Origin of the sequence: Kitasatospora sp. NPDC002227 (assembly GCF_040296285.1) — a bacterium.
Taxonomy (GTDB): domain Bacteria; phylum Actinomycetota; class Actinomycetes; order Streptomycetales; family Streptomycetaceae; genus Kitasatospora.
In genome coordinates, this window is the sequence record NZ_JBEOWY010000066.1 from 1 (window position 1) to 41,219 (window position 41,219).

At 72.2% G+C, this 41,219-nt stretch carries 42 protein-coding genes; 18 read left to right on the plus strand and 24 right to left on the minus strand.

Going from position 1 to position 41,219, the window contains the following annotated elements; all coding sequences use genetic code 11:
- Positions 1–631: 631 nt before the first annotated feature.
- On the plus strand, positions 632–871 hold the full coding sequence (locus ABT095_RS35055; protein ID WP_350533636.1) for a hypothetical protein: 240 nt from the start codon (positions 632–634) through the stop codon (positions 869–871).
- Positions 872–949: 78 nt separating this feature from the next.
- Complete coding sequence (locus ABT095_RS35060) at positions 950–3,412, plus strand: DEAD/DEAH box helicase (RefSeq protein WP_350533676.1); 2,463 nt, start codon at positions 950–952, stop codon at positions 3,410–3,412.
- A 269-nt stretch (positions 3,413–3,681) separates the two neighbouring features.
- On the opposite strand, the gene ABT095_RS35065 is transcribed toward ABT095_RS35060, so the two are convergent.
- Positions 3,682–5,295, minus strand: a complete 1,614-nt coding sequence (locus tag ABT095_RS35065) for a replication-relaxation family protein (RefSeq protein WP_350533637.1) — start codon at positions 5,293–5,295, stop codon at positions 3,682–3,684.
- 712 nt (positions 5,296–6,007) lie between these two features.
- Here ABT095_RS35065 and ABT095_RS35070 point away from each other — a divergent pair.
- On the plus strand, positions 6,008–6,859 hold the full coding sequence (locus tag ABT095_RS35070) for a replication-relaxation family protein (RefSeq protein WP_350533638.1): 852 nt from the start codon (positions 6,008–6,010) through the stop codon (positions 6,857–6,859).
- 84 nt (positions 6,860–6,943) lie between these two features.
- Here the strand turns inward: ABT095_RS35070 and ABT095_RS35075 are convergent, their stop codons facing one another.
- The 6 genes from ABT095_RS35075 to ABT095_RS35100 all read right to left on the minus strand — a co-directional run bounded on the left by ABT095_RS35075 (position 6,944) and on the right by ABT095_RS35100 (position 14,013).
- Positions 6,944–7,600, minus strand: a complete 657-nt coding sequence (locus tag ABT095_RS35075; protein ID WP_350533639.1) for a hypothetical protein — start codon at positions 7,598–7,600, stop codon at positions 6,944–6,946.
- A 64-nt stretch (positions 7,601–7,664) separates the two neighbouring features.
- Positions 7,665–8,144, minus strand: coding sequence for an NUDIX hydrolase (locus ABT095_RS35080; RefSeq protein ID WP_350533640.1), 480 nt, complete (start codon positions 8,142–8,144; stop codon positions 7,665–7,667).
- 20 nt (positions 8,145–8,164) lie between these two features.
- The gene (locus ABT095_RS35085; protein ID WP_350533641.1) at positions 8,165–8,833 is read right to left on the minus strand and encodes a ribonuclease FAU-1 family protein; all 669 of its coding nucleotides are present in this window, start codon (positions 8,831–8,833) and stop codon (positions 8,165–8,167) included.
- A gap of 558 nt (positions 8,834–9,391) precedes the next feature.
- Positions 9,392–10,927, minus strand: a complete 1,536-nt coding sequence (locus tag ABT095_RS35090; RefSeq protein ID WP_350533642.1) for a replication-relaxation family protein — start codon at positions 10,925–10,927, stop codon at positions 9,392–9,394.
- Positions 10,928–11,698: 771 nt separating this feature from the next.
- A complete protein-coding gene (locus tag ABT095_RS35095) occupies positions 11,699–13,078 on the minus strand; it encodes a hypothetical protein (protein WP_350533643.1) in 1,380 nt (459 codons plus the stop codon).
- Positions 13,079–13,455: 377 nt separating this feature from the next.
- Positions 13,456–14,013, minus strand: coding sequence for a hypothetical protein (locus tag ABT095_RS35100; RefSeq protein WP_350533644.1), 558 nt, complete (start codon positions 14,011–14,013; stop codon positions 13,456–13,458).
- An 83-nt stretch (positions 14,014–14,096) separates the two neighbouring features.
- Here ABT095_RS35100 and ABT095_RS35105 point away from each other — a divergent pair, with 83 nt between their 5' ends.
- From ABT095_RS35105 to ABT095_RS35125, 5 genes are all read left to right on the plus strand, one after another.
- Entirely contained in the window at positions 14,097–14,603 is a 507-nt protein-coding gene (locus ABT095_RS35105; protein ID WP_350533645.1) for a hypothetical protein, read from the plus strand.
- Positions 14,600–15,085, plus strand: coding sequence for a hypothetical protein (locus tag ABT095_RS35110; protein ID WP_350533646.1), 486 nt, complete (start codon positions 14,600–14,602; stop codon positions 15,083–15,085). The genes ABT095_RS35105 and ABT095_RS35110 overlap by 4 nt, the downstream gene beginning before the upstream one ends.
- A 34-nt stretch (positions 15,086–15,119) precedes the next feature.
- The gene (locus ABT095_RS35115; protein WP_350533647.1) at positions 15,120–15,368 is read left to right on the plus strand and encodes a hypothetical protein; all 249 of its coding nucleotides are present in this window, start codon (positions 15,120–15,122) and stop codon (positions 15,366–15,368) included.
- A gap of 451 nt (positions 15,369–15,819) precedes the next feature.
- Positions 15,820–16,098 (plus strand): hypothetical protein, encoded by a 279-nt coding sequence (locus tag ABT095_RS35120; RefSeq protein ID WP_350533648.1) that lies wholly within the window; start codon positions 15,820–15,822, stop codon positions 16,096–16,098.
- 45 nt (positions 16,099–16,143) lie between these two features.
- Complete coding sequence (locus tag ABT095_RS35125; RefSeq protein WP_350533649.1) at positions 16,144–16,917, plus strand: hypothetical protein; 774 nt, start codon at positions 16,144–16,146, stop codon at positions 16,915–16,917.
- 21 nt (positions 16,918–16,938) lie between these two features.
- Here ABT095_RS35125 and ABT095_RS35130 read toward each other — a convergent pair whose 3' ends face one another.
- On the minus strand, positions 16,939–17,739 hold the full coding sequence (locus tag ABT095_RS35130; RefSeq protein ID WP_350533650.1) for a DUF6042 family protein: 801 nt from the start codon (positions 17,737–17,739) through the stop codon (positions 16,939–16,941).
- 255 nt (positions 17,740–17,994) lie between these two features.
- Between ABT095_RS35130 and ABT095_RS35135 the strand changes: the two genes are divergently transcribed.
- The 3 genes from ABT095_RS35135 to ABT095_RS35145 all read left to right on the plus strand — a co-directional run bounded on the left by ABT095_RS35135 (position 17,995) and on the right by ABT095_RS35145 (position 19,812).
- Entirely contained in the window at positions 17,995–18,297 is a 303-nt protein-coding gene (locus tag ABT095_RS35135; protein WP_350533651.1) for a hypothetical protein, read from the plus strand.
- 34 nt (positions 18,298–18,331) lie between these two features.
- The gene (locus ABT095_RS35140; protein WP_350533652.1) at positions 18,332–19,075 is read left to right on the plus strand and encodes a hypothetical protein; all 744 of its coding nucleotides are present in this window, start codon (positions 18,332–18,334) and stop codon (positions 19,073–19,075) included.
- A 125-nt stretch (positions 19,076–19,200) separates the two neighbouring features.
- Positions 19,201–19,812, plus strand: coding sequence for a hypothetical protein (locus ABT095_RS35145; RefSeq protein ID WP_350533653.1), 612 nt, complete (start codon positions 19,201–19,203; stop codon positions 19,810–19,812).
- A 72-nt stretch (positions 19,813–19,884) separates the two neighbouring features.
- On the opposite strand, the gene ABT095_RS35150 is transcribed toward ABT095_RS35145, so the two are convergent.
- The gene (locus tag ABT095_RS35150; protein WP_350533654.1) at positions 19,885–20,181 is read right to left on the minus strand and encodes a hypothetical protein; all 297 of its coding nucleotides are present in this window, start codon (positions 20,179–20,181) and stop codon (positions 19,885–19,887) included.
- Between the two features lie 291 nt (positions 20,182–20,472).
- On the opposite strand from ABT095_RS35150, the gene ABT095_RS35155 reads away from it, so the two are divergent.
- Positions 20,473–20,727, plus strand: coding sequence for a hypothetical protein (locus tag ABT095_RS35155; RefSeq protein WP_350533655.1), 255 nt, complete (start codon positions 20,473–20,475; stop codon positions 20,725–20,727).
- A gap of 43 nt (positions 20,728–20,770) precedes the next feature.
- On the plus strand, positions 20,771–22,588 hold the full coding sequence (locus tag ABT095_RS35160) for a zeta toxin family protein (RefSeq protein WP_350533656.1): 1,818 nt from the start codon (positions 20,771–20,773) through the stop codon (positions 22,586–22,588).
- A gap of 46 nt (positions 22,589–22,634) precedes the next feature.
- Here the strand turns inward: ABT095_RS35160 and ABT095_RS35165 are convergent, their stop codons facing one another.
- Complete coding sequence (locus ABT095_RS35165) at positions 22,635–22,916, minus strand: hypothetical protein (protein WP_350533657.1); 282 nt, start codon at positions 22,914–22,916, stop codon at positions 22,635–22,637.
- 163 nt (positions 22,917–23,079) lie between these two features.
- Here ABT095_RS35165 and ABT095_RS35170 point away from each other — a divergent pair, with 163 nt between their 5' ends.
- Positions 23,080–25,749, plus strand: a complete 2,670-nt coding sequence (locus ABT095_RS35170; RefSeq protein ID WP_350533658.1) for an ATP/GTP-binding protein — start codon at positions 23,080–23,082, stop codon at positions 25,747–25,749.
- Positions 25,750–25,804: 55 nt separating this feature from the next.
- On the opposite strand, the gene ABT095_RS35175 is transcribed toward ABT095_RS35170, so the two are convergent.
- The 14 genes from ABT095_RS35175 to ABT095_RS35240 all read right to left on the minus strand — a co-directional run bounded on the left by ABT095_RS35175 (position 25,805) and on the right by ABT095_RS35240 (position 38,521).
- Positions 25,805–26,098, minus strand: a complete 294-nt coding sequence (locus tag ABT095_RS35175) for a hypothetical protein (protein WP_350533659.1) — start codon at positions 26,096–26,098, stop codon at positions 25,805–25,807.
- Positions 26,095–26,376 (minus strand): hypothetical protein, encoded by a 282-nt coding sequence (locus ABT095_RS35180; RefSeq protein ID WP_350533660.1) that lies wholly within the window; start codon positions 26,374–26,376, stop codon positions 26,095–26,097. The genes ABT095_RS35175 and ABT095_RS35180 overlap by 4 nt, the downstream gene beginning before the upstream one ends.
- A 209-nt stretch (positions 26,377–26,585) precedes the next feature.
- The gene (locus tag ABT095_RS35185; protein ID WP_350533661.1) at positions 26,586–26,741 is read right to left on the minus strand and encodes a hypothetical protein; all 156 of its coding nucleotides are present in this window, start codon (positions 26,739–26,741) and stop codon (positions 26,586–26,588) included.
- 370 nt (positions 26,742–27,111) lie between these two features.
- A complete protein-coding gene (locus ABT095_RS35190; RefSeq protein WP_350533662.1) occupies positions 27,112–27,516 on the minus strand; it encodes a helix-turn-helix domain-containing protein in 405 nt (134 codons plus the stop codon).
- A gap of 60 nt (positions 27,517–27,576) precedes the next feature.
- Positions 27,577–28,233 (minus strand): hypothetical protein, encoded by a 657-nt coding sequence (locus ABT095_RS35195; RefSeq protein ID WP_350533663.1) that lies wholly within the window; start codon positions 28,231–28,233, stop codon positions 27,577–27,579.
- Positions 28,234–29,322: 1,089 nt separating this feature from the next.
- Complete coding sequence (locus ABT095_RS35200) at positions 29,323–29,883, minus strand: Uma2 family endonuclease (RefSeq protein WP_350533664.1); 561 nt, start codon at positions 29,881–29,883, stop codon at positions 29,323–29,325.
- Positions 29,884–29,998: 115 nt separating this feature from the next.
- Positions 29,999–30,832: a DciA family protein gene (locus tag ABT095_RS35205; RefSeq protein WP_350533665.1), complete on the minus strand. Its 834-nt coding sequence runs from the start codon at positions 30,830–30,832 to the stop codon at positions 29,999–30,001.
- Positions 30,829–31,476 (minus strand): hypothetical protein, encoded by a 648-nt coding sequence (locus ABT095_RS35210; RefSeq protein WP_350533666.1) that lies wholly within the window; start codon positions 31,474–31,476, stop codon positions 30,829–30,831. Before ABT095_RS35210 ends, ABT095_RS35205 begins: the two co-directional genes overlap by 4 nt.
- Positions 31,473–32,810: a hypothetical protein gene (locus ABT095_RS35215; protein WP_350533667.1), complete on the minus strand. Its 1,338-nt coding sequence runs from the start codon at positions 32,808–32,810 to the stop codon at positions 31,473–31,475. The genes ABT095_RS35210 and ABT095_RS35215 overlap by 4 nt, the downstream gene beginning before the upstream one ends.
- Before the next feature lie 1,095 nt (positions 32,811–33,905).
- Positions 33,906–34,712: an NAD(P)-dependent oxidoreductase gene (locus tag ABT095_RS35220; protein ID WP_350533677.1), complete on the minus strand. Its 807-nt coding sequence runs from the start codon at positions 34,710–34,712 to the stop codon at positions 33,906–33,908.
- 41 nt (positions 34,713–34,753) lie between these two features.
- Positions 34,754–35,959, minus strand: coding sequence for an HAD family hydrolase (locus ABT095_RS35225; RefSeq protein ID WP_350533668.1), 1,206 nt, complete (start codon positions 35,957–35,959; stop codon positions 34,754–34,756).
- Positions 35,956–36,969: a P-loop nucleotide/nucleoside kinase family protein gene (locus tag ABT095_RS35230; protein ID WP_350533669.1), complete on the minus strand. Its 1,014-nt coding sequence runs from the start codon at positions 36,967–36,969 to the stop codon at positions 35,956–35,958. Before ABT095_RS35230 ends, ABT095_RS35225 begins: the two co-directional genes overlap by 4 nt.
- Positions 36,970–37,184: 215 nt before the next feature.
- Positions 37,185–37,745 carry a GNAT family N-acetyltransferase gene (locus tag ABT095_RS35235; RefSeq protein ID WP_350533670.1) on the minus strand — a complete coding sequence of 187 codons (561 nt, stop codon included), beginning with the start codon at positions 37,743–37,745 and terminating at the stop codon, positions 37,185–37,187.
- Positions 37,742–38,521 (minus strand): GntR family transcriptional regulator, encoded by a 780-nt coding sequence (locus tag ABT095_RS35240; RefSeq protein ID WP_350533671.1) that lies wholly within the window; start codon positions 38,519–38,521, stop codon positions 37,742–37,744. Before ABT095_RS35240 ends, ABT095_RS35235 begins: the two co-directional genes overlap by 4 nt.
- 343 nt (positions 38,522–38,864) lie before the next feature.
- On the opposite strand from ABT095_RS35240, the gene ABT095_RS35245 reads away from it, so the two are divergent.
- The 4 genes from ABT095_RS35245 (at position 38,865) to ABT095_RS35260 (ending at position 41,062) form a co-directional block, all read left to right on the plus strand.
- A complete protein-coding gene (locus ABT095_RS35245; RefSeq protein WP_350533672.1) occupies positions 38,865–39,446 on the plus strand; it encodes a hypothetical protein in 582 nt (193 codons plus the stop codon).
- A gap of 107 nt (positions 39,447–39,553) precedes the next feature.
- Entirely contained in the window at positions 39,554–39,769 is a 216-nt protein-coding gene (locus tag ABT095_RS35250; RefSeq protein WP_350533673.1) for a hypothetical protein, read from the plus strand.
- A gap of 264 nt (positions 39,770–40,033) precedes the next feature.
- Positions 40,034–40,528 carry an ATP-binding protein gene (locus ABT095_RS35255; protein ID WP_350533674.1) on the plus strand — a complete coding sequence of 165 codons (495 nt, stop codon included), beginning with the start codon at positions 40,034–40,036 and terminating at the stop codon, positions 40,526–40,528.
- A 93-nt stretch (positions 40,529–40,621) separates the two neighbouring features.
- On the plus strand, positions 40,622–41,062 hold the full coding sequence (locus ABT095_RS35260) for a hypothetical protein (protein ID WP_350533675.1): 441 nt from the start codon (positions 40,622–40,624) through the stop codon (positions 41,060–41,062).
- Positions 41,063–41,219 lie beyond the last annotated feature (157 nt).

A 41,219-nucleotide genomic window follows, 5' to 3' on the forward strand; every position in this document is an offset into this window, starting at 1 on the left:
GGGCCAAGGAGCCCAACGACCACGGCCTGCGCGAGGGCGACGCCGAGCTCAAGCGCCCGGCTACGCCGGGTAACCACGGGCCTTCGGCCCGGGTTGCTTGCGCCTTCGGCGCTGCGCGGCGGCTTCGCCGCCGGTACTGCCCCGGCCTTCGGCCGGGGGCCTCGGGCTTCGCCCGTGGCCTGCCCGCGCTGCGCGCGGGCGGGGCCCGGCTGCGCCGGCCTGGATCGGGCTGCGCCCGATCGGCGCGGGGGTGGCGGGTGGTTGGGTGGGGTTGGGTGGCGGGGGGTCAACTCCGCGCTTCGCTGCGGAGTTGGGTGGGTGTCAGGGTGGGGCCTTCGGCCCTTGGTCGGTGGGGGTGAGGTTCGGGCTTCGCCCGGGCTGACTGGGGTGGCGGGGTGGGGCGCTTCGCGCCTGGGTGGGGTGGGGAGGTGATGGGTGGTCATGGGGTGGGGTCACTCGTTGGGGTGGTGGAGGGGCGGGCTTCGCCCGTTCTCGTGCATCAAAGACAGAGGCCCGCTAGACTTTGGCTTGTTGGTAGGGCCCCGATCCGGACCCGAAACGCGGGTGAAGTACCTCAAAACGGGCCCGTCGATTGCTCTTGAAATCAGCTCTGGAGAACGCGGAGGGAAGCGTGGTGAACGGCGGAGATGGCCTGGTCGACGCACCCGTTGGTGACGGGGGCTCCGAGGGAGACGTCGAAGGGCTGACGGTCGAACAGGAGGCGGAGCTGGACATGCTGGAGGCCAGGATAGTGGCCCTGATGCTATTGATCCGCACCCAGGGACGGGGCTCCCGGCACTGGGACGCGGCGTGGACTGACCTGCGCCAGGCCAGGCTCCAGTGGGATCACGTCCTGGGGTTCGCTGAATAGCTAGGCCCGTTCAAAAAAGGCTCGGCTCTGGTTCGTCTCTGCATCGCACAATTTCCGGGAAGGGAAATCGCCGTCATGATGAAAAAACTGCGTCCGCACCAGGAAGAGGCGTGCGATTCGGCAGTACGACTTCTGACGCTGCCCGCGTCGGGTCTGGTGCCGCCGGAGGGGCTGCGGTGCCAGATTCGGGCGGCGACGGGCTCGGGCAAGTCGCTGACGGCCGTGCACGTCGCCTCGCGGCTCCACGCCGAGCGGACGCTGGTGATCGTGCCCTCGCTGCCGCTGCTGGAGCAGACGGTGGAGGTCTGGCAGCGGGAAGGGCGCGGCGGCCGGATGGTCGGGCTCTGCTCTCTGGCAGGCAACGAGCAGCCGGTGGGCTTGCGGTGCACCACCGATCCGGCGGAGCTGGTGGCCTGGACGAAGGGCCCGGGACGAGTGACGGTGTTCGCCACCTACGCCAGTCTGGGCCTGGGCCACCTGGAGAAGGCGCACGAGGCCGGCCTTCCGTCGTGGTCGCTGGCGGTGGTGGACGAGGCGCACCGGGTCTCCGGGCAGGCTGGGCGGCCGTGGGCGGCGATCCTGGACAACGCGCGGATTCCGTGTGACCGGCGGTTGTTCATGACGGCCACGCCGCGCCTGTGGGCGGTGAAGGAGACGGATCGGTTGCGGGTGGCGGCGGCCGGGATCGAGTCGGCCGAGCTGATCGCCAGCATGGACGACGAGGCGCTGTTCGGGCCGGTTGCCCACGACTACCCGCTCGGGACCGCGATCTCGGACGGGGTGATCGCGCCGTACCGGATCGTGTGCGTGGACGTCTCCGATCCCGTTCTCCAGGGCCTGGAGCAGCGCGGTGCGCACGAGATGTCGGTCGAGTACCGCGGGGCCCGGCTGGCGGCCCTGCAGACCGCTCTGCTCACGGCGTGTGCGGAGTGGGACCTGAGCCGGGTGCTGTCCTTCCACCACATGGTCGCCGAGGCCCGGGCACTGAGCACCGGCCTGGGCGACGTCGCCAAGGTGCTGTGGGAGCAGGACCCGGCGTTGCACCCCGACCCGGAGCTGGTCGGCACGACGTGGCTGGAGGCCGAGCACACGCCGGCCGAGCGGCGGGCCGTGCTGGGCACGTTCGCCTCGCTGATCCGGGAGGACGGGTGGCGGCTGCTGCGGTACGTCCTGGCCTCGGTCAAGGTCTTGAGCGAGGGCGTGGACACCTTCGACTGCGACGCGGTGTTCTTCGCCGACGTACGCGGGTCCATGGTCGACCTGGTCCAGGCCGTCGGACGGGCGCTGCGCATGCACCCGGGCAGCGGGAAGGTGGCCACGATCGTGGTGCCGGTGCTGCTGGGCGCCGGCGAGAACGGCGACCAGTTGCTCACCTCCCGGGCCTACGACGGGCTGAGCAAGCTGCTGATGGCGCTGCGTGCGCACGACGCGGCCGCCGTCGAGCGCCTGGCGCTGCCGCAGTCCGAGAGCCGGCCGGCGAGGGAGCCCCGGCATGCCGGGGAACCGGAGGAGTTCCGCTCTGCTGGCGGGGAGGCGCAGCTGCTGCAGTTCTCCACCCAGCGCGACCCGGCGGTCATCGCCGCGTTCATCCGCACCCGGGTGCTCGAGCCGGAGCGGGCCGAGTTCCGGCGAGGCCTGGAAGAGCTGCGCGCCTACCGGAAGACGTTCGGCGACGTGAAGGTGCCCTACGCCTACGCCGCGCCGTCCGGGCACCGGCTGGGGGTGTGGGTGGCCGACCAGCGCCGGTACAAGGCCGCCGACGTCCTCGACCCGGAGCGGGTGAAGGAGCTCGACGAGCTGGGCATGGTGTGGTCGGCGTTCGACACGGCCTTCACCGACAACCTGACCGCGGTGGCCGGGTACGCGGCCGAGCACGGGCACCTCTGCCCGCCCAATGAGGCGGTGTGGGGCGGTCGGCCGGTCGGGACCATCATGAAGAACCTGCGCACCGCGCAGCGGCGCACCGAGGCGCTCCAGCGGCGGGCGGCGGCCGGGGAGACGGGGCTTGACTGGACGGGGGCGCTGACTGCCGAGCGCAAGGCCGCGCTGGACGAGATCGACGCGGCTTGGTGCCCGGCCTGGTCGGTGGAGTGGCAGCGGTGCTTCGCCCTGGCTTGGCGGCACGTCAAGGAGGGCGGGACGCTGGCCGGGGCCGAGCCGGGCAGCGTCGTCGTCCAGGGCGAGGACCTGGCTGGGTGGGGCCGTGTGCAGCAGGTCGGGTGGGACAAGCTCGCCCCGGCGCAGCAGTGGGCGCTGGAGCACGTCCTCGGGCTGGGGCCGCTGCCCGAGGAGGAGAAGCCGGCGGGGAAGGTCTCGCACGCGGAGAAGGAGGCCCGGAACCTCGCCGCTGCCGCGCAGTACCGGGAGCGGGAGGGGCACCTGAACGTGCCGCGCAAGCACAAGGAGCCGCTCGCCTTGGACGACGGCAGCGTGGTGGAGATCAGCCTGGGGCTGTTCATCGCCAACAGCCGCAGCCGCCGCGGCGACATCCCCGCCGCCCGCGCCGCGCGGCTCACCGAGCTCGGGATGCGTTGGGAGTAGGCCGGGGGCTGGCCGCGGACCGGCGGTGCAACGCGCCCAGCTGCAACGCGGCCCGGCCGCTGTCCGGGTGAGGTGAAGGCCCAGTTCAGGGGTGCAACGCGGAGTCTCGCGTTGCACCCCGCGTTGCGCTCGGAGCCTGTCGCGCCGAGCTGTCGCGCCCGGACCACACACGGGGGTAAGCACCCATTCGCGCAGGTCACACCACGCGACAGCACCCCACGCGACAGGGGGTCGCGACAGCACCCGCGACAGCCTCCGGGCATCGGCGCTCACGCGGCGCGGTTCTTCACCGGGTAGAGCTCAGCGTGCCGCACCCGATCCTTCCACCACGGATCCGCCGGGGCGGAGACGCGGGCGGCCAGCAGCTCGCGCCGGGTCGGGGCGGGCAGCACCAGCGGTCCCAGCTCCTGATCCTCCCGGTCGCTCTCGCAGTGCGGGCACTCCAGCCGGTCGGGGCCGGCCTTCTCCTTCAACTCCAGGGACGAGCCCGCCTTCCCGCCGATCGAGCCCCGGCACGTCCAGCACGGGCGCAGCTTCGCGTTGGCCTCGCGGGCTGCCTCCAGCTGTGCCTGGGCCTGGGCTTCCCGCTCCTGCTCGCGCCGCTGTTGCTCCTTCTCGTGGCAGGACCAGCAGAGGCCGCCCGGGCGGCGGGTCCAGGTCTGTCGTCCCTTGGGGCCGTACTCCTGGGTGCTCTCCCAGTAGGGGACGTTCCCGCAGTCGGCGCAGGCAAGGGTCTTCATCAGTTCCTGGTGCTCCTCTTCGGCCTTCTTCTCCCGGGCCTTCTGGCGCTCGTCGTACGCGGCGCGGGTGTCCGGGCTCTCCAGCGCCTCCAGCAGGGAGTAGCGGACTTCGTCGCGGCCGTAGCGCCACCACACGGGGCCCATCGGGCCGTGCTCGGCCAGCAGCTCCAGAGTGGTGGCGATGACGGGCACCGCGTCGTCGTACTCGCGCCAGCCGTCCCCGCCCGCGTTGTCGGAGCGCATGGTCCACCAGGAGCCGCCCCAGGCGTCGCGCGCCAGGTCCCTCACCTTCTGCTGGCGGTTGGCCAGGGCGACGGGTCCGGCGTCGGTGACGACTAGGGCGACGGGCGGGTACCCGGGCCGGGTGTGGCCGGGGTAGGCGCGGCGCCACCAGTGCACCGTGCGGTCGGCGGCTGCTTCGTCGGAGCGGGCCGGGTCGTTGTCGCGGACCTTGACGCGGAACAGCTCGCGGTAGGCGGCGAACTTCGCGGCCACCCGCTCCGGTGCCATGGTCGAGCGGTCGACCTCCACCATCAGCACCGGCACCCCGATCTCCGGGGCCTGCCACACCGCGTCTGGGCGCACCTTCCGGCGGCCGCCCGGCAGGACGAACTCGACCTCGGTCGACCAGTCGGTGATGGTGCCGACGCCGCCAGGGGCGTCCGGCGCGGTGCCGCCCAGGATGAAGGCGAGCACGGTCTCGTTGACCGCCATCGCGTGCTGCGCGCCGGAGCGGCCGGCGCCGCGGGCGGTGGAGCCCATGTCGGAGCGGGGCACGCCGAGGACGTGCGCGGCCGCCTCCAGCCCGGCGGTGCCTTCCAGCCGCCAGGTCTTGTGCCGGGCCTTGGTGTTGCCGTCGGAGGCGACCAGGCTGTGCAGGGCGAGATCGCGCAGTGCCTGCCGGATCGCCGTGTTCGAGGCCGCGCCGGGGCGCAGGAGGCGCTGGAGTTGGTCGGCGGTGGCGACCTTGAGGACGCCGAGCGCGCTGAGGACGTCGGCGCGCAGGGCGTTGGTCGAGCCGTTCGGGTTGGCCGCGCCACGGCGGTACGCGGTGCGGCCTGGCCGGGACGGCTTGGCAGGTTCGGCGGTGTCGGCCTGGTCGTCGTGGTCGGCGGGCTGAGCGAGGCTCTGACGGGTGCTCACAGGCTTCTCCCGAGGGTCGCGGTCGGGCGTTGCCTTCGAGGAATATCCGGCGCTCCTGACAGCGGCCAAGCCCGTTCCTGGGCCGCGTGCCGCGTCCTGTCCACCCACCCCTGATCCGGCCCCCGCCGCCGCCCCCAACCAGCGAGCGGCCGGCACCAGCCGGACGCGAAAAAAGAAAAAGCCCACCGCAGGTGCCACAACCCGAACCGACCAACCGACAACGCCACAACCACAGACCAAAACCAAAAGCAGAAAGACGGGAGAAGAGGGTTGTCAGAACCGGTGCGCGGCCCGGATCCGGGCCCTGAGCTGCGCGGCTTTCCCCTCCGAGCGCGAGGCGGCCGGTAGGGGCAGCGGAGGGGGAAACGGCAGGGGGAACGGAAGCGCTCCGGCCAAACTCACCGGGGTCACCAAGGTATCGGTGAGTTTCTTTGATGGCCCACCAAGGAAACTAACCGGCACCTTGATGGGCCATCCATGCAGGTCACAGACATGCCAGCCGGGCCGCCAAGGATCCTAGGATAGGGACTGGTTAGCGGACGGGATTACGGACCGCATTTCGGACCGGTGAGAAGACCGGTTAGCTTGGAAGCGAGAGTTACCAGATCGTTATGAAAGTGCCCCATTGGTATCAAGAAATCCGGTGAGTTTTGTGGGGTTCCATTCTCCGAGCACGGGACAAGCCCGCGCCTCGGATTGAGGGAGCACATTCGTGCACGGGGATCTGGAGACCGACCACGACGTTCTGGTCACGCTGCACCGCTTCACGCTGGCGACCGCCGAGCAGCTCCACCAGCTGCACGGCGGCACCGCCCTGATCAAGCAGACGCAGAAGCGCCTGACCCGCCTGCACACCGAGGGCCTGGCCGACTTCGTGACCCTGCCACAGGCCGGCCGGGCGAAGGCCTGGCACCTCACCGCCCAGGGCGCAGCCGTGGCGGCGACCTTCCCCGAGGCCCGCCGCTCGGACCACCGTGCACCGGACGCCGAGCAACTCGCCGTCCGGCACGGGCGCGAGCACCTGCTCGACATCGGCCGGATCCACGCCGCCTTCGTCGCCGACGCCCGCCGGCGCGGCGAGGCCTGCGGCCCGCTCGACCTCCGGCCCTCTCCCGAGCTGCAGGCCGGCGACGGCGTGTACCGGCCCGCCGCCGAACTCGCCTACACCGCGGGCACCGGCGACGAGCGACACCGGCTGCGGGCCTTCATCGAACGCCACCGTCCCGGCGTCGGCGCCGAGGAGACCACGGCGCAGCTGGCGGCCTGCGCCGCGCTGTGGGAGCAGCCGGCACCGGATGGTCGGGGGCAACGGTGGGAGCGGCTGTGGCGGTCGTTCCCGCGGCTGCTGGTGGTCCTGGTCGGCACGACGGCCGCCGAGGTGCGCTCGGCGGTGGCGGACCTGCGCCTGGCCGCCGAGGAGCGGCCGGTCGTCACCGAGATGCTCACCGCCGTCCCGGCTGGCGCCGCCCGCCTCGAGGACCTGGTCCAGCGGGGTCCCGCCGCTCCGGTCTGGCACCCGCTCGTCGGCGAGAGTCGGCGGCCGTGCGGGTGGACGGAGCTGTAGGCGCGGGGCGGGAGCAGCGCGCCAGCCCACCGGGCTGCGGGCAGCTCTTTACGCCGTGGCGCGCGGCAGCAGGTGGCCAGTTGCTCAGTCGAGGTCAGCGGAGGCCAGGGCCACCGCGAGCACCAGGTACGGGGCGGCTTGTAGGCACTGCTCGGCCATCATGCTCGGGTCGGACGCCTTGCTGGCTTCGTTCAGCGCCAGCAGCCCGGCACCGATGGCGGCGTCGAGCGCCGCGTCCAGGACCTCGGAGGCCGTGAACTCCCCGCAGGCCGCCAGCTCGTGCACCAGGGCGGCGGCCTTCGTCGGGTCGTCGCGCCACAGCTCGGCGACCTGGTCGCCGGCGCCCGCCAGGTCGATGGCCGCGCTCTGTTCCGCGGTCGGCAGCGGCACGGGCCAAGTCGCTCCGGGTTCCTCCACGATCTCCTGTGCCCGCGCCAGCGCCACCCTGGCGGCGTTCGTCCGCTGGGCCTGCTCCCTCTCCTGCGCGACGGCGGCCGGCCACCGGGCGTCGTCCTCGGCCCGGGCCGCCTCCAACAGCGGAGCGGCCGTGTGGCTGAGGTAGACGACCGGCAGGGGGTCCACCACGATCGCCTCCTGCCCGGGCGGGGCGTCCGCGACCGGTTGGTACAGCGCCTGCGCCGCTGTGGCGCAGGCCCCGACCGTGGTGGTGAGCGCGGCGATCAGCCGGGCGTGGCGGCGTCGGCGGGCGGGCAAGTCCAGGCGGGCGGGAGTCGCGGTCACGCCTCGCACTATGCCGCGCCGCACCTGCCTGCGACGTCCGTTCCCGTGAACATCGTGCGGGTTGTCAGCGCCACTGGTAGGACGCGCCAGTCATCGCCGGGAGCAGCACCGGGCCGCCCGCGGCCGCGTCGGGCCGGAGGGCCTGGCCGAGGATGGCACCGATGTCCGGGTACAGGTGGAGGCGGGCCGCGTCGGCCGCTGGCAGCCACACCACCGGCGCCCGGTCGGGGTCGTCCTGCTCGACCGCCGAGACGACCTCCACCAGGTGGTCGGGCAGGTGGGCGGTGAAGACCAGGTGCCGGCGCCGGAACGGCTCCGTCTCACCCGGCCGCTCGGTCTCCTGGTCCTGGACGAAGCGCAGCACCGGCGGCACGGGCAGCACCGCCAGGTCGAGGCCGAGCTCCTCGATGAGCTCCCGGCGCAGCGCGGCCTCGGGCTCTTCGCCGTCCTCGACCAGACCGCCGGGCAGCGAGTGCTGGAGGCCGGCGTCCCGGTGGCGGCGGATCAGGCAGAGGCGGCCGTCGTGGACCAGGACCGCGCACACCCGCACGGGGATCCGCGCGGTCACCGTCCGGTGGCCGGGTCGCCGCCGTCGTCGGGCAGGGTCGGCAGCGGCCAGGACGGATCCGGTGCCCAGGTGGGCCAGCCGGCGGCGAACGGTCCAGTGCGGTTGTCGAGCATGGCGATCGCCCTCCCCTTGGCCTGCTCCACCTGGTGGTGGAGGTAGTCGTCGATCACGCCCAGGCGGCGCAGCTGGCTGTACTCGTCGCGGTCCTTCCAGTGGTGCCCCGACTGGTCGGGGGTGACGACGAGGTCCAGGCACAGGTCGAGGGTGTCGATACCGCCGGGGCGGCGCTGGTAGGGCTTCTCGAAGTTCACGTACCAGCGCAGCGGCTCCTTCGTGACCGCGTCCTGGAAGCAGTGCACGGAGAACCACTCGCCAGCCAAGAAGTGGGACAGCAACTCGGTGCCGGTCCACTGGTAGCGGCCCAGCGCCCAGGTGCCCGCCGCCAGGTCCTCCAGGCCCTGCTTGCGGGTGGTGTCGTCGCCGGTTCGCGTCGCGGTGATCCAGGTGGTCGGGGCCAGGCTCTCGATCCCCGGCCAGTAGGCCAGGGTCAGCACATGGCCGGTGTCGTCGATCACCCGCTGGGGCATCGCGGTCCACACGCGGTCGGCGTGGACGTCGCGGCGCAGCACGGTGGTGCCGGGCTGGAACAAGTTGGTGTCGGTCACGGTGACAAGCCTTCCCGGCGGCGGGGCCGGGAAGTCCGCTCGAAGGTGTGACGGCGGGTCAGAGTGCGGGGGTGGAACTGCTCGATCACCTCGGTCGCCCCCAGGTTCGGCAGACGGGCTCGTGCCAGGTCGTCCGGACGACCATCCCGCCCGGCGTCAGGTGCTCGCTCGACCAGGTCCGACAGCACTGACTGCCGCCCGGCCGGGCCGGAGCCGGCGACCATCCGGCGCGGGCCTGCGAGGCGGGCGCGGACGTAGTGGGCGCGGCCGGACGGCGGCGACGGCGGCGGGACCGGGTGGGAGTCGTCATGCCGAAGGCTCTGCCCACCCGACCGCCGCACCGAACCCCGACGCCACCCGGACGGCGTACCGTAGTCCGTTCTAACCGGCCGCTGACCTGCGACGACACCGGAAACTCACCGGCTGCGGGGCGAAACTCGCCGGGCCGGGCAGGCAAACTCACCAGCGGCCCCGGGGCGAAACTCCCCAGTGCAGGTCAGCGGGGGTGCCGAAACTCCCCACCGCAGGTCAGCGGCCTGCACCAGGGACAGGGCCGGGTCAGGACCGGCGCCACCAGGAGCTGGTGCGCTTCGCCTCGGCGGCCGCGGCTTCGGCGGCGGCCTGTTCGCGCTCGGCGGCCTCCCGTGCCTTCTGGTCGGCGTCGGCCTGGCGGCAGTCGGCGCACAGCCCGTCGTCGTTCCAGCCCCGTTCCTTCTCCTCCCACCGTTCGTCCGAGAACTTCGCCGAGCAGCGGCGGCAGGCCGGACGGCGCCGCTCCCGCTCCGCCGCATCCCGCGCCCGGCGGGCCCGATCCGCCTCCGCCCGCTCGACGGCCAGCAGCTCGTCGCCGTCCGGGTTGTCGAGCGCGTCGGTGAGGGTGTGCCAGCCGTCTCGGCCGAAGCGGTACCAGATCGCCGCGTCGGCCCCGTGGCGGCGCAGCAGCGGCAGGGTGGTGGCGACGACGGGCAGGGCGCGGTGGTGGTCGCGGGCGTGGACGGCGTCGCCGCCGTACGCGGGCGCGTGCCAGATGTCCTCGGAGGCGTTCTCGACCTCGGTCATGCGGTTGAGCAGCCGCTCGTGGTCCCGCTTGGCCTTCTCCTTCTTCTGCTGCGGGGTGAGCTGCTTGGCGCCGGGGCGGTCGCGCTTGCGGCCGGCCTCCAGGACCAGGGCGACCGGCGGCAGTCCCTCGCGGCCGGTCGGCGGGTAGACGGTGGGCCACAGCCGCAGGCCGTGCGTGCGGGCGCCCCGGCGGCGCAGCGAGGCCTCGAAGGCGGCCTTCGCCGTGCCCTTCGCCGGGAGCTCGCACCAGGTGCGGTAGGAGGTGAGCTTCTCCACGAGCGTGCCGACGCCTTCGTTCTCGCGGTCGACCTCGACCAGGAGTACCGGCACGTCCGAGCCGGGGTCGCGCAGCACCAGGTCGGTGAACAGGGAGCGGCGGTGCGGGATCGGGTGCTCGACCTCGGTGGTGAACGCCTCTAGGTACCCGAGTCCGGCGCGGGCGAGGAGGCCGGCGGTGGCGACGACGTCCAGGGCGTGCTCGGAGTACGCCGTTGCCCGGCCGTCGCGCTCGGTGCGCAGCTTGGACAGCTTCGTCCCGGCCGGGAGCAGCTGGGCGGCTTCGCGGCGGCCGGCTGCGGTCAGGGTCCACAGCTTGCGGTTGTCCGGCAGGCGCAGCTCCTCCCGCACCCTCCCGGCGGCCGCCAGGTCGACCAGGGCGTCGCGGGTGGCCTTGTCGTTCCGCTGTCCCGGCAGGACCAGATGCCAGAGCTCACGAGCGGTGGCGCGCTGGAACAGGCCGAGCGACACCAAGACTCCACGCCGCACCGGTTCCGTCGAGTCCGCCTTCCACCGCACCTCGGCAGCGGCAGGAAGAGGGTTGTCGCCCCGGCTTCGGCCCCTTGTCCGGGGCTGCTGGCCTGCGGAAACGGGCTTAGCGGCTGTGGGGGGCACGGAGGTGCCGGCGGAGGTGCCCGCGGAGGCGGCGCCGGGCTCCTTGTCCTGGTCGGGCGAGGCCTTCGCCTGGCGGTCGGTCGGGTGGTCGGCGGCCTGGTCGCCGTCGTCCGGACCGGGCGCGGCGAGCGAGGTGGTGGTCATCAAGGTGGCCTTCCGTCAGCAGGAAGCCGGGGCCTGCGCGATGGCCGGCCCGGCACCCGGACCGGCGCCCGGGTGCGGCCGACACTGCACACCACCCCCTTGTCCGCGGTCTGGACACACCCCTTGTCCGACCGCTTGACCAGCGTGTTGTCCCGCCCGATTCGCCCTGGTCAAGGGCCTTGTCCTCCCGGTATGTCCGTGACCGACACCACAGACCGTCAGGCCGCGCGCCCAGGAGCCGACGCGCGCGGTGCGGGTGCGCGCGGACCGCGCGGTGCGGTGCGGACGCGCGCGGTGCGGGTGCGGGGCGAAGTCCGCGCGGCGGTGCGGGTGCGGGTGCGCGCGGTGCGGTGCGGGACGAGGGCGCACCGGCCGGTGCGGTGCGGTCGCCGGGCTTCCTCCGGCACCGCGCGCGGCACTTTGTCCAGGGGAAATGCGCCGTTGTCCAGGGGAAACGCGCGGCCGCACCAGTGCGGCGGACCACCGCGCGACGCACTCTGCAGGGCCTGTCCATGGGCGCGCCGCGCGCTGCTGGGACTGTCCATCGCGCGCGGGCCGGCGCGCGGTGCGGGCGAGGTCCGCATGGTGCGGTGCGGTAGCGGCGCGACTACCGCACCGGCCTTTGCGGGTGCGGTGCGGAAGCCGACGCGGTGCGGAAGCCGCCGTGCGGTGCGCGCGGAGCCCGCGCGGTCTGTCCATGGGCGCGCCGCGCGCTGCTGGAGCTGTCCATCGCGCGCGGGCTGGCGCGCGGCCGCGTCGGCCAGGCCCGGCCTACCAGCGGGTGACGTGTTCCCCGAGCGCGCGGCGCAGCAGGGCGAGGGCGGCGTCGGCGGTCGGGCAGAGCAGGGGTTCGCCGCTGGCGGCGTCGGCGACGATGCTGCTGTCGATCAGGGCAGTCCAGGTGCCGCGCTGGACGTCGTACTCCTCGATCCAGCCGACCGGGCGGCCGTCGCGCTGGAGTTCCTGGACGCCTGGGTGGTCGGGCCAGATGAGGCGGATCAGGCCGTCGGCGAGGGGGTAGCGGGTCGGGATGCCCAGGCCGCGGTCGGAGGGCGTGCTCCAGCCGGTCGGGCGCTTGAGGGCCAGGCGCGGCACGCCGGCCACCGCCCGCTCGGCGGCCAGCCGGGTGGCGTGTGCGCGCTGGAGGGCGTCCAGGGTGTCGCCGACGGTGCGGTGGGTGCGGGTTCCGCTGGCGGGGTCGGTCAGGATCACGGCGGCCTGCTCGCCTTGGTGCTGGGCGGCGATGTGGCCAGCCTCTCCCCACGGGCCGTCCGGAAGCGGCGCGGTCCAGCCGACCGGCTGGCCCTGGTAGAGCAGTTGGTGGACGTCTTCGGCCTGCGGGTCGTCCCAGGAGGCGGCCAGCCAGCCCTCGCCGAGGGCCGGGCTCAGGTCGTACAGGCGGTCCGGCTCGCCGAACCGGACGCTCGGGTTGGTGCACGCGGCGCGGCGCAGCGTCTCGAAGTCCTCCGGCCGCTGGCGGGTCGGGGCTGTGCGTGCCGGCACCCGTGTGGGTGGCCGAAATTCGGGTCGGTCCGAAACAGCGGGTGCCGCCGCCTGCGCCAGGGCGGGCGTCTTTTCGGATCGGTCCGAAACAGTCGGCTCGGTCGAGGGCGTGGCCGGGGCGGGATTTTCGGACCGGCCCGAAAATCCCGGTGCGGCGGGCTGCTCGGCCAGGACCTTGGGGTCGACCCGGGCCAGGATGTCCGGGCGCGTGAGCATCTCCTCGGCCCGGCGCAGCAGGCGCTGCTGCTCGGTCAGGTCGGGCCAGCGGATCTCGTCCCGCGCGTCCTCTGCGGCCGCTACCGTCCGGGCGCTCAGTGTCCCGTGCAGGCGGTGGAACTCCTCGTACGCGGCCACCGGGTCGGCGTCCACCGCGTCCAGGAACGCGCGGGCGGCGTCCACGGCCGCCTCCGCGCACCGCAGCACCTCCGCCCGCGGGCCCTCGCCGGACCGGACGGCGTCGGCCTTGAGCTTGTCCCGCGCGGCCTTGGACTTGCACGCCGTCGAGCAGTACTTCGACCGGCGCCCGCGCTTACCGGGCTCCGGTGTCGGCACCGTCTTCCCGCACCCCACCCGCAGGCACACTTCGCCCGACGCCACCTCGAACAGCACGTCAGAGGCGCCGGAATTTCGGACCGATCCGTTTTGCATGCCCGGATCGTAGCTCTGGCGATCACCCAGGCCCCAGCCCATTACGGACCGATCCGAAACTCACCGCCGCGCGGCGGCCATCAAGGAACCCTGATTGCGGACCGGTCCGAAAATCCCCGCTGCTGCTGGTGCAGCGGCGGACCGGGCTGCATCCGCTGCTGCATGCAGCAGTGCAGCAGGAGCCGGACGTGCTGCTGCACCAGGTGCTGCATGTTGTCCCGCTGCCCGGTGCAGCAGCGCTGCATGTTGTCCCGTCACCAGGCGTAGCCGCCTACCCCCTTGTCCTGCTACCCGCGGCCCCCTTGTCCGGGGTTGTCCCGGCGCAACCGCCAGGGTTGTCCCCGGTGAGGTGGTCTCGGCCCGCAGCAGGGCCAGCCCTAACCGGACGAAGGCCGGGCGGCCTCAGCCCGGATCCACCAGTCCTTGAGCTGAGCCTCGGGGTATGCGCGGGCCCGGCTGCCGATCACTTCCTGGCCCTCAGGGAAGTCGACTCCACGGCGCGCGGCCTGGCTCTTGCGTGCGCGTACCGCGTTGGCCTTCACCGGCAGGATTCCCGCGGCACAGGCCTGCTCGATCGTGAACAGCCGCTCCGTCGGATCAGCCTCGATCGGGTCCCTCTGCGACACCACCTTGGGGGCGGAGAGCTTGGCCAGCCGGACGTTGTCTGGCATCACCGGCACCAGGCCTGCCAGCGCGGACGCGAGTGCCTCGGCCGGGCATCTCGCCTCAACCGCCCGGGCAGTCCATTCCGCCACCTCGGAATCCGCCTGCCGAACAAGTTCAACAGCCCGGCGCCGCCGCCGAACGGCACCTACCAGTTCCTCCAGCGCCCGCTCTATCTCCACACACGTCCAACGCGCCACCGCCGTCTTGGACACGCTGGCAAGGCTCACGAGGCGCAGCACCGGTCGGTGCAGCACGCGCTGCTGCTGCACCGTCGGAAGCAGCAGCAGGGTGTAGCAAGGGTCGTCTTGCTGCTACCCGTGACCGGCCGGGCCGCGCGCCGGTTGCACCCGGCATGACGACCTCTGCGCTGTCCGCGCCGCCGCTGCACTCCTCCGCCCACGACGACAACGTTCCCAACGGGGAGGACCAGGCGCAGCGCGCGGCCGAGCTGGCGGCGCTGCACCGGGCCGCCGACGCGGGGGAGGAGGCGGCCGCGTGGGTGCGGCAGCTGGCCGGGCGCCAGGGCGAGGAGGAGCACGGCCGGCTGCTGGAGCGGGTGGCCGAGGCGATCGTGAAGGCGAGTAGCCGCGAGATCATCCCGGGCAGCGACGGCCTGCTGACGGAGGAGCTGCGCTACACGCTGGCCGCGGACGTGGTGCTCGGGGCCTCGCACACCACCGGCACGCTGCCAGAGCTCCACCCCGGCGAGCGGATGCCGCTGATCGCCGTCTGCTCGATCGCCGCGACCCTCCCGTCCTGCGTGCTCGGCGACCTCGTCCGCGAGGTCGAGGTTCTGGCCGCCGAGATGGAGGCCGCCACCGACGCAGGCCGGGCCGCCGAGCTGCCCGCGGCCGGATGAGCCGGACCGCCCGGCGCGGGCTCGCCCCGGACGCCACCGGGCGGGCGCTGTCCCACACGGTCCGAGCGCCCCGCACCCGGTTGCCGTGGTCGCCCGCAGCCCTCGAGGCCGAGTTGCACATCGCGCTGGCCGCCTACGAGGAGCGGGCCGCCGTGTGGCGGGAGGCGTTCGAGGACCTGGACGACGACGTCTTCGCCGAGGCCGCCGTCGAGGCCCGGGCGTTCGGTGCCGACCCGGCGGCCGCCGTCGACGAGCTGGTGCGCGGCCTGCTCGGGCAGTTGGCCGACTGGCAGCAGGCGATCGGCGAACTCGGCCGCGCGCTCACCACGGCGGTCCACGGTCGGCCGCTGCCCGACTGGGCTGCCGACGCCGGCCGCACCGAGGATGTCCGCTGGCGCCGCGCCCGCCAGGCGCTGCTCGAGGCCGTCGCCCGCCACCACCACGGCCACCTGCCCGCCGGGCCGGGCGACCGGCCGTGGTGATCACCACCGCCCGGCGCGCGGGAGAATGGGCCGGGTGACCAGCACCCAGCCGCGCGGCATAGGCTCCCTGATCCCCACCCGCACGCAGGCGACGCCCGGCGAGAAGGCAGCCGCCCAGCTCTTGCACCTGCGGGAGGCGACCGTTGCCGTGCCGGTCCTCGCCGCGGCCGCCGAGCTGATCGCCCCGCAGCTGGAGGACCCGGACCCGGCCACCCGCGAAGCCGCCGGCGCCGTCCACGCCCGGCTGCTCGCCGCCATCGAGGACGCCGCACCCGGCCGGTAACCGCCCGGATGTCCCAGCTCTGTCCCAGCACTCCCGCTACATGCTCCCACCAGGCAAAACAGGGTGGGACAGTCCCAGATCCGTCCCAGCAAAACGCCCGAAACGGACACCCTGAGACACAGGTAGGACAGAGCTGGGACAGCCTGTCCCAACCCCGAAGCCGGGCGCCATGCGAGGCGCAGCCCGGCCGGTCCCGGGAAGCAGGGGGTGTGTTCTCCGGGACCGGCCGGTGGGAGGTCAGCAGCGCCGGGGGCCGGGGGCGCGGCTGCTCTGCTCGGCGGCCCGGTGGTGCTGTGGTGGGGCCGCCGTGCCGGGAATGTTAGGCCTCGGACGCCGGGGTGAGAAGTGTTCTGACCTGGGATTTTTCGGCCGCGAACATGCCATCTGCAAGGCATGGACCGGGTGCGTCAAAGGGGGTGTGCTCCGGCGTCCGGTGCGCCACGATGACGCGATGGACGACACCCAGGCGATGGTCGACTTCCTGCGCGACAAGTACCGCGACCGCATCCACACCGCGGAGAGCATTCACAACGGGGTGGTCACCGGCCGCATCCCCGCCTTCGACGGCGACCGCCGTAAGCACGCGAGCCTCACCCTGCAGTCCGTGCACGAGGCTCAGGCGATGCTGGAGCTGTTCGAGACCACCATCGTGGCCCACCTCGGCACCGCCGGCCCCATGGGCGCCATCGCCGATCAGCAGCTGCGTATCCTCGCCCGGCCGTTCCTGTAGCCCGGGCAACGCGTTCCCCACCCCGGCCGCGGGAATGAGCCGGACATGGACGAGGACCAGGAGCAGGCCGGCCCGGTCGACGCGGCTCGCGCCCGGGAACTGACCGAGCAGCTGCGCACCGCGATCGAGGACGTCCGCGCCGCCGTCCTGGTCCTCGCCCGCCGGGTCCGCGCCGCCCACCAGGCCCGTGTGTGGACCGTGCTCGGGCACCCGTCGTGGTCGGCGTACGCGCTCGCCGAGTTCGGGATCGGCCGCTCGACGGCATACCGGCTGCTCGACCTGGCGGCCGTCGCCGAGGCGATCGAGACCACCGTGCAGGCGGAGCTCGGGGTGTCCCACGCGTGGGACAGCACCGACCTGGTCCTGCCGGTTCGTGCGGTCGTCGACCTCAAGGGCCGCACCGCGGAGCTCGCCGATCTGATCGCCGAGCGGCTCACCGACGCTTACGAGGAAGCCGGCGGCGCCGCGCTCCCGGCCGAGCTGGTCGGCGGGATCGTCGCCGCGGCGGTCGCCGAGGTCCGCGCCCGCCCCGACGTCCCGGCCGCTGAGCTGGAGATGGGCCCCGTCCCGGACGGCATCACCGCCGAGGCCTGGCGCCGCCACGTGAGCACCGGGCGAGACCTGGCTGCCCAACAGCGCGCTGCCCAGCACCGCATCGGCGTCCTCGCCCTCGAGGTCTCCCCGGCCTATGTCTCCGACCGCCAGGCGACGGAGATCCTCGCCCGCGTCGCCAACGACATCGGCATCACCGCCGAGGAGATCCTCGCCTGCCGCCGCTACGCCATCTCCGGGGACGTCCGGGCGATGGACGGCTGGTAGCAGCGGCTTCTCGTCGGCGGCTCAGTCCTCCGGAAGGGTCACGACGATCTGGCCTTCGTCGTTGACGCCGTGGATGGCGATGCGGCTGCGGTCGAATTTGTCCCAGTCGCAGCGCAGCCGGAAGACCTTGTGCGCAGGGATCGCGGCGACGTCCTCGGTGGCGGTGAAGTCGCCTTCGCCGAGCAGGAGCAGGACCGCCTGGCGGGCGTCGTGGGGGTCACCGTCGATGACGCGGGCCAGGCGCTGCAGGCTGGTGGTGACCTCCTCGATGCGGCGCCCGTCGGGTTCGAACAGGGCGATGATCTCGAACGAGTCCTCGGAGTAGATGAGGCTCATCCGCAGCTCGCGCTGTACCTGCTCCTCCTCTGGGCTCAGGGGCAGGACCTCGCTCGGGAACGGCAGTGGGCTGGCCGGGTGCAGGCGCAGCTGGCCGGAGCTGTCCGGGATCTCGTGCAACACTTTCGCCGTGACGAGCAGGGTGATGAGGTCGTCGATGGTCTCCAGGGGCGGCAGGCCGTAGTGCGCGGCGTAGCGGGTGGCATCGGCGATATCGCCGGGGAGGGCGGCCAGCGCGTCTTCGTCCATCTCGTCGCCGGTGTCCCAGCAGGAGTGGGTGAGGGCGCCGGCCGGGTTGGCCTTCGTCGCAACGAACGGTCCCAGCTCTTCGCGGGTGAAGGGTGCACCTTCCATGGCGGCGCCGATGAGCAGCAGCATCGTCGCCGTGGGGCGGATCCTTGACCAGCCTCCTCGTGCGGCACGGCGCAGATGCTCCCCGCGCATCTCGTCGTCCGACCAGTCCATCAGCGAGGCCGTCTCGGCCATGGCTCCCCCAAGATCGTTGGCATGCCGTTCGACCGTAGGCTACGCCGCGGTTGGTGAAGTACTGGCTCGGCACCAGGGTGGGCAGGGGCGGGCAGCAACAACTGTGCCCAGGCCGGTAGCTGCTCCGCAGCGTGGCTTGTCGCCCAAACGGCCGATCACCGATCCGGCCGGCTGCTCGTTCTCGCGGGCGTGGGCAGAATCAAGCAGAACAAGCCGCGTAGGGCCAGGGCCGACGGTGTACAGCGGTTCCTCGTCATGGAGGAGCGCTACGACGACGGCGGCGTCTTCAAGTGCCAGTGGCCCGAGGAGTCCCTGGACGAGTACATCCACATCATCATGCGGATCCGGGAGCTCGCCGCCGACCGCAACATCACCCCGCACGAGGCGTTCCTGCTGGTCATGCACGCCAAGTTCGGACTCCCCCAGCCCGAGTGGGTGCAAGAGCACACCTGCCCCGACGACTGCGCGGACTGGATGGCCGGCCGCCCAGGTGCCCGGGATCTCTTCATTCCCCACCAGTGCCCGCCTACCTGGGACCTGATCATCTCCCCGGCGTAGCCGGCGCCCGACGCACGCAATCAGGGAAGCCTCGATGAAGCTCGCCTACTTCCGCCCGGTCCCCGTCGGCGCCTGGCCGTTCGAGAAGATGGCACTGTGTTCCCGGGACCTGCCGGCCGAGGCCGCGCACTGGAGCCGCGGCCGCGCCCGGCAGGCCGGCCTGGCCTGCGGAGCGTGCGGGAAGGTCGACTTCCGCCGCGACCGCAAGGACGGCAACCCGGCCACCCTGCCCTTCGAGGTTCCCGGCCCGGACGGCGAGCTGCGCCTGGAGTGCGGCGGCTGCCGGCCCGAGTTCATCGACCCGGCCGCCGTGCCCGCGCCGCGGCCCGGCGCCGACGACCTCCTCGAGGCGGCCCGCACGATTCTGCACGGCTGCGGCTTCGACCTGAGCGAGGACGGCTTCACCATCCGGCCCCGCGAAGCACCGTGCGGCTGCGACAGCCCCTTCGACGGGCTGCAGCGCGCCGTGCTCGCCGCCCAGGGCGTCACCGTGCCCACCGGCGTCAGCGACGCCGAGATCCGCACCGTCAACGTCATCAACACCATCGCCGACCTGTACCGGCGCACCTCCTGCCCCGGCCCCTTGGTCGTCCACCATGACGGTGTCGCCGAGTGCCATCACCCCGGCTGTCCCGGCCTGCTCGCCACCGCCCACAGCATGGAAGCCACCGACCCCTGCTCCATGCACCCCGACCCCGAACGCGGCGTCATCTGCGCCCGCTGCTCGACGCAGCCGGTCCCCTCCGGCGGCAGGTGCGGACAACACCAGAGCCGCTGACCCAGTCGACGGCCCTCCGCCCACCCGGGTTTCCGTTGTTCCACGAACGGCCACGGCCAGGGGCGATAGCGTGACCACGCAGGCACCGACCGTGGCCATCACGGTTCGCCGGAAGGGGAGTTCGGATGAGCAAGCAGGCCCTCGCCTACGTCCAGGGGCTTCACATCGGCGATGAGACCACCCGGCAGGTGTTCCTACTGCTCGCCGAGCACACGCGGCAGACCTCCTGGACCGAGGACCCGCCGCTCGTGCTGGGACTGGAACTCCACGACCGCGACATCCCCACCCACGCGGCCCGGCTCGGCATCGCCCCGGAAGAGTTCCGCCGGCAGTTGCGCCTCCTCAAGGCGACCATCCCGATGGACGTCCTGGAGCACCGCGCCGAAGGCGTGTGGGAGATCGTCTACGGCCCGTCCTACACGAACCCGGCACCGCCGCAGCCCGCCCGGCGCGTCGCCGAACCCGGCGCACCGGCCGGCCCGCTGGAGGTCTTCTCCATGCCGGGCTGGGACCACTACAGCACCTGGGGCTGGGAGACAGGCCTGGGCCACCTGTACGCCCAGATCATCCACAACAACGACGACCCGGACGCCGAACCCCGGATCTGGATCACTCCGCCCCGGTACGTGCTGCGCACCGTTGACGAGCTCGCCGCCGCCATCGCCGAGGCCATCGCCCCCTACTACGGGAAGGTGCCTCCGCCGGCCGCGGTCATCAAGATGTGGCTCACCAAGTAGCCGGGGCTCGCAATCCTTCCCATCCGACCGGCCGTCCGGCGTCTGCGGAGCTGACCGCCCAGCTCTGGGACGTCAGTGCCCCGGGGCGACCGGGGCAACACCGGGTTCGTCCGGGTCGAGGCCGGTTGGCTCCACGTGCAGCACGATCGGGGTGCTGCCTCCCTGAATGGTCAGGGTCTTTCCGATGGGTGTGCCGTCGGCCCGGAAGGTGGTGCGGACCGTCTGGGTGACGATGACGTCCCCGGTGTAGCCGAGAGCTTCCAGCTCTGCCGGCGTGGCGAGACGGGAGGTGATCTCCGTCTCCTCCCGGGCGGCCTCTCCGTGTTGAGGCTGCTGGTGGTTGCGACTCGGTCGGCGAACGCTCTCCATGCCCCGGATCCTACGGCGTGATCACACCGAAGCGCCGAGGGTCACCGATGCACCGGTGCGGGGCGTCCCAGGTCTCCGGTCCGATCACGTCGCATGAACGGCGCGGGTCGGTGGCCCACGTGGTCTCGTAGACCGGGATCGCGAGACCCGAGGCGATCGGTCATGAGACTCGTGAAATTTGTCTTCCAACTCCATGTCCAACAGGGCGCGAGGCATCCATTTGACGAGTTGTACTGAATCTCACTAGATTTCGGCAACTGACAGATCATCACCTAGTGAGAGGACGGATCTGTGGCTGACACACCCCGGGTCCTGCGGATCAGCTTCGAGTTCCACGTGCGCCGCGATCTGAGCAGGAACATCCACGCCTCCCGGGTCCACCGGGCGCTGGACACCATCGCGGACCGAGTGGTGGGTCTGGCGGAGGGGTTGTTTCCGTGGGCGCACAAGGTCACGGTGCGCAAGGAGTGGCTCTACAACTGGATCGACGAGCCCGAGATCGTCGACCTTCCCGCCACTGAGGACAACACGCCGGACGCGCAGTAAGGGCGGCCGGGGCCACTGGTCGGGGGTTGAGGGGAGGAGATCCGTGGGCGAGCAGGACGGGGCGTCGGAGGTACTGTCCGGCGTCGAGAGCGAGGCAGTGCTGCGGCAGTTGGTTCTTCCGGGGGCGTTCGTTCGGGCGGTGCCGCAGGTGCAGCCGGTGGTGGTGTTCGTGGCCGGGCAGGCCGGCAGCGGCAAGACGCTGGTCGTGGACCTGGTGCACGCGGCGCTGGCGCGGCGTGGTGGTGCGGTGCGGGTGGACCGCGACGCCTACAAGGCCGTCCACCCCCGTTACCTGCGGTTCCTCGCCGAGGACGTGCGGACGGCCGGGGTCCGGGTGCGCACGGACACCTACGGCTGGCAGGCCCATCTGGAGGCGTGCCTGCGGCGGGAGCGGTTCGACGCGGTGGTGGAGGCCGCGCTGGGTCGCCCCGAGGAGTTCCTTGCCGAGATCGCCGAGTACCGGCAGGCGGGCTACCGCGTCGAGATCGTGGCCCTGGCCGTGCCCGAGGCGCTCAGCCAGCTCGGCGTCCTGGACCGCTACCTGAACCTGGCCGCCCAGGGCCGGGCCCGCTACGTGGCCTGGGACAACCACGACGCCTGCGCCGCAGCGCTGCCCGCCGCGCTCGACGCGGTGGAGGCCGGGCACCTCGCCGACAAGGTGTTCGTGGTGCGGCGCGGCACCACGGCCGCGTTGGAGAGCGTGTACGTCAACGAGCTCGACGCCGGCGGGCGCTGGGTCCGGCCGACACGCGCTGCCCAGGCCGTGGTCGCCGAGCGGAAGCGCCCGTGGGACGCGGCGGAGACCGGCCGGTTCCGCCGGCAGTTGGCCGCGTGTGAGCGGCGTGTGCACGACCTGCGGCTCCCCGAGGACTGGGCGCTGGCCGTGGGCCGGGACGCCGAACGCGCCGCGGCGCTGGCCGAACCGGTACGCCGCACCGCCCAGGCGTTGCAGCGGGCGCCCGGGGTCGACTACCACCGCCTGTCGGCAGACGAGCACGAGTTCGTCTTCGAGGCGATGGTCGTGCCGACCATGCTGAACTCGGTCGTCAGCCAGGAGCGCCCGGTCGTGGTCTACGTCGCCGGCCAGCCCGGCGCGGGCAAGACCCGGGCCGCCCACCTGGTCCACCGCAGCGTGAACCGGCCGGTGCACCTGTCCGGCGACGACTTCAAGGTCCTGCACCCGGACTACCTGCAGTTGCTGCGCACCGATCCGCGCCGGGCCTCGGAGCCGATCCGCGCCGACTACCGCGCATGGCAGGCCCGGGCCGAGGCCTGGGTGCGCGAGCGCCGCGGGAACCTCGTCATCGAGACCACCCCCGCCGACCCCGCGAGGTTCGCCGCCGAGGCACTGAAGTTCCGGCGGGCCGGCTACCGGGTGGAGCTGCTGGTCCTGGCCGTGCGCGCGGCCGACTCCCGTCAGGGCACCGCCCACCGCTACGCCCGGCTCAGCGCGCTCGGCGTGCCCGCCCGGTTCACCACCACGGCCGGCCACGACGCGCACTACCGGGTGCTGCCCGACGTCGTCGCGGCGGCCGAGGAACTGGCAGCGGTCGACCAGGTCACCGTGATGCGGCGCGACACCAGCGCCCTCTACAGCAGCCGGCCCACCGGCGGCGGGCGCAGGCCGGGGAACGGGGCGGCGGCCCTGGCCCTGCTCGCGGAGCAGGCGCGCCCCTACACCGAGGAGGAAGCCGCCAGGTTCTGGGCCGTCCAGCGGGAGCTGCACACGGCGATGCCGCAGTACCGCGACGACCTGGTCGCCATCGGCGCGCTGGCCCTCCCGCTCATGCCCTCTTCCCTGCAACCGCGCCCGCTGGACGCCCCCGCGGCTCGGGCCGCGCTGCCCGTCCCCGTCCGGTGAAGGCGCCCCTGCGGTGCGGGCCGGAGCCGGCGACCGGGAGGCCCGCCTAGTCTTCGTCGGCCCCCAGGGCCTTCAACCGCTCGGTGTACAGCTCGGTGATCCGGGCGATCTCCCCGGGCCCGGCGTCGCTGAGCCGCTCCCGGTCCTCGCCGCATGCCTGCTGCTGCTCGGCCAGCTCCGCCAGGCGCTGCTGGTCACCGGCGCGCCGGGCGGTCATCATCTGGCGGCCGTACCAGGAGATGACGGCGCCGATGGCCGCCCGGGCGGCCTCGATGGAAGCGCCACCGTCCCCGGACGACGAGGGCGATGCGGACGGGGGAGTGTGCACGGCGAACCACCTCGGGCTTCGAACGGTCTCGGCCGAGACGCCGCCGGCCGGCTCGGACGGGCTGGCCAGTGGCCGGTTCCCGGCCCCTTTCCCGCCTGATCCTGCCCCCTGACCTGGTCCATCACCTAAATTGGCCTCAGATGACATGTCCTGGGGGGATACCGTGGCCGACCTTCGCGCGCTGTTCAGCTCCAACGACCCGGTCGACAGCGCCGAGGCGTTCACCAACCGGCAGCACCAGTGGTCCCTGGTCGCCACCGCCCTCGAGGAGCACCTGCGCACCATCGCCGCCCCCGGCTTCGACGTGGAGGACCTCGAGAAGCCGCGCACCCACGTGATCGCCTTCCACGGCGTCGGCGGCATCGGCAAGACCACCCTGCTGCGCAAGCTCGAAGCCTCCCTCGCCGCCGCCGACCAGCGGCCCCAGCAGTGGGGCACCGGGATCGGCGCGGGCGAGCGGCTGCTGCCGGTACGCATCGACCTCTCCCGCTCGGCCTCGACCGGCTCCGACTTCGAGCGGGTCGTCCTGACGATCCGCCTCGCTCTGGCCGGAGCAGTCGGCCGGCCGCTGCCCAGCTTCGACCTGGCACTGCGCCGCTACTGGGACTCCCAGCACCCCGGCGAGCCGCTGGAGGAGTACATCCGGCGCACCGGACTGATGGGCAAGGTCGGGGAACTGCTGCCAGGCCAGCTCGGCGCGGCGGTCGGCGAGATCGCGAGCTCGCTGCAGCTGCCCGGCCTGGTCGGCTCGGCGGCCGGGCAGGTCGCGACCGCGCTCGTCACGGCGCTGCGTGAGCGCCGCGAGCGGGCCCGGGCGCTGGCCGGCGCCGCCCGCACCGCGGCCCTGCTGGAAGCCGACGCGGACCTGGAGGCGCTGTCCTTCTACCCGCACCTGCTGGCCTGGGAGATCAGCCGACTGCCCGCCAAGCACACGGTCGTGCCGGTCGTCCTGCTGGACACCTTCGAGGACACGGAGGACCGGCACCGCGACCTGGAGCGGCTGCTGCAGCGCATGGTCTGGCTGATGCCGAACTGCTTCTTCGTCATCGCCGGCCGCAACCGCCTCGCGTGGGGCGAGACCACGCTGCAGGGACAGCTCGACTACACCGGCCCCACGGCCTGGCCCGGCCTGGCACCGAAGAGGCAGCAGCCGGCCCACGCCGCGGGCGGCCAGCGCCAGCACCTGCTCGGCGACTTCTCCACGAGCGACTGCGACCACTACCTCGCGAGCCGCCTCACCCACGACGGCGCCCCGCTCATCCCCGCCGACGTGCGCGCCGTCATCACCGCCCGCTCCCACGGCCTGCCCCTGCACCTGGACCTGGCCGTCGCCCGCTTCCTGGAGATCCGCCGCACCGGCCGCACCCCCGAACCCGGCGACTTCGACCACACCTTCCCCGCCCTGATCGCCCGCACCCTGTCCGACCTCACCGAGGACGAGCGCCACGTCCTGCGCAGCGCCTCCCTGCTGGACGCCTTCGACCTCGACCTGGCCACCCAGGCCGCCGGCCTGGCCCACCAGGCCGCCGCCCGGCGCCTCGTGGAGCGGCCGATGGTCAGCGAAGACCCGTACGCGATCTGGCCCTACCACCTGCACGGCGCCATCCGCGCCGCACTGCAAACCGACGACACCCAGGCGGCGGACCGGTGGACCCCTGCCGACTGGCACCAGGCCGCCCAGCGGGCCCTGGCCGCGCTCGGCGGGCAGTGGCGCACCCACGCCACCGCGGCCGGCCGGGCCTGGCTCGTCGCATGCCTGCGCCAAGGCCTGCGGCTGGCCCGCGACCACCACCTGGACGACCTCGCGTGGCTGATCGACGCCGCCTTCGCCTACATCGACGACTCCGTGTGGGAACCCATCGCCCCACCCGCCCCCGCAGACGGTGACGGCCCTGCCGCCGACACGCCCGCCGACGCCCTGGCCGAACTGCTGACCGCCATCAGCCGCCGCCAGCACGAACACCGCGACCGGACCGCCCGCCGCCTGACCGCCGTCCTCGACACCGGCCTGCTCTCCGACGAACTCGCGCAGCTCGCCCGCTACTACCGGGCCAAGGCCGACAAGGACCTCGGCCGCACCGCCGCCTCCCTCGAGGGCATGCAACTGGTCGCCGCCGCCGGCGGCCGCCTCGCCGGGCAGGCACAGCGCGGCATCGCCAACCTCGCCCGCATCGCCGGCGACTTCCCCGCCGCGCTGGCAGCCGCCTCCACCCTGACGTGGAAGAGCCGCCGCCACCGCGTCCGCGGCGACATCCTCTGGCCGCAGGGCGACTTCACCGCGGCCGCGCAGGCCCTGCGCGACGGGCGGGCCGAGGCCGAACAGCACGACGCACCCGGCGAGCGGGCCATCGCGCAGACCCGCCTGGCCCTGGTCACCGCGTTCACCGACCCCGACCGGGCCGACGCTGAGATCGACCTCGCCCGCCAGTACCTGGAGCCTCTCGACCAGCGCGCCACCGTCCTGCACCTCCAGGTGGCCGGCCTGGTCCGCGACGCCGGAGGCGACGACCGCGACATCGCCGACCGCACCGCCGTCCTGCGAGCCCAGATCGACGTCGCCGGCCTGCCCTGGCTCATCCCGCTGCTGGAGACCGCGCTCGCCTTCCACCACGCCGTCCGCGACGACCAGGACGGCCTGACCGCCGCCATCGCCCGCCTGCGCGACGCCACCGCCAGCAGCGACTTCGCCTACTACCTGGACATCGCCCACTTCATGGGCGGCCGACCACTGCCCGCACCGTCCAGCACCCGATGGCTCGACGGCGAAGAGACGGTCCGCACCAGGTGGCGAACCCTGGTCACGACCCGCCAGGCCCATCTCGCGCAGCAGTAGAAGAGGCCGGCCCCGGGAAGAGACGAGCCTCCACCCGCGGTCGGCCTGCTCGGGCTCAGTCCGCCCGCAGAATCCGGGAGACGTAGATCCGCGGCGGATCCTGCGCCTCGTTCACCGCGTACTCGACCAGCCCGAGATCCCGGCGCAGCGGCGCCGAGTGCATGCCCGGCCGGCCGGGCACCGGCATGCTCAGGTGCGGAAAGGGGTTTTCGCGCAGGTCGACCAGGAACGCCACGACCGCGGAGAAGACGTCGGCCGGCGTGCCCGGGTCGCCGAGAAACTCCTCGACGACCGGGGAGAGGGTGATCGGGTCGTGCTCGTCGTCCGGGAAGTCGCCGTGGTCGCTCACAGGGCCCCAAGACGGCGCAGGACCGCGGACGCGGAGGTGCCGGGGGCGGTGCCGGCCTGGACGGCGGCGTGGATCCGGTCGCCCTCCGGGTCGCGGTACAGCTCCGCCCGCAGCCACCACCGCTTCAGGACGCCGCCGATCGTCTCGACGTCGGCCTCCCCCATCTCCCGGTAGAACTCCATCCGCTGCGCCGGCGGCAGCGCCGCGGCGACGCCGTCCTGGGTGCGCGGGACGGGTTGGCTGCCGTCGTGGTGGCCGTGCAGGGGCGCTGCGCTCACCATGTCCTCCGGAAGTCTCGAGCGGGCGGGACCGGTACCAGTGTCCTCCGCCGACAGGGCCCGACGGTACCCGGGGCATCACCCCGCGAGTCCGACACGGCTACCGCCCGGGAAAGACGCCGGACGGCGGACGAAGTGCCGTCGACCACAGCCAGCCGGGACCTCGAGAACGGAAGCACCCCAGGTCCCGGCTGCGGGGGTTGGGCCGGTCAGATCTGCCGGTCCCGGTCGGAGAAGGTCAGGCCGCCGGCCGCGAGCGGACGCCGGGCCGGCACGGGCGCCGCCGCGGTCTCGCTGGGCGGCTGGCGGAAGTCGGCGCCCTGCTCAACCGGCAGCAGTCGGCGCCCGCCGGACTGAGCTGGCACGGGAGCGTCGGTGGCGGAATTCGGAGAAGCGCAGGGAAAGCCTGCGGCGGTCAGTCATGATCACCAGTCTCGCAGCCCTGACGAGCCCGGTAGGCCAAACCGCTAGCACCGGTGATAGCAGTCTGGCCCTGGCCACCAGGGCCAGACCGCCCCGTTGTTTCAGATCTCCAGAACAAAGCGGTTAAGCTCCTGCTACCGCCCCTCCCGCTCCGAGGCAGACCGGCCGCATCCGATTTGCGCTTCGACCTGCGGAAACAGCACTGAGGCCCGCCGAAGCGGGCCTCAGAGTGCGGGCTGCGCCCATGCCAGGCGGTGCGGGTGCAGAACGTTTCAGAGACGCAGAACGTCGCGGTTAACGCTGCGCTACCGGTCAGGCGGGCAGGCTCTCCGTCTGCCGGCTGTAGCGCCGGCGCCGGACCTCGCGCAGTGAGTCGGGGTCGGACACCACGATCTCCGGAACGACCGCCAGACGGTCCGCCATCTTGCCGCCGGTGAGGACGGGGTGGAGCTGGTAGAGCGCGTCGTCGATCTGCCAGGCAAGCTTCGCGCGGTCCAGGGCGCCGACGGCCTTGTTCACCGAGGGGTGGGACAGGGCCAGCAGCTCTCCCATGTCCCGCTGGCTCAGGTTCACGGTGCCGAAGTCGGGGTCGAACCGAGCGAGGAACAGGTGCAGGAGCCGGTGAGCGCTGGCGGTCAGGTCGACCAGCGAGAGCACCTCCAGCGCCTCCCGGCTGAGGACAACCGGGGCCGACGGAAGCGGGGCGATGTACGCCATGGTGCTGGTCCTTCCTGATCTCGGGGCTGCCGTAGCCGGCTGCCCGGGTGCGGACTGGGCTCAGACAGCGGCGGAGCGCTTGGGCTGGGCCTTCCGGCCGGACGCGCGCTTCATCGGCACCACGTTCTCCCCCACGGCGGCCTGCTTCACCTTCTTCGCCTCGTCCTTGGCAGCGGCGCGGATCTCGCGCCACTCCGCAGGGTGGTCGGGGCCCGGCAGCAGGAAGGTGTCGCCGACGGCGTCCAGCCACTCCTGCTGCACCCTCTCATGATCCCCCGAACCGATGGCGACCGTCAGGAAGGGGTTCAGTTGGAGCAGGCCCCGCCCGGCCGGGCGGACCCAGGGCAGGGAGGAGAAGTACTGCATCGCCTCGGAGACCGTGGCAGGCGAGAGGCCGGTGCGGGACTGGAGATCGCGCTGGGTGGTGCGGACGTAGCCGGGGGTGTTGGGGCGTTTCGGGGTGCCCGAGCCCATCCGCTGGAGGGAGAGCACCTTGCACCAGGTCTGGAACCAGCCGCCCGGGGCGCGCAGGCTGCCGAGCACTTCCAGCATGATCCGCGCGTCGGTGACGTAGCCGAGGACCGGGTCGCCGAGCGAGTCGTAACCGGACTCGAACTCACGGGACTTGACCGTCTGCACGCGGACGATCACGTTGCCCTTGCGGTCGAGCTCGGTGATCACACGCTGACCCTTGGCGGGGAGCAGGCGGTCGGTCATCGCGGCACCCATCTCTGATCATGAACGGAACGATCAAGACGGTAGCACAGACTTAACCACGCTGTTTCAGATTTCCAGAACGACACGGTCAAGTGGGCGCTACCGGGTGACTGCCGCCGCACGAGGGTCCAGCCCGGGGCCAGCGGGGAAGGTTTGTTTCAGAGACGCCTAACACCAGCGATTCCTTGTGTTTCAGATCTCTGAAACGTTCCTCGCTGAATAAGCGCAGGTCAGAGGCAGTTTTTGGGGATCTGCTTCTCATCAGTGACAGGAACCCGCCGTCGTAACGCGCGCAACACGAGGTGCCGAGCACCCCGCGCTGCTGCTGCTGGCGACTGGGCCCTCCGGCGGGCGGGCGGTCCGTGCCGCTGCCGCCGCCCGGGCTGGGCACCGAGGTCGGCCTGCTGGCTGGGGCTAGCCGGGCTCACTGCGCCAGTCATGGAAGTCCGGCTGCCGCCGGACCCGGGCCTTGACGGCCCTTTCCATGCCTACGAGTTCGGCAGCTGGTGTCCGTGCTCTGCCGCTGCTGGTGCTGCCGCTCAGTGGCGAGTGCGGGCACGGGTGGTTCCAGGCAGCGCTTCCAGGTGGTGATGGTGGGCAACAAGGTGTTCGTCAGGTGGGTGGTGACGTCGGCAACCAGTCGGTGACGGGCAGGTCGGGTACTCGGTGCGGGCCGGATCGGTAGGTGGCACCGCCCAGCACGGGCACCCGCCACTGCTTCAAGGGGGCGGGGGCCAGGTCGGGCCGTCCACGGCCCGGCCGGTGAGGCGACGGGCCGACGGCGGGGCCGGCCACGGCCCTGCTGGCGGACTGGCGGCTCAGGCCCTCGACCGGGGGATGGTCCAGCGCATCCAAGGCGCTGGCCACGGGTGCGGGGGCGGAGCACGCCGCGCCCAGCCACCCAGGCCGCCGCGGTCCGCATCAGCCCGCAGTTGCCGCCCGGTCCCGGCCTGGGCGGCAGGGCAGGTGGCCGACGTTCCCGCGAGTGGGGGAGAGCGAGGGGGAGGGCCGGGACTGCCGCCCGGCCCTCCGACGTGCCGATGGCCGGACACCTCAGCTGAGGGGCCCGGCCATCACGGTGCGTGCGGACTACCGGCGCAGCCTCGCCGGGTCGAGGTCGAGGAGGAACGGGTCGGTGAGCGCGGTGGTCTCGCCGACCTGGACGAGGCGGTCGACGTAGAGGCCGCGCTCGAGGTGCCCGAGGTAGAGGCGGGGGGCGGGTTCGAGTTCGAGGCGCCAGTAGTGCGGGATCCCGGCCGCGGCATACAGGCTGGGCTTCATCTTCTTGTCGGCGACGCGGGTGGACGGCGAGGCGATCTCGATGGCCACGACGATGTCGTGCGCGCTCAGGGTGGTGCCTGCCTCGGCGGCGGCCGCCGCGTCGGCGACGACCAGGTCCGGGATCAGCAACCCGTCGGGCACGACCACGTTGACGGCCTCCAGCACCTCGAACGGGGCTTCGGCGTTGTCGATGGCCAGGCTCAGGAGCATGGCGAAGCGGAGGCTGGCGCGCTGGTGCGGGACACCGGGACTCGGGCTCATCAGCAGCGCTCCCCCGACCAGCTCGATCCGGTTGCGGGGGTCTTCGGGCAGGGCCAGGACGTCTTCGACGGTCCACGGCCCGCTGTGCTCGGTGACTGCAACGCTCACAGGTCCCTTCCTTTCACCCGGCACCTGCCCTCATTGTCCTCGGTGGGGACCTCCGGCGGTACCGGCTACGGCTTCGTACGGCGGACCGGCCCGGTGGGCCGGTCACGATCAGGTGTTACGCGGCACCGGAGAGGGTGGCCGGCTGGACGCGGTTGGTGCGCAGCGGGACGGCGTGGCCTCGGGCGACGGCGAGGGCGGCATGGTGGCGGGCGAGGGCATCGCGGGCCCGGGCAGTTCGGGCCAGGGCCTGCTCGTCCTCGACGCAGGGGCAGTGGGCGCTCTCGGGTTCGCGCAGGCGGTTGTAGTGCCGGCGCAAGATCTCCTCCTTCGCGGCAGCCTGTTCGTCGAGCGCGGCCTGACGGGCCTGGGCCTGGTCGCGCATCTGCTGGCGGAGCTGCTGGTAGACGGCGTTGTCGGCGAGCGGGGGCGCGCTCGGAGTGGTCGCCGGGGCGGCGTGCTGCCGGGCCGGGGCCGGTTCGACGTCGTGAGCCGGAGTGGGTACGGCGGCCGCGCCGACGCGGATGTCGATGGCGCGGACGGTGTCGGGGCGGGCGGCGTTGAGTTTGGCGAGGAGCTGGCGCTGCTCCAGGCGCAGTTTGGTGGCCCAGGCCGGGGAGTCGCAGGCGATGCGCAGGGTGCGGGTGTCGGCGTTGAAGCCAGCCGGGGCCCAGTGGGTGGCTTCCTCTGCGCCGACGAGCTGGGCCCAGTTGTTGCGCATGGCGCCCTGGGCGGTGCCGAGCGCCCAGCCCTGGGCGGCGGCCATGGCGGGCACGACGGCGGCGAGGGTGGAGGGGTCGCGGGCGTCCCGGCCGGCGCGGGCGATCTGCTGGCGGGTCGGGACGGTCTTCTTGAGGGGGGCGTTGCCGTTGCGGCGGGCGGTGCGGCGGGCGGCACGCAGTGCGGTGCGGGCCAGGTCGGCGCCGCCGGGCTCCTGGGTGGTGCTGGTCATGCGGTGAACCTCCTGACGGGAATGCGGGCGCGCTCGGCGGCGTCGGCGATCTGCGTGTCCAGGACCCGGTGGTCGATGAAGGCGAGGACCAGGCCGGCGTCCTTGATGAGCCGGGCGGCCAGGTCCTCGTCGGTGAGCGGCGGGTGGCTGTGATCAGGGCCCACGCCCAGATCGAGGCAGCCGCACAGGCCGTCGCAGCGGACCGGTTCGGTGGGCTGGTCGTTGGTCTCGGCCCAGCGGCGGGCCAGATCGCCGACCTCGCCGGCGGCCTCGACGTGGCGCACGGCCAGCAGATGGAGCGGGCCGCGGTCCTGGACCAGGTCGTGCCAGGTCTCCAGCAGCACGTCCTCGACCAGCTGCTCGTCGGCCCAGCCGGCCGGGCCGGTGACGACGACGCTGGTCGAGGCGAGGACCAGGCGCAGCGCGGTGACCTGGGGAGCGCCGGTGAAGCGGTTGAGCTTGGCGAGCAGGGACGTGGTGAGCAGCTTGGTCTGGAGCAGGTAGGCCCTGGTGTCGCACAGCACAAGCAGCTCGCCGGTCTGCGGGTCGTAGACCGGCACGGTGTGGGCGGCCAGGGCGGGGGTGGCGGCCAGGGTCCACCAGGGGAAGGCCCGCCACGGCGCGATGCGGGAGTCGTCGGTCATCGGGTCACTCCGAGCTGGACGTTGGGACTGGCGGCGAGGTGGGCGTACCGGGCGACCAGGTCGACACCGAAGCGCTCGAGGGCCTGGTCGCCGGCGGCTTCCATCTGGGCGAGTGCGGCCGCGGGCAGGTAGGCGGCTTCGAGGAGGTCCTGCCTGGTCGCGGGCGCGGTGGTGGCGGCCGCGCCGAACAGGTCCGTCATGAACTCCAGCTCGCCGGTCAGCTCCTGGACCGCGGCCACGGAGGTGTCCTCGACCCGGACGGCGGCCCGCTCGGCCACCGCCTGGTCGTGCCGCTCCTGCTCGACGTCCTGACGCAGGGCGTGCGCGATCAGCGAGTGCGGCCGCTCCGGGCGCCACAGCATCCCGGCGCACCCGTACTGGCCTGCGATCTCGCCCAGCCAGGCCACCGCGCGCTGCTCGTCCCAGCCCCGTGCCACGACGTCGTTGAGGACCCACCGCAGCTGGTCGTGGCTCGCCTGCCGGACCCACGGCAACCGCCGGTACGCGACGCGGGCGAGCCGGTCGCCGGCCGCCATCATCGCCGCCGTGACGACCTGCCCGAGCACCGTCCGACGCCGCTCCCCGGCCTGCCGCGCAGCGCGCTTCTTCCTGGTGCTGGACGTCGTCTCACGGGCCTCGCCCGTAGTTTTTGAATCACGCACGGAGGGAGAGCTCAGGCAGTCAGTGGTACCACCCTCCATTGGGGTGCAACGCGGGGTGCTGACGGACTGTCGGGCACGGCTGTGACGAGCGGTACGACGGGGACGACGCAGCTTCCGGGCGGCCTTCCTCCCAAGCTCCGCGATCACGGCCCGGCCCTGCTCCGAGATGCCGGTCATCCGCCGCTCCAGGCCCTCGCCCGCGGTCCGGATGCCGAGCGCCTGGTCGTAGGAGAGCGGGATCAGCCGCTCGTACTCGCTGGCGCGGCAGTCCACCCGGACCTGACCGGGCATCATCGGCAGCCTGGTGCCGACCGAGCGCCAGGCCAGCAGGCCCGTCGCCCGCAGGATCTCCAGGTGGTACTGCACCGTCCGGCGGCTGCACTGCATCGCGCGCATCAGGAACGCGATGCTCGGCCGGCACGGCGTCAGCTCCGACAGGATCCGCGCCAGCCGCAGCGTCGTCTCGCTGAACTTCGGCCGCCGCGATGGCGGGACGTAGAGGCCGGCGCCGTGTACCCAGTGCACCGCCTGCATCCAGGAGTAGCCGTCAAGCACGATCCGTCCCGCCGTACCCGATACCAGGTGCTGCTGCTCCGGCACCCACGCGGCCTTCTTCGCCGGGACCACGAGAGCAGCGTCGGCCACCTCCTGGCGCTGGCCAGGAACGGCCACGACGGCTGGAACGGTGTTGTTCGGACCCGATCGTGTGACGCTCGAAGCGTCGCCCGGAAGAGTGATGTGCGTCACATTGTCGACAGCGTGCGCGGCGAGTTCGACAACCGGTCCCTCAACCGGTCCCTGGACGAATGCCAAGGCAGCACGGGGGGAGGAGAGATCTCCCCCCTCCCTCCCGCCATCCTCCGAGCTCAAACCGGGGATACCACCTGCCGCCACGGGGACACGGCGGGACTGGAAAGGGGTCCTGACCTGCTGCAAAATGACAACGCTCCCTACAGGCACATGGGGACACCACGGCGCCCCCTCGGGGACGCCAGCAAGAAGCGCCCCCTGCGGGTGTGAAAGAAGCCCCCTCCGGGGGGTTCCGAACTGCCTCCGCTCGCTCGTTCGTTCGTTCGCGCGGGTCGTGGTGGTGCGGGTGCAGCCGAGGCCCCTGGAAAGGCCCCGACTGCGAATGGCTCCTTGTCGGAGCTGGTACTTCGCCCGGTTGGAAGCCGGGGTGGTGCTGGTCCTGGCTAGGGACCACCGATTTGGATTGGCCTCCTGGCGGAGGCCGGTAGGACCGCTGGTGACCGGGTGGAAAGTCCGATCCCCAGCAACCCGCTCAACGGTTGGAAAGCCCGAGAGCGGGGCGGAGCAGGAAGGCCGCTGATCCGGGTGGAAAGTCCGGAGAGCGGCGGCGGAGCTAGACCCTTGCCGGGGTCAGGCACCGCAGACGAGGGCTAGGTCACGGGACACCCCCACCTTGGGGGCCGCCGTGACCGGCCATACACACGACGACGGCACCCCGCCGGAGCGAGACCCGGGAACTCCCGGTCGACTCCACGGCGGGGTGCCGCGCGTATGAGGGGGTGCCACTGCGGGTACCCTGCATCACGTCACCACCCCTTACGTGGCTGACCGGGACGGGCCCCTGGCAGGGGGCGCCGATCCACTTGAACGCCGTCCGGTCCTTCGGGTCCGGGCGGCGAAGTGCATTTTGGATCACTGTCGGGGCAAGCGTACCCCTGTGGACAACGCGGAGAGTAGGCGCAAGATCTCCGTGTCGATCTGACGTCCCAACGATCGGACGGTCCGACAAATCCCTTGTCACTCGGACCTCCGCAGCAGGTCCAGGGCGGTCTCCATCGACAGGTCGTCGAGGTCCTTCGTATCCGTCCAACGCTGGAGCGTGCTGGCCACCGCGCGCAGCACCTCGTCCGGCAGCCCTGCTGCGCGCAGCGTGTCGGCGGCCTCCTCCATCTCCGGAGCCCACCGCCACGCTCGAGCTGCCGTCTTGGCGATGTAGTCGGTCTCGACCAGGTAGCTGCCGATCCGCTTGCCGGCCACGTCCAGCAGCGCCTGGTCGACGCCGTGGTGGCGCGCCAGGCCATAGGAAAGCGCGGCGAGCACCCGGCTGGCCTTCTGGTAGGCCGTGTAGGACACCTTCAGCGCGGAGGCCTGACCGATCTCCTCGCCCAGAACCGGCGTAGACACCGGAGTGCCCGAGAACAAGGGCGTCACCAGCGCGGTGGCGGTGGACGGGCCGGAGAGGAACAGTCGCGTGTGCTTTCCGCCGACCGGCGGGGAGCCGATCACCGAGCCGTCCACTACTGCCCGGGCGCTGCGGCCCACCAGGTCGGCGATGCGCTGCACCCGGTCCGGGCTGATCGCGTTGCCTTCCACGTAGACCCCGGTGAACCGGTACCCGGCGACCTCTCGGGCGACGTCCTCGGCCGCGGCCGGCGGACACAGGCTCAGCACGATCTGGGCCCGCTGGAACAGCTCGCCCAGTTCGGTCACCGGCTCCAGCCCGGCCTGCTCAGCGCGTCGCACGGTCGCGGCGCTTCGTCCGGCCGGGCACCACAGCACCCTGGTCCCGGCCGACACCGCACAGGCCGCGACGGCCGCACCCATGCTTCCCGGGTGCAGCACGCCGAGAACCCGCTGATCCTGCGTCACCGGCCACCGCCACGAAGAAGAGCGAACGCCTCCACGGGGGTGGGTGCGATGTGGTCCGGTTCCATGCCGCCGGTCCAGGGGCGACCGTGCGAGATCCACACGGTGCGTAGCCCGGCGTTCCGGCCGCCGACGACGTCCAGGTCGGGGTTGTCGCCGATCATCCACCCGCCTTGGGAGAGGTCCCGGCCGACGCTGGCGGCTGCGGCCTCGAAGATCTGGCGGTCCGGCTTCCGGGTACCGACCTCCTCGGAGATGCACACGGCGTCGACCACGTCGGTGATTCCTGACGCCGTCAGCTTGGAGCGCTGGATCTGAGTGCCGCCGTTGGTGACGACGACGACCTGGTGGCCGGCCTCTCGAACGGCGGTCAGTGCCTCGATCGTGCCGGGGAAGGGCTTCACCGACGCGGCGAGCTCGTGCTCGTACCGCGCCCAGAGTGTGCCTGCCGACTGCGGGAGGCCGAGCTCGGCGCACAAGGCCTCGGCCAGGCTCACGTCCGCTCGGATCCGCATGGCCTCGAGCATCCGCTGTTCGACCGCGGGATCCAGGCCGTGTTCCGTGCAGTACCTGGCCACCCAGGCCGTCACTGCGGAGAGCCGGTCGATCAGCGTGTCGTCGAAGTCGACCAGCACCAGGTCACCGCGCGGCGCGGTGAGCGCCTGGTGGATCTGCGCGGCGGCGGCCTCGGGCCCAACCTCATCGGTGCGGATGGTCAGGTCGAAGTGGAAGTTCGGGTTGGTGTCGAGGTCGGCCTGGGTCGCGTCCCACGCGGCCAGCCGCGCCGGAGTGTCCACGTCGCCGCGACCGGTCGATCGCGTCTCGGTCACCTTCCGCGGGCACCACAGCAGGATGGTCAGCCACTGTGCCGGGTAGCCGTCGAGCACGGCCCGCACCCCGTCGACCTGGCCCAGGTGCATCACGGGCACCCCGGCTGCGAACGCTGCGTCCAGGCCGGGGCGGTCCGTCACGTACGTGCTGTCGTACCGCGAGTTCTCGTACACGACCGCGCCCGCCGCTCGCAGTTCCTCCAGCTGCTCCGGCGTGCCCATGCGGTAGCCGGCGGACCGGCCAGGCCCCACCTTCACCCGCGAGAACAGCGAGAACATCGGGTCGAGAGCGGCCAAGGCCCGGGTGACGGTGTCCTTCCCGGCCGCCGGCGGGCCGTAGAGGATCACGCCGCGCACGGCGGGGGCCACGTTCATGCGTAGACCTCCCGGATCGCCTGGCGGGCCTGGTCGGCGAGGGAGATTGCCGTGCCGAGCCGGTTGTCGACAACCAGGTGCGGCACCGCCGGACGCAGGTCGACGTCGATCGTCTGCAGGTACTCGTCCCACCGCTGCAGCTTCCAGGCATCCCGGGCCGCCGAGCGGAAGGTGATGTACTCGCGCATCGACTCCGGATCGCACCGGACCCAGATCGGCGCGACATCGACACCGAGCGAGGCGCAGCGGTTCGTAAGGCGGCGCATCCAGTCCGGGTTGGTCATCTCCGAGATGAACGGCGCGGACAGCACGGTGGAGATCCGGCAGTTGATGTTGGCCCAGGCGGCCTGCATCAGGCAGTCGTACTCGACGTTCCGCACCCGCTCGCGGTACAGATCGGTGTGCCGGTCGTTCGGATCGCCGCCGAGGGCCACCAGCAGCTGCTCCACCAAGGGCCGGGTCAACGGGTCCTTATCCAGCAGGGGCCAGCCGGTCAGCTGGGTTAGAAACCGGGCGAACTCCGTCTTCCCGCTGCCGGCGTACCCGCCGACCAGGACCACGACCGGACGGTGCGGGTCGCCACCGGTGTGCCTCCGCTTCCAGGCGTCCAGGATCCGCTGCTGCACGCCCATGTGGTCGGCCTCGTCGCCGCCCGGTGCAATCCGGTGGATCGCCCGCTCGACAGCCAGCACGTGGGTGCCGTTGTGGTCGTCGCTCGCAGGGGTGAGACGGAACGTGGTCTCCTCGCCCGGCAGCGCCGCGCGAAATCCGAGTTCCGGATCCGTCGCCCGGTACAGCAGGCAGTAGGCCCGCCGGTAGTGCGGCCCGGGGTAGACCTCACCCTGCTCGTGCTGCCACAGCGTCTGCGGATTCGCGGCCGGGATGCCCTTGAGCTTCGCCTCCTCGGCGACCTGGCGCAGCTTCTCCCCCGCCTTCTCCAACGTCAGCCCATGTGCCTCCCGCTGCGCACGCAGCAGGTCGGGCCGCCACCCCGCACGTTCCTTCGCCATCCCCCCACCCTCCAGTGTCACCATGCCCGGCAGCCTAGGGCTGACCAGCCAAAACCCATGTGTATGCAGATGTGAATACGTGTGTACGACGTCGTTGATGTAGCTGATGACGTCGGTGTGATTCTGTGTCAGCTCCGTTCCCGGTGTGATTGCCCTCACCAGGTCGAAGAGGGGGGCGATAGAAAGTGGTAGGTAGTCCGCAAGGCAACGGAGTCCTACTCAAGGGCATCAGCCCGGTCGGTGAGCTTCTCGACCAGTCCATGGCGGTCGTTTCGATCCGCAGGGCGTTGACCGAGCCATCCGGCGACGCCAGCGCCTCCGACTCCTCCACCTGCAACGGTCCGGACATGTTGGAAGCCTTGGCGGGTCCAGTACGTCTGAAGGCGCTCATTGGTGCTCCACACGTTGATTCGGACCCAGCGGCCGCCAGCCTGCGCGGTGCGGTCGCTGGCCCAGTCCACCAGGCGACTGCCGAGGCCTTGACCCGCGTAAGCGCGACTCACGATCAGCTTGTGAAGGTGCATGGACGGTTCGCGCAGTTCGGCTTCTGTCCAGAGGTCGGGCTCGGGTTCGCTGTCGAGCGTGATCGTGCCAGCGGTGCGGGGCCCGTCCTTCAGGAGAAAGACGTTGCCGGCCTTGATGCTCGCCAGGATGTGGTCCTCGGGGAAGGCGTTGCTCCACTGGTCGATCCCGAGGTTGCTGAGCCAGCCTGCTGCCTCCTGCCGGTACTGGAGGAGCAGCGGCAGATCGGTCGGCGTTGCGCGGGTGATGATCAATGAAGGTCGCCTCCGGTGGCGTGGGCTCGGAGGTCGCCCAGGTCGTAGGTGATGTGGTTCAGGTCGCCGCGGAACGTGGTGCGCGTGCAACGCACGGGCTTGTCCGTGCTGAAGCCGGTACGGATCCAGATCAGCACCGGAACGCCGGGACCGATCTGGAGCTCGCGTGCTTCCTCCGGAGTCGGCATCCGGGTCATCAGCTCGTCGTGGTAGCCGACTTGCTCGAGACCCCGGTCGGCCAGGTATCTCGTGCTGCCCTCTTCGATGTCGTCGGGCTCGGCAAGGCGTGGGTGGGCGTCGATCAGCCACTTCGGGTAGTAGGTGGCCTGGGTCGACCAGGGCGTGTCGTCAACGAACCGGTGGCAGAACCGGAGGACTCCCTGTTCGCCTGGTGCGACCTTGAGGCGCTCGGCGATGTCCTGCGGGACCTTCACCATCTCGACTCGGAACTCCTGGTGGGGCTGCCGTCCGGCGTGCAGCACCTCGTTGTCGTACGAGTCGCCGTCCTCCCGCTGGGAGAACTGCAGATTTTCGAACTTCGATGCGTTGAGGACGAAGATCTCGTGGGACCTGACCTGGTAGGCGCGGCCCTGCGAGGAGTTGACCAAGCCCTCCGAGACCAGCAGCTGCAAGCCCTGTCGAACCGTGTTGCGGGAGGCGTCGAAGCGCTCGCGCAACTCCCGCTCGGAGGGAAGGTCGTCGCCGGGGCCGAAGACTCCGTCGGCGATCTCCGCCCGAAGGGCGTCGGCGACCTGGCGATACAGCGGTTTGCTCATGGGCCCATCTTGCCCTACTGAACCAGCCTGTTGGTACATGTTGGGCTTACCCCCTTGACTTGTAGCTCCCTGTGGGTGCACGATCACTATACAACTTGTCCCAACAAGCGGGGCAAGGGGTCAAGGTGGTGTTTGTTGGTCACCTTGCACTGTTCCTTGAAAACCCCATAGCTCGACCTGACCGGGCCCAACGGCGCGGGGGTGACGAACCACGAGGTCCCCCGGCGCCGGGCTACGGCAGCCCCTACCGCAGCGATTGAGCTGCCCGCTCTCCACGGCCCCTTCGGCCGTGAAGGGCGGAGAACTCAACCGCCCCCGACGCCTCCAAGACCAGGGAGACCCAGTGCGTCACAACGGCCGGCCTGTCCTGAAGGCCTCGCAGTTCAACCCGTCCGACATCACGCTCCACCTCGGCGAACCCGTGACCGTGGTCTGCCCCGACTGCCGCACCTGGCGCCGGCTCACCCGCTCGATGATCCCGGCGCACCGCTCCACCGACCTCGGCCGCAGCCTGCGCGACGACGAGGGCAAGCAGTTCATGCGGGACACCCGCTGCCCCGGCAGCGGACAGCGCATCCAGATCGACCTCACCGTCGCGAAGGAGGCGCAGCGCTTGAAGGACGCCAGCACCGACGCCGCCAGCCGCCGTGCCACCAAGGTGCTGATCGGCAAGGTGCTCCCGCCGGTCCAGCCGGCTACCACCCAGATGCAGGCGGCGGGCGCCCGATTCCGCCTTGCCCTTCAGGACCACCAGGCCCGCGGATGCCGCGCCTGCAGCTCCGGCCGCCCCTGCGACGCCGCCTACCAGCTGCGCCGCCAGGCCCGCCTCGCCGCGGCCGGCGCCGCGGAGCTGACTCCGGCCCAGAAGAAGCACTGGAACGAGAACCGCTCGACCGCGTCGGCGCCTGCCCGCCGCGCCGCCTGACCGCACCAGATGGGCCAGGCCCGGCCATGAACTGAATCGACATCACCAGCCAGCTGCGGCGGCCCGGAACTCTCCGGGCCGCCGCTTTGCATCCCAGGAGGCACTTCGTGCGCTACGGCATCGTTCCCCGCGTCCTGCTCCACCTGCTCACCTCGCCCGTCGCCCCGGCGGACTCCAACCCGGCCGGCTCTAACGACCAGAGGCGAACGCCGACTGAGGACCGCCTGGTCGCCGCGAGTTCCCCGCTGCGAGGCGGCCCGCGCTACCGATTCCGCCGCCCGCTGTTCTACGCCTCCGGCGCCGCGGCCCCCGTCCACGCCTGATCTGCGCGTTCTCCTGCGACGCTGCCCGTCGCCTCCGCCCCGACAGCCCGGGCGGGGACGGCGGGGGGACGGCAGGAGCTGCTCCCACCAACAGCGACGGCCCCGGGAAGGCGATCCCGGGGCCGTCATCGTCGCGCCTATTAGAGAGGCAACGACTGTGCTGCACACCATGATTGCACGCCCCGAGCTGAACCCGGCCGCGGGGGACAGCGACCCGGACATGGACGAGGCGCTGCGCCGGGTCCGCCAGGGCGGGGGTCGGCGATGACCACCACCGTCTTCGGTACCGGCACCGCGCCCGGCCTGACCGCGCAGGACCCGGTGCTGCCCGCGTCCCGGCCGGGCCTGTTCCTGCGCCAGCGCCTCGGTGGGATCACCGCCCACCTGACGGCCGACCAGGAGACCGTGCAGAGCGTGCGGGCCCTGGCCCTGACCGTCCTGGTCGCCCACGGCGTCGACCTGGAGACCGCCGAGTCCGCGCAGCTGGTCCTGTCCGAGCTGATCGGCAACGCGGTGCGGGCCTGCGGCGAGCACGTCCCGCTGGTCGTGGAGGTCCACCGCGCCGACCACGACGCGGTCGTCACCGTCCACGACCCGCTGTTCGGCGTCGGCCCGCGCCGCACCGGCACCGCGCCGGACAGCGACGAGGCGGAGTCCGGCCGCGGCCTGGTCCTCCTCGACGTCCTCGCCCCCGGCTGGACCGTTCGCCCGTCCGCGATCGGCAAGCGCATCCGCTGCCGCATCCCGGCCGCCGGCTGACGGACCGCCCCGCTCCCCCGCGCCGCTGCGCCCCGGACACCCGTCCGCAGGGCGCAGCGGCGCTCCGCGAACTTCCCGGCCGGAGGCCACCTCATGAAGCACCGCGCCCGTACCTCTTCCCCCGCCCGCCGCGCCTACTACGAGGCCGCCAGCTACCGGCGGTGGGTCGCCCGCCAGATCGGCCCGCGCCGCGTCGGCGGCTTCTACCGCAGCGTCTACTCCGACACCGTCTACGAGGTCCTGGCGATCGACCCGGGCCCGCGCAAGGACTGGCCGACCTGGCGGATCACGGTCCGCACGCTCGGCGAGAGCAACGGCCGCTGGCACTGCACCGCCTGGGACGAGCGCGACCAGGTCGTCGCCGAGCCCGGTGAGCAGGCCCTGCGGTTCTGGGCCGAGCACACCCTCGCGCAGCCGGCCGTCGGCGGCGCGCTCCTCGAGCAGCGCCACGTCCTGGACGAGGCCGCCCACCCCGGCACGGTCGCCGCGCTCCACGAGCTCGCCCGCACCGCCCGGTTCCCCCAGAACGCCTGAGCACACCGACCGCACAGAAGAAGAGGAGAGACCGTCATGGACTGGCGCCACCGCGCGGTGTGCTGCCTGTTGACCGAACTAACTACGTCGTTTTCGCAGGTCAGTGACCTTATGAGGGCTCCTCCGTTAGCCCGTTCGTGAACTCATCTGAAGCGCT

Excerpts from the sequence above, each read along its gene's own strand:
- ABT095_RS35060 (WP_350533676.1), top strand. The coding sequence starts at position 950 with ATGAAAAAACTGCGTCCGCACCAGGAAGAGGCGTGCGATTCGGCAGTA.
- ABT095_RS35090 (WP_350533642.1), bottom strand. The coding sequence starts at position 10,927 with ATGACCACCACCTCGCTCGCCGCGCCCGGTCCGGACGACGGCGACCAG.
- ABT095_RS35095 (WP_350533643.1), bottom strand. The coding sequence starts at position 13,078 with ATGCAAAACGGATCGGTCCGAAATTCCGGCGCCTCTGACGTGCTGTTC.
- ABT095_RS35105 (WP_350533645.1), top strand. The coding sequence starts at position 14,097 with ATGACGACCTCTGCGCTGTCCGCGCCGCCGCTGCACTCCTCCGCCCAC.
- ABT095_RS35110 (WP_350533646.1), top strand. The coding sequence starts at position 14,600 with ATGAGCCGGACCGCCCGGCGCGGGCTCGCCCCGGACGCCACCGGGCGG.
- ABT095_RS35120 (WP_350533648.1), top strand. The coding sequence starts at position 15,820 with ATGGACGACACCCAGGCGATGGTCGACTTCCTGCGCGACAAGTACCGC.
- ABT095_RS35125 (WP_350533649.1), top strand. The coding sequence starts at position 16,144 with ATGGACGAGGACCAGGAGCAGGCCGGCCCGGTCGACGCGGCTCGCGCC.
- ABT095_RS35130 (WP_350533650.1), bottom strand. The coding sequence starts at position 17,739 with ATGGCCGAGACGGCCTCGCTGATGGACTGGTCGGACGACGAGATGCGC.
- ABT095_RS35135 (WP_350533651.1), top strand. The coding sequence starts at position 17,995 with ATGGAGGAGCGCTACGACGACGGCGGCGTCTTCAAGTGCCAGTGGCCC.
- ABT095_RS35140 (WP_350533652.1), top strand. The coding sequence starts at position 18,332 with ATGAAGCTCGCCTACTTCCGCCCGGTCCCCGTCGGCGCCTGGCCGTTC.
- ABT095_RS35145 (WP_350533653.1), top strand. The coding sequence starts at position 19,201 with ATGAGCAAGCAGGCCCTCGCCTACGTCCAGGGGCTTCACATCGGCGAT.
- ABT095_RS35150 (WP_350533654.1), bottom strand. The coding sequence starts at position 20,181 with ATGGAGAGCGTTCGCCGACCGAGTCGCAACCACCAGCAGCCTCAACAC.
- ABT095_RS35190 (WP_350533662.1), bottom strand. The coding sequence starts at position 27,516 with ATGGCGTACATCGCCCCGCTTCCGTCGGCCCCGGTTGTCCTCAGCCGG.
- ABT095_RS35195 (WP_350533663.1), bottom strand. The coding sequence starts at position 28,233 with ATGACCGACCGCCTGCTCCCCGCCAAGGGTCAGCGTGTGATCACCGAG.
- ABT095_RS35205 (WP_350533665.1), bottom strand. The coding sequence starts at position 30,832 with ATGACCAGCACCACCCAGGAGCCCGGCGGCGCCGACCTGGCCCGCACC.
- ABT095_RS35210 (WP_350533666.1), bottom strand. The coding sequence starts at position 31,476 with ATGACCGACGACTCCCGCATCGCGCCGTGGCGGGCCTTCCCCTGGTGG.
- ABT095_RS35220 (WP_350533677.1), bottom strand. The coding sequence starts at position 34,712 with ATGGGTGCGGCCGTCGCGGCCTGTGCGGTGTCGGCCGGGACCAGGGTG.
- ABT095_RS35225 (WP_350533668.1), bottom strand. The coding sequence starts at position 35,959 with ATGAACGTGGCCCCCGCCGTGCGCGGCGTGATCCTCTACGGCCCGCCG.
- ABT095_RS35230 (WP_350533669.1), bottom strand. The coding sequence starts at position 36,969 with ATGGCGAAGGAACGTGCGGGGTGGCGGCCCGACCTGCTGCGTGCGCAG.
- ABT095_RS35240 (WP_350533671.1), bottom strand. The coding sequence starts at position 38,521 with ATGAGCAAACCGCTGTATCGCCAGGTCGCCGACGCCCTTCGGGCGGAG.
- ABT095_RS35255 (WP_350533674.1), top strand. The coding sequence starts at position 40,034 with ATGACCACCACCGTCTTCGGTACCGGCACCGCGCCCGGCCTGACCGCG.
- ABT095_RS35260 (WP_350533675.1), top strand. The coding sequence starts at position 40,622 with ATGAAGCACCGCGCCCGTACCTCTTCCCCCGCCCGCCGCGCCTACTAC.